Source organism: Oceanobacillus bengalensis (genome assembly GCF_003628445.1).
Lineage (GTDB): Bacteria > Bacillota > Bacilli > Bacillales > Amphibacillaceae > Oceanobacillus > Oceanobacillus bengalensis.
This window is the reverse complement of the sequence record NZ_RBZO01000001.1, coordinates 236,207-293,877: the sequence shown is the minus strand read 5'-3', so window position 1 is coordinate 293,877 and position 57,671 is coordinate 236,207. Positions and strand designations below refer to the sequence as shown.

Genomic DNA, 57,671 nt, shown 5'->3' with positions numbered 1-57,671 from the left:
CGGACTATCTAAATGCAAATCTGCTGCATGTATAAAGGAAACTTGTTTTGCCATAATACTCACCTACAATCTATAGAACTATTATTCTCATTTTAGCAAAACCTTATACAGAATGCACGTTCTACTATGGTATAGTTTTGAATGTTTTACCTTTCCACATAAAAAGCACTGCAACCAAGCAGTGCTTCCATCTTTATGATTTTTCTCTTTTAGATAAGGCAAGAGCTTTTTTAATATCTTTTAACGAACTAGAGCGACCATACATTAGCACGCCACCTTTGTATACGCGTGCACCAATAACTGCTAATAGAATGATTGTTCCAACTAATAAACCTAACGATAATCCTACTTCCCATAGAGGTACGTCTAACATTCCAATACGCATGAACATAATCATTGGTGCAAAAAACGGAATGAATGAAGTTACCGTAACAAAGGATGCTGTTGGTGCGTTTAGACCAAATATAGCGATAAAAAATGCAATCATGACTAGAAAAATCATCGGCATCATCATTTGCCCTGCATCTTCTACCCTACTAACGAGTGAGCCCAACATTGCAGCAAGTGTTGCATACAACAAATACCCTAATAAGAAGAATACAATCGCATAAATGTAGATCGAAGGTGATATATCTCCGAAACCGAGATACTCAAACATTCCACCTATAAATTCATCCTGTTTTGATTGAATGAGAAAATATGCTACTAAAATCAGTGAGACAATTTGTGTTAATCCTACTAATGCAATACCAACAATCTTCGCGAACATATGAGTGATGGCTGGTGCACTTGAGACTAAGATTTCCATAACTCGTGAAGACTTTTCATTCGCAACATCTGTCATAATCATTTGACCATAGGATAAGACAGCCATATACAAAACAAATAACATAATGTACACAATACCTCTAGCCTGATTTAACTCTTCTGATGTCTTAGCAGTCTCATCCAGCGCAACAGAATCAAATGCAATTGGCTCATTAATTTCTGCAAAGGCTTGAGCATCTATACCTGATTGCTGTGTCGCAATGGCTACTTTTATTTGTTGAAGTTGTTGTTCAAAGAACATTTGATTACTCGTGTCTGATATATTATTTGCGTAATATGTTGCTTCAGGTAATTGATTTTCATTTAAAGATAATACAATAAGTGCTTCAAATTCCTCATCCTGTACAGCCTGTTTACCATCCTCTTCTGTTCCATCGAATGGAACAATTTCCATATCTTCATTTGTAGCTTCGACGCTCATGCTCAATGTTTCAGTTAATGCGTCTGATTCATCAATGACTGCAATCTTTTCTGTAGTATCACTTGAAAATATATCAATAATCGACTGGAAATTCACAAGCCCGATAATAAATAAAAAAGCGATAGCTGTACTAATTATAAATGATTTTGCTTTTAATTTTGTCATATAAGTATGTGACATGATAATCCAAAATTTATTCATAGGAAGCACCTACTTTCTCAATAAAGATATCATTTAATGAGGGTTCCTCTAATTCAAATTTACGAACGAATCCTTTTCCATGTAATTCAGAAAATATCTTTTGTGAAACATCTTCGTTTTCGATTTGAAGTTCACAACCCGCTGCAACCCGTTTATACTTAACAACACCAGGATAGCTCTCTAGAAAACCAAGCTCCATATCTCCATGAACGATTAGATTCTTCTTACCAAATGAACGTTTGATATCACGCAAGGACCCTTTCACTACAGGACTCCCCTTATGTAATATGCATAAATGTTCACATAGTTCTTCCACATGCTCCATCCGATGAGAAGAAAAAACGATAGATGTGCCTTGTCTTTTTAAATTAACTACTGCTTTCTTTAGTAATTCAACATTTACTGGATCAAGCCCTGAAAATGGTTCATCTAAAATCAATAATTTTGGCTTATGAATTACTGCAGATATGAATTGTATCTTCTGCTGGTTTCCTTTTGATAATTCTTCTACTTTTTTGTTCATGTATTCAGGGACCTTTAATTGCTCAAGCCAATCCTCAAGTTCTTTTAATGCATCTTGTTTATTCATCCCACGTAGTTTGCTTAAATAAACGATTTGATCCTTGACGGTTAATTTTGGATAAAGACCTCTTTCCTCAGGTAAATAACCTATTAAGTGGCTTTTATCGTAATTAATCTTCTGCCCATCCCAGGTGATGTCACCCTCTGTAATATCCAATAATCCTAGAATCATTCGAAAAGTCGTAGTCTTACCAGCTCCATTTCCCCCTAGAAAACCAAACATCTCTTGTTCCGGTATTTCTAGTGATAAATGGTCCACAGCTAGTTGTGTTCCATATCTTTTGGTTACGTTATCTAATCTTAATGTCAAAATATCTCTCCCCCTCTTATAGTGATACGAATGTACCCATCTTTTTGTTTCAAGTTTTTACTCTTGATTTGAATAAATAGCAGACATGATACCATAAATGACACAATGAAGAACATAAACAGCCATAATGACAAAGAAGCTTAAAGATGGTCCTTCAAAAATGATGATAATAGCCCAAGCAAGAATTAATATAACTAAAGTTGCATTCCAAGACATTGCTTTTGCTTTATTATTTATACTCTTATATCTTTCATCAAATAAATGCTTCTTTTTTCCTATTCGTGCCTGAATATAGTATGCAAGGAACGCAACTGCAGCACCACCAAAAAGTCCTGACAAACCGACTAAAATATTTGTTAAATCACTCAATATTCTCATCCCCCTCAAAAATAAATAATTCTTCAATTGTACATCCAAAGGTTTGGGCTAGCTTATGAGCTAATACTAATGAAGGTTTATATTTTCCCTTTTCTAGAGAAATGATCGTTTGTCTTGATACACTTAATGATTTCGATAATTCCTCTTGCGTAATATTAAGTGCTGTTCTTTTTTCCTTAATGAATGTTTTCATAATTGGTCTCACCAACTTAGTAAAATGAAGTAAAGTTAACTTTACGTACAGTCTACTTTACATTTATTCACTTGTCAAGCAGACTTTACAATTTTATTATTTCACTTTTCTTATTTATTAATTTATAATTTGAATAAGCACGGCTTTTTACAATGAGGAGGAAAATGTATGCGAAATTACCATCTAACTGTTTTTGAAAAGTCTGGAGAAAAATTACTTGATGAAACCTTTCCTGCAGAAAATAATGATGATGCAAAAAAACTTGGAGAAAAGTTATTAGAAGAAAAAGGCTATAGTGAACACACACACCGATGTGTTTCTCCAGAAGCGAAATTAGTACTATTTCATAGATAAAAAATGACTCCACTATGATTAGTGGAGTCATCTTAACGTATTAGTTTGACTGTGTAGGGTCACCGTATAATTCTTCAAGTGGTTTTGTGATAATTTGGCTAATCTCATTAATTACCATATTTAAACGTTGCTCTTCTTCCATAAGCTTAGAAATTTCCGCATGTTGCTGAACCTGTTCAACAACCCCACGGGCTTGTGTTACTTCTTCTTCTGTAATTTCCATACCTTGCATTTGTTTTTCCTGAAGCTGCATTTGTGTATCACGGAAACTGTCAAACAATACCTTTGCCTCAGGATTATTCATTACCGTTTCATAGGCAGTTTTTAAATTTGTAAATTCTTCACTTTCACGAATTGCCTTTTCTAATTCATAGGCACTATCATACATATTAGGCAAAATATTTCCTCCTCCAAGTTTTAATCTTTGTTAACTATAACAAACGTCTTCTTTATTGTATAGTTATACGAACATAGGAAATGCATGAAAGGATCGATTGTGGTTTCATCATTATTGTTATAATATACAGTAGTTGATTAATCAGAAAAAGGAGTTTACGCATGATAAAACAACTCGCAAAAATCTTCAGCAGCTTGTACATCCTTCAAGAAAGCCGTGAAGTTGTCCCTAAGAATCATGAATGGTTTATTACAGATGACAATCAAATTATCGGTATCGATAAGAAGGAATTAACGAAGAAAGATATCGACATCCTATCTACATTTTTATCAACGTACAACATAAACATTCCTAGACCAACAGAACAAGAGCAACGATGGAAATCCCGGATTTTAAGTAATGATTTTCAAGAACTAGAAACTCCTTTTCGTTTCGTTTATTTTACGATATCGAAAAATCAAATTGATCCGTTACAATTTAGAGAAGCCATCTATAATCTATTTTCACATCCTGTTCCAATTTTATGGGAAAGCGAAAAAGCAGGAGTCATCATTGAAGAGCAATCAACTTTTTCAGAAGAAGCTATCTCCTATGAACAAATTATTGATATTTTAATGAGTGATTTATATACAAATATTAGGTTTTATGTAGGCCCATACATTGATACTTTCGATAAACTAAAGTATAAGTATGATACGTTCTTAAAAAATGTAGGTATTGCTTTTTCATATTCTGATCAATCGGTTGTTACATATATTGACGCAATTAGTTTTCACTTTATAGAACAGGCGGATAAGCATTTTATGAATGAAATCAAAACAATTGTCTTAAAAGAATTAATTGATGATGAAGAGCTACTACATTCTATTAAAGTATTTATTAGTAGTAATCTGAACGTCTCTGAAGCAGCTAAGAAACTACATTTACATCGAAATAGCTTACAATATCGATTAGATAAATTCATTGAAAAAACGGGGATCGATGTAAGGCGATTTAATGAAGCAGTAGCTGTATATTTGGTCATCTTGTCAATGATGCACAAAAGCTAATCCAATCTTTGTGCATCATTCCCATTACTTAACACGAAGACTTTCCCTATAATGGAATTAACCGCTTACAATAATGGAGGGAATAGAAATGGCTGAATTAAAATTACAAAATATACAAAAGAAATATGATAAAAATGTTATTGCCGTAAATGATTTCAACTTACACATTAAAGATAAAGAATTTATTGTTTTCGTTGGTCCATCAGGTTGTGGGAAATCAACTACATTACGAATGATTGCCGGATTAGAAGAAATTTCTGGTGGTGAATTTTATATAGACGAGAAGAAAATGAACGATGTAGCACCAAAAGACCGTGATATTGCAATGGTTTTCCAAAACTACGCGCTATATCCACATATGAGTGTATACGATAACATGGCATTTGGTCTTAAATTACGTAAATTCAAGAAAGAAGAAATCGATAAACGCGTACAAAATGCTGCTAAAATCTTAGGATTAGAAGCATATTTAGATAGAAAACCAAAGGCACTATCAGGTGGTCAACGTCAACGTGTTGCTTTAGGACGTGCCATTGTTCGTGACGCAAAAGTATTCTTAATGGATGAGCCTTTATCCAACCTTGATGCTAAATTACGTGTTCAAATGCGTGCAGAAATTCAAAAGCTTCATAAACGTTTACAAACAACTACAATCTATGTAACCCATGACCAAACAGAAGCAATGACGATGGCAACACGCCTTGTGGTTATGAAAGATGGCTTAATTCAACAAGTCGGTGCACCAAAAGAAGTATATGATAAACCAGATAATGTATTTGTCGGCGGATTCATTGGTTCTCCGTCTATGAACTTCTTAAATGGAAAATTGTCTGATGGTTACTTTGTAATGGATGACAAAAAAATAGCAGTACCTGAAGGGAAAATGAAATCATTACGTGATCTTGGTTATGTTGGTAAAGAAATAATCCTAGGTGTACGTCCAGAAGATATCCATGATGAGCAAGCATTCTTAGATGCATCTCCAAATACGAAAATTAAAGCAACTATCGATGTAGCTGAACTAATGGGTGCAGAATCCATATTATATTCTACGATTAACAATCAAGATTTTGTTGCTCGTGTAGATTCCCGTTCAGACATTAATGGTGGAGAAACAATCGAATTAGCTTTCGATATGAACAAAACACATTTCTTCGATAAAGAAACTGAAAATCGTATTAAATAATGTTAGGAAGGTGAGGATATTGATATCCTCACCTTTTTTATTTTATAGATAGGTTGTAAGCACCTGGTTACGAGGACGAACGCCTGATTACGAAAACAAATTCCCACATAAAAGAGGAAAGTCTTTGCAGACTTTCCTCTAGCCATATATTATTTAGTTTTATTGACCACCGTTTAATTGTTGTTGAGCAGTTTGAACTAGACGTTTAGTGATTTCTCCACCAACAGAACCGTTAGCACGAGAAGTTGTTTCACCGCCTAAGTTAACACCAAATTCAGAAGCGATTTCATATTTCATTTGGTCAAGAGCTTGTTGTACACCAGGTACGACTAATTGGTTTGAATTGTTGTTTGCCATGTTATATCACCTCCTTGTGTAATACTATTGTCTGTAGATAGCGTAATCTTATAACTTAAATTGACTGGTAAAATGTAGTTATGCTTCCAGCTCATAAAGAAAGCCCGCTACAATAGGCTGTAACGAGCTTTTTTTAATACAATTTATTTTGGATAAGTCATTTCTTCTGGTTTAACATACGTATCGAATTCTTCTTCTGTTAATAATCCTAACGCAACAGCAGTTTCTTTCAAGGTTGAATTATCTGCAAATGCTTTCTTGGCAATTTTAGCTGCATTTTCATATCCAATATGAGGATTTAATGCAGTAACAAGCATCAATGAATCATTTAAGTTTTTCTCAATTTGTTCATGATTTGGTTCAATTCCAACAGCACAACGTTCATCAAAGGAAATAATACTATCAGCTAGCAACTCACATGATTGTAAGAAGTTATATGCAATTACCGGCTTAAATACGTTTAATTCGAAATTACCTTGGCTGGCTGCAAAACCAATTGTTGCATCATTCCCCATTACCTGTGCTGCAACCATTGTAACTGCTTCACTTTGTGTTGGATTTACTTTACCAGGCATAATGGAACTACCTGGCTCGTTTGCTGGTATTGTAATTTCGCCAATTCCACAACGAGGTCCACTTGCTAACCAACGAACATCATTAGCGATTTTCATCATGTCTGCAGCTAATCCTTTTAATGCACCATGCGCATACACTGACTCATCATGACTTGTTAGTGCATGGAATTTATTTGGCGCTGAAATAAATTCTTTACCCGTAAATTCACTAATTGCAGAACATACACGATCTGAGAATTCTGGATGGGCATTTAAGCCTGTTCCAACCGCGGTACCACCAATTGCTAACTCTTTTAGATGTTTTGCACTTTCAGTAACCATCATTTCAGATTTTTCTAACATGCGATGCCATCCACTAATTTCTTGACCCAATGTTAGTGGCGTTGCATCCTGTAAGTGTGTACGTCCAATCTTAACGATATCTGAGAATGCATCCATTTTTCCTTTAAACGTATCTTTTAAAATCTTAATCGCTGGAAGAACGTTATCTTCAAGCTTTAACACAAATGCAACATGCATGGCAGTTGGGTACGTATCATTAGAGCTTTGTGATTTATTTACATCATCATTTGGATGAAGTCTTAATTCACTACCTTTTTCCTCTAGCCACCTGTTACCAACATAAGCAATCACTTCATTAACATTCATATTTGATTGCGTACCACTACCTGTTTGCCATACAACAAGTGGAAAATGTTCATTAATATTTCCTTCTATAATCTGATCAGCAGCATAGCCAATTGCTTCTGCTTTTTCTCGATCCATAAGACCTAAATCACTATTAGCTTTTGCTGCACTCTTCTTCAGTATTGCAAACGCTTTTATTACTTCTTTCGGCATTTTTTCATTTCCAATTGGAAAGTTTTCTTTACTTCTTTGTGTTTGTGCACCCCAGAATTTATCTGCAGGAACGTTAATTTCCCCGATTGTATCTCTCTCCACACGATATTCCATCTATGCTTCCTCCCTATGTATCAAAAATGTTTCATTCCTCTCTATTGTAACAAATTTTTTAAATAATAGAATATAGAATTGCATTCGAATAATATAATTTTAAAAGAGTGCTGCAATTATAAAATAGACACAAAATGTTACTATAAAAACACATTGTTCCAATATTTTTTTACTATATAATAGTTATGGGATCTTATATCAAAAGGGGGATACTGCTTTGCCAAACATTTGGACACATATTCTTTTTTGTGAAGAAGTTGTGGATACCGTCAATCAAACGCTTTTATCAGCTAAAAACGAAGCGTATCTAAAGCTAGGAGCTCAAGGTCCTGATCCGTTTTTCTACTATAATTTTTGGCCTTGGATTAAAGAAGAACCTATACACAAAATCGGTAATGCACTACATACGAGAAATTGCGGAAATTTCCTAGTGGACTTAGTTAATTCTGTAAAAGACCAAAATGAGCGCATGAAAGCGTATGTGACTGGTTTTGTGACTCACTATATTCTTGATAAAAATACACATCCATATATCCATTATCATGCTGGTTATGAAGAAAGTAAACATCAAAAGCTTGAAATTACTATCGATACCATTATGATGAAACGATTTCACCATGTAAACACATGGAAAACACAGGTGTACAAAGAAATTGATGTTGGACATTCCTTAGATAAGGACATCACGGCACTTTTATATAATAGGATAAATGAGCATTATCCAGATATAAAACAAGATTCACCAAGTTATATAAATAAAGCCTATAAAGATATGTTACTTGCTTTAAGAATTTTATTTGATCCATACGGTTGGAAGAATACCTTATTTAAATCATTCATTTCTTCCTATTCTCATCAGCCAATCACAAATCAAATTGACTATTTGAATGTAAGTCATGCGACATGGTATCACGCTGCAACAAAAGAGGCATCGGTAAAGAGTTTTATTGATTTATATGAACTGGCGCAATTGGAAGCAATTGAGGTATTAAAAGAAATAAAAAAGTACTGGGAAAAACCTTCTGACGCATCTATTCACAAAGTAAAACATTTAATTGGGGACTACTCTTATGACACTGGTACAGCATTACAGCTCAACTTAGAGAATAAATACAGTAACCCGATTGTGTAGTTGAGAGATGCCTACATCGGCATTTCTCAACTAAGTGACCTTCCTAAATCCTATACGGCTCCATTCACTGACTCTAATGTTGCTGCTGCCTCATTCGTTACTTCGATCGCATCTGTTAAATTTGCCATTCTACTTACTTGTTCATCAACCGATAATTCTAACTCTTCAATTGTTGCGGTTGTTTTCTCTAAGACGGATGCTAATACTTCTACAGATTCATCAATGGTTAAGGTCGATAGCTGTATTTCCATCGCCTGACTCTTTAGAAAATCAATATCCCTTATAAAGGCAATGAGCTTATTCGTAATTGTTTCGAAATTTGCTTTGGCAGTCATTGCACGATTCGAGCTGCTAAGGAGTTGGGATTTATTATTATAGATTTCTTGCTGTGTCTCAGTCGTATTCTTTTCGATAGATGATAAATTTTCTCCTATTTGCTTTGCAAATGCTTGAGACTGTTCTGCTAATTTACGGACCTCTTCTGCAACCACCGCAAAACCCTTCCCAGCATCGCCAGCTCGTGCAGCCTCAATGCTAGCGTTTAATGCTAACAAATTCGTTTGAGCAGAGATGTCCTGTATTTTCGCTGTGAAATTATTATTTTCCCTGATAATATGTACAAGCTTATCCATGTTTTTTATTAAAAGGTTAAAGGAATCCTGAAAGCCATCTAATATGATTGTTAATTCAATAATTGATTGCTGTCCTTTAAACGAAAGTATCTTCAACTCTTCCCCATTTTCTGTACTTTCTTTAAAGGAAGTCAACATATTTTCAACTAATTGATTCGCTTGGCTTGTGGAATAAGAAATATTAGCCGCAGATTCTGCTTGTGACCTACTTGCCCTATTAAGTTCCATAAAAGCTCCGCGCATTTCTTTGGTCGACTCTCGGTTTAACTGACTATCTTGTTCAATAAGATCCATCTGTGTATGTACCTCTTTTGCTCCTGCTTGTACCACATTAGCTAGATGTTTTTGCTTCTTTGCATATGCTTCTGTTCTTACTAATGCTTCTTCCACATCCATAATTAGCTTCCTTGAAATCCTAACCTGTATTACTAAAACAATAAATACAAGAACGTAAAAAACAATTGTAATAGCAGTTGCCCTTGTATCAAACCCGAGTGTTTCACCTTTTTCCATAACAAAAAAAGCGAGCAAAACTAAACCTAACACCGCACCAGTAGCTAGTACTTTAATAGAAAGTGAAATTGCAGCCACAGCTAACAGGTAAAAGATAAATAACATATTTGTCACATAATCGGAGCTAAGCATAATTAATAAAGCTACGCAAGCTACTGCAACAATAGCTATATAAGGAATAATTTGTGTAAGGATATTTTTCTTGTAAAGAGCGGCAACTAATAGTAGTGTAAATGTGCCCCCAATACTTATTGCTAAAATATTTTCTATTGGTGCACCTACCATTAGTTCTGCCCCTACTCCTAATAGCACAGAAAATAATAATATAAAAAGTATGATTCTATTTTGTCTAATTAATATATCTCCATTTTTGCTCATGCTTCTTCCCCTTCATTCATTACTAATTAAATGATACCACCTGAAAAGGCTTTCTCTTCACTCCAACGTAAGAAACCTTACCCTAATTAGGTAAGGTTAACTTTATTTAAGTACCAAATTTATTCCCAAAGAAAATGCCTATATTCTTCACATAAGCGCATAAATTCGTCTTTATCACCAGTTATAAGTGTCTCATTAATTTTATTTTCTAGTTGCTTCTTATTCCAATCAAAACATAATTCATCAAGAATCAGCTGTGCAGAAAGCCTAAATTCATAAGGTATTTCTTTTTTAGCGTAAAGGGTATTTCCATCATAACGATAAAATAGATAGATCATTTTTTCTTTTTTCATAAAATGCTCCCCCTTGACTCTTTTTACTATTATCCTAAATTTTTAGAAAAATTGCAACAAAAAAATTAGTGTATGAAAAACTTGATAATGAAAGATGTATGTAAGTTACTATTTTTCCCATACTAAACATACTTAAGGTTAGTCAATAGATATAACCTAATCCTTTCTTTTTTCTCTAGACCCAATGCATTCTATTTTGGTAGACTATAATGCATGTATCAAAATAGGAACTCGTTGTTACAGGAAAGAAAATTATCGGAGGAAAACACATGAATCATTCGGATAACTTGAAAAAAGGTGAAAAAGGGGCATGGATAAGTATTATTGCTTATATCGTCTTGTCCTTTGTAAAACTCATCGTTGCCCATGTTGGGAATTCAGATGCACTACGGGCTGACGGGTTAAATAATACGACAGATGTTGTAGCATCTATAGCCGTGCTAGTCGGACTTAAGATTTCAAGAAAGCCACCAGATAAAGATCATCACTATGGTCATTATCGAGCAGAAACGATTGCATCATTATTTGCTGCATTTATTATGATGTTTGTTGGTATACAAGTAATTATTGATACATTTCAAAAACTAGTCGCAGGACATGCTTCGCAACCAGACCTACTTACGGCATGGACAGCTCTTAGTTCAGCAATTATCATGTTGTTTGTTTATCGATATAACCTTAATCTAGCTAAAAAAATTGAAAGTGGTGCACTTTATGCAGCTGCACAAGATAATCGTTCAGATGCATTGGTTAGTATTGGTGCATTTATTGGCATCATAGGAACACAATTTGGCTTATTTTGGTTTGATCCTTTAGCAGGACTAATTGTAGGTTTAATTATTGTTAAAACTGCTTGGGATATATTTAAAGATGCAACACACACGCTTACAGATGGTTTTGATGAAGATAAAATAAAAACAATAAGGTCTAGTATCGAAAAGGTTAATGAGGTAAAAGAAGTCATTGATGTAAAGGGTCGTGTTCATGGAAATCAAGCATTATTAGAAGTAACTATCTTAGTAGATCCAAAGTTAAATGTGGAGCAAAGTCACCGTATTACAGAAAAAATTGAACATTACCTGGAAGAAAAGCATAAAATCAATCATGTACATATTCACATTGAACCATATTATAAGTAATTCCTATGAGGCTGGGACATAGAAAGATCATAGGATAAGAAGCTTAGAATATTAACTTCTGGCTATAACCGAACCTTAATTCATAGTTGATATAAAGTGTTGATCTCTTTAATTCAGAATAGTCTTGAATACACCGTTCCGGAAAGACACTTCGCTTTCCACGGGCGGCTGGTGAGCCTCCTCCGTGCTAACGCACTACGCAGTCTCACCTAGGCCTATCCTCCCGTAGGAGTCTTCGTGTCTTTCCTCCACTGAGTTTAAGTTACTAACCATTATCTCCTTCGATACGGAAAGTCAAAAAGCATCGTACTACTTCACTAGTCTGGGTGAGTGTAGGGCGGTGACTCCTGCGGGAATAGCACGTGTCCGAAGACCCCGGAAGAAGCGTTCTGTGCTTCTGAGGAGGCTGAGGCCGTGCCCGCGGAAAGCATCCGCCCGGAGCGATCCCGGACGGTGAGATTTACTCCGATTTAAGATAATCTAAATTAAGTTAGTTCGAAGTCTATACAAAATCAGAAGTAATTTAAATTGTAATGAGAAATTTTGAAGCAACATTTCAGACTTTTAATAAAAACACTTTTGTCCCAGCCGCTTTTACATCGTCAATAAGAAAACCGTTATAATTGCTCCTATCACTACCAATACAACATTCAGTCCAAAAGTGGCTAAAAGTATTGCAACAACTCCACCAATAACGCCAATGATTGGTTGTTCGGGTACAACAGTCATAATTCCAGGAAATATTAAAGCACCTAAAGCTGCATATGGAATGGCACTTAACCACCTATTTACCCAAGGACGAAATTGAAGTTTCTCCATTACAAATGCTGGAATAAGTCTTGGAATCATTGTAACAAGGCACATTCCAACAATAATGAGTAATATAGTCATTCTTCTTTTTCCTCCTTTAATAAATAAATCCCACTCATTCCACCAACAACCGTCCCTACAACAATCGCCCAACCAGTACTCATTCCTAATTGAACACATGACGCATTAAGCAGCATGGCGACAATGGCTATAAGTCCAACTTTTAATTCCTTCTTTACAGATGGTACCAATAATCCAATAAACATTGCATACAAAGCAATTCCCATGCTTTGACTTAACTTTTGCGGAATTATATCACCTAAAATACCACCAAGCAATGACCCTAAAACCCATGACAAGTATGCAACGATGATGATTGCTGCATAAAAATAAGCACCTTTTTCCTTTTTAGCTTCATCAGGGTTCAATGCAGAAACTGCAAACGTCTCATCCGTTAAACCAAGTGTTAAAGGTATTTTCCATTTTAAAGCAACGCCTCTTAATTGATTCATAAATGATAAACTCATGACAAAATGACGAAAATTAAGGACAAAGGTTGCAATGATTATTTCTACCGCTCCAGATCCAACCGCAATCATATTCGCCCCCATAAATTGACTAGCACCAGCAAAGACCATCGCGCTCATTAAAGTTAATTCCGTCAAAGACATTCCGGCTTGCTTTGCTAATACACCATAGGTTAATGCAATGGGCAAATATCCGAGCATTATTGGAAAGCCAACCGCAAGCCCCTTCTGAAACATCTTCACAGATTCCGATTTATTTGGTTGTGTTTGCATTAATTCTTTCGTCCCCATATACTGACTCCTTGTATCCACTTATTACCTCGCGCATAATTAACTTATTATAACGAATATTATTAAATTTTAAAAGCTATTTATGTAATTTGACAAAAAAAGTGAAATAATTGTATATTCAATACTATCCTAGAATTTAATATGATCCATTTAATGACAAGTAGATTATTTCTTAAGCAGTAAGCAGAGACAAGATGGTTGGTGAGAATCTTGGCGGAGAGGTAATTGAATTACACATTAATAGAATAATGGATTTTCAGATAAGTGGGTGAAATATTCTTTTCACCAATCAGGGTGGTACCGCGGAGAAAGCCTTCGTCCCTATATAGGGATAAGGCTTTTTTACTTTTTTAAGGAGGTTTTACGAGTGTTCTTCATTCAAGCGAAACACCAACCATCATTACGAGAATCAATTATTGTCTTTATCTCAGTCATTGGCTTATTAAGCTATTTTATTATTGGATTAGAAACCGTCCCCCATATTCCTATCTTACTAGGAATATTTCTTCTCACAATATACGGTTTCTTAAACAAGATAGCTTTCAAAGAATTGGAAGAAGCAATGATTGCCGGAGCAAAGTCAGGCATGGGAGCCATCTTCCTATTCTTTCTAATTGGGATATTAATTAGTAGCTGGATGATTAGTGGGACAATTCCCGCATTAATAAGCACAGGATTTTCTTTTATTGGTGGTACAGGCTTCTTTGGTATTGTATTTGCTGTAACAGCGATTATCGGTGTTTCACTTGGTAGTTCATTAACGACAACTGCTACAATTGGGGTAGCGTTTATTGGGATGGCAAGTGCAATGGATATTTCACTTGCAATTACGGCAGGTGCCATTGTTTCAGGTGCCTTTTTTGGAGATAAAATGTCTCCGTTATCAGATACAACCAATCTTGCATCCACAACAGTTGGGGTTGATTTATTTGATCATATTAAACACATAAGCCTAACGACAATACCAGCTTTTATTCTTTCATTTATCATGTTTATTATTTTATCGCCTGAGCAAACAACTTCGTCCGAGGAAGTCACCAATTATCAAGCAGCAATTGAATCTGCTAATTTAGTCCATTGGACATCCTGGATTCCTCTAATTGCGCTTGTAGCATGTACGCTCTTACGTGTTCCTGCATTTGTTGCTTTAACGATTAGTGGTCTTCTTGCAACACTTATTGCTTGGTTTAGCAATCACTTTGATTGGTCTTCTATTTGGCACATTTGGTTTAATGGCTATGTAGGCACTTCGGATTTTGAGCCTGTTAACGACTTATTATCAAAAGGTGGTATAAATAGCATGTTATTTACCATTTCTCTCGTTATCTTGGCATTGAGTTTTGGTGGATTGCTATTTGTTACAGGGATTATTCCTAGCATACTAACCGCATTCCAAAAGCGTATCAGAACCATTCGAAAGACCATTGTATCAACTGCTGCAACCGCAATCGGAATTAATGTATTTATTGGAGAACAATATTTATCGATTCTTTTAACTGGAGAAACGTTTAAAGGCGTTTATGAACGCGCAGGATTACCAAAGAAGGCACTAGCAAGAACCTTGGAGGATGCTGGAACAGTTGTTAATCCTCTCGTTCCCTGGAGTGTTTGTGGTGTATTTATTGCGAATGTGCTTGGTGTTGCTGTAATTGACTATTTACCATTCGCTTTCTTTTGTTTGTTAAGTCCCGTGATTACGATTGTATTTGGCGGTAGGTCTTATGGAAAATGATAAGAGGCAGTTCCTTATTAATGGAACTGCCTCTTTATTGGTTATTCTGCATGCAAATTTAACTAATCAATTAATCGCATCTACTAATTTCCGTAACCCCTCAAGTAGCCTAGGGGAAGGTCTGCAAAAAAGTGACTCTTCCAATACATGAATATTTCCATCTTTAATAGCCTTCAGCTCCTGCCAACCAGGACGCTTTCTAACTAAGTCTGGATTCATCTTTTCTTCTTTCACTCCGACCCAAACCATACAAATATGATCTGGATTACGCCGTTTTACATCTTCCCAATCTGTTTGTACACTAGCAATATCTTCTGATGAGAAAATATTTTTAGCTCCTGCCAATTCACTAATTTCCGTGAGCCAGTTTAATTTCCCAGGTGTGAAGATTGGTTTTGGCCACCATTCCCAATATAAAGTTGGTTTCACGGATCGACCACTATATTTAGAACGATACGTATCTATATCGTTCAAGAATGCTCTCGCCTTTTGGTCGCCAAGTGCTTTTTCCCCAATTACCATACCTACTTCGCGGATATCTGCAGCAATTTCTGCAAGCGAATTAGGATTTAGAATAATATAAGGTATGTTTCTTTCTTCTAATGCCTCAATATTCTTTTCCATTCCGGGGACACTCAAGGATGCGAGTACGATATCTGGTTTAAGTGCTTGAACTTTGTCCATATCGATCGAAAGGTCTGGTCCTACTTTTGGTAAGTCCTGAATAGCCCTTGGCCAATCTGAATAATTATCTACGCCAACTAACAATTCTGTCCTATCTAAGTAAGCTAATATTTCCGTATTGCTTGGACAAATAGATACAACGCGCATTCAAACCCTCTCCCTACACCTTGTTATTCTTTGTCTTGGTCTGTCATGATTAATGGTCCGTCTTTGGTAATAACGAGAGTATGTTCATATTGAATTGAACGACCACCATCGATTGTTCTTGCTGTCCAGCCGTTATCATCCATCTTGCTTTTCCAATCACCTTCGTTAATCATCGGTTCGATTGTAATAACCATGCCTTCCTTTAGGCGTAAACCTTTATTTGGCAAACCATAATGAGGAATAAGCGGATCTTCGTGAATTGTTGGTCCTATTCCATGTCCGGTGAAGTCACGAACGACAGAAAATCCTTCCCCTTCTGCATGCGTTTGAATAGCATGACCAATGTCACCAATTCGCTTTCCAACTTGTGCTTGCTCGATACCCTTATATAATGAATTTTTTGTTACTTCCATTAATCGCTTACCAACTTCGTCAATCGTTCCAACAGCATACGTCCATGCCGAATCTGCTAAACCACCATCGAGGTTTACAACCATATCAATCGTTACAATATCTCCATCTTTTAACGGTTTTTCGCTCGGGAATCCATGACAAATTTCATCATTTACACTTGCACAGATTGCATACGGGTATCCATTAAATCCTTTTTGTTCTGGTGTTGCTCCATGTTGTCGTAAAAACTCTTCCACAAATGTATCTATCTCCATTGTGGTAATGCCAGGCTTAATCATTTTTGCTACTTCTTTATGTGTTTTAACTAATAAGTCACCTGCAGCTTGCATTTTTTCAATCTCACGTTTACTCTTACGGGTAATCATTTCACATCTTCCTCTTGTTCATTATTATTGATAACTACTCAAATTCTAACACAATCATTCCTATCCTGCATAATACAGGGTTTATTCATATTATGCTTCGTATTATTATATTATTATATGCTGATTTTTATAATATTGTTGTAATTGAAACTGATATCGCAATAAAGATATAAGATGCGACGTAACGTAAATGATCTTTTTTATAATACTCTCGCTCACACTTATGCTTGTTTTGTGCTTGGATTCGCTCTGGCAGAATACTTCGCTTTCCGGAACGGTATGTTTAAGCAAAACCCTTCACTTACTGCGCATTTTACGTTAAAAGTAAAAAGAAAAAGATACAGGCGAATTTAAACTCGCTGCATCTTTTCCTTTACTTATTAGTAATATCCTCCACCGTAACCGCCGCCTGTATATGCAGTACCGATGATGATTAAAAGAATAAACAATACAACTAAAAGCGCAAAACCTGAGCCGTAACCAGCTCCACCTTCTTTACCCATAATAACTTTCCCTCCTTATTATCAAGGCTACACATTACTGTATTCCAATAACCCCAAAAATGGGAGGGCGTTTACCTATTTTTTTCAAAAGGGGATGTTCAAAAAGTCCGGTAAAAATGACACATCAAGTTGGAGGAACTTCAACTAAGAACCGACACGTCCTATATCGAACGTTGAAGCCACCACATCCTGTGGGAGCTCGTTAGCTTGCTTTTCCGTTCCGCACGTATAAATAGCATACGCTTCGGTACTCAAATCTACGCCGCCTCGAACTTCTCGGTCCTTTTTATCCCCCTTTTTGAACTCATAATTTTAGGTGCATCAAACATAGTTTTTCACGTCATAGATTTTTCCATTTACAACGTCTTCATCATTTAGTATATCAATCAATACACCTGCAACAATTGCTGGTGTATTTAATGCATTATTTTCTTTCAATTGTTTAAAACGCTCTACATCCGAAAAAGCTTCTTCCGTAGTTGAACGGATGGTTTCTTGCATTCCTGTATCCATCACACCTGGGTTAAATGCTATTACTTTGCTTCCCGATTTTAATGTTTCTTGCTCTAATGCCACAACTCTTGTATACATATTTACACTTGCTTTCGAGGAACCATATGCACTCCAACCATAGATTGGTCGCTCTCCAGCCCCTGACGTAACCGCTACTGCTAACATTGGAACACCAACATTACCAGCTTGCTTTAAAAATAAATTAGTCAAAACCATTGGAGCAATGGAATTAATTTGGAAATGGCGAAGCAACGCATCACTCTCTATATTGATTGCTTGATCTATCGGTTCAACAACTGCAGCATTATTAATAAGATAAAGCGATGTGATATCGTAATTAAAAAGCTCTTCTTTTAAATTATTAAATGTATCTTCTAGTGCAGAAATATCACTGATATCACAGCTATAATGCTTAAATACTCGGTTATACCCCTTAGCTAGTTGTGATAATTTATTGTTCGTATTTCTAGAAATGCCAAGTACATTTACACCAGATTCTAAAAATAGGCTGGCTAGTTGTTCACCTAAGCCTTTGGAAACCCCTGTTATAACAGCAAATTTCGACAATGATATGTCCCCCTTGTACTAACCTATTTTTCATTCACCTTGTTCCAATAGTATACTAATGTTTCCATCCCTTTATCAAAACTATCCAGTGGAAAACTTTCATTTGGTGAATGTAGGCGATCTTCTGGTGTACCAAACCCTAATAAAACAATAGGGATATTGTAAATCGCTTCAATCCATTCCACAACAGGAATGGAACCACCCATACGAATATAGACCGTTTCTTTTCCGAATGCTTTCGTATAGCTTTCTGCAGCTTTCGTGATTAATGGGTTGTTTGGCTCTACTTTATATGCTTTTGCCGATAATTTTTCTTTTTTCACTTCAACTGTAATGCCTGAAGGTGTATGTGCTTTCACATGCTCCTCGAGCAATTCTTGAATTTTGACTGGATCTTGTCCTGGTACAAGACGGCAAGTAATTTTTGCTACTGCCGACGTAGGGATAATCGTTTTGGTTCCTTCCCCTTGATATCCACCATACATTCCATTTATTTCTAATGTCGGACGCCCCATGGTATGCTCCTTAGGTGTATAGCCTTTTTCAGAAACCGTTTCAGGCACACCTGTAGCCTCTATGAAATCTTCACTTGGAGCACCTGCCATTAATGTTCTTTCCGCATCGGTAAGTGGCAAGGCATCATCATAGAAACCATCAACGGTAATGACCTCATCCACATTTTTCATTGATGCTAAAATATGATTTAATGCCATAATTGGATTACGAACAGCCCCACCATACATCCCTGAATGCAAATCATGATTAGGACCTGTTACCTTAATTTCAATACCTGTAAAACCTTTTAATCCATATAAAATTGTGGGCTGATTTTTAGCGACCATACCAGAGTCAGATATTACCGCAAAATCTGCTTGAAATTGTTCTTTTCTCGCGTGTAGGATGTCATATAGATTCTCACTACCAATTTCTTCCTCCCCCTCAATACAAACTTTTACATTGATTGGAAGTTTACCTTCTGTTTTCATATATGCTTCAAATACTGCTAAATGCATAAATACTTGTCCTTTATCATCACTTGAACCACGTGCATATATCCTTCCGTCTCTTACCTCAGCTTTAAAGGGATCACTTTTCCATTCCTCGATTGGATCGACGGGTTGCACATCATAATGCCCATAAAATAGCGCTGTCTCTGCTTCTGGCCCTGCACCGTTGTATTCAGCATACACAAGCGGATGACCAGCAGTTTCTTGTTTTTCCACTTTTTCAAATCCAATATCATTTAAATATGTAACGATAAAATCAGCAGCTGCTTGTACATCTTGTTTATGTGCACTATCTGTACTAATACTAGGAATAGCTAAAAATTCATTTAATTTGTTTAAAAGTTGTTCTCTGTTTTCTGTTAAATATGCGAGCACCTTTTCACTCATATGAATCCCCTCCATTTGTTTAAATTACGTATATTTTAGCATAACAGAGCACGGAACTTCCATTTTATATATTGGCTATTCTGATACTATCATCTTAGACTTTCATCCCAATAATATCTCATCCTATAAATAAACCTTAGAAAACTAAAACTGTCACCAACCCTTTTAGGTGACAGTCTTAGTTGCATTTATTCATTATCGATCGTTGACAACCTGTATCAACGACAGTTGGGCTCACTTTCTTTCTCCTTCCGTCGTTGACAACCTGTATCAACGACAGTTGGGCTCACTTTCTTTCTCCTTCCGTCGTTGACAGCCTGTATCAACGACAGTTGGGCTCACTTTCTTTCTCCTTCCGTCGTTGACAACCTGTATCAACGACGGTTGGGCTCCGTTTCTTTCTCCTTACGTCGTTGACAACCTGTATCAACGACGGTTGGGCTCCGTTTCTTTCTCCTTACGTCGTTGACAACCTGTATCAACGACAGTTGGGCTCACTTTCTTTCTCCTTCCGTCGTTGACAACCTGTATCAACGACGGTTGGGCTCCGTTTCTTTCTCCTTCCGTCGTTGACAACCTTTATCAACGACGGTTGGGCTCCGTTTCTTTCTCCTTACGTCGTTGACAGCCTTAAAAAAAAGAAGCTGCCTCATCTAAGACAACTTCTCCCAAGCACCAAATAATATTTATTTATGAAAGCGCGCCATCTAAATCTTCTATTAAGTCCTGCACATCTTCTATCCCAACAGAGATACGAATGAGTCCATCTGTTATACCAAGTTCTAATCTTCTGTCTCGAGGAATCGAAGCATGTGTCATTTTAGCTGGAACGGATATTAAACTTTCTACAGCTCCTAAGCTTTCTGCTAATGTAAAATATTTTAACTTACTTAACACTTCCTCAGCTTTTTCTGCACTTCCAACATCAAATGAAACCATCCCTCCAAAACCTGAAGCCTGTGTTACAGCAACATCGTATCCAGGGTGATCCGTTAGACCAGGATAATAAACCGTTGTTACCTGTTTATGTCCTTTTAGGAAATCAACTATTTTTTTCGTGTTCGCCTCTATTGCTTCCATACGCAATCCAAGTGTCTTTATCCCGCGAATTAATAACCAAGAATCTTGTGGCCCTAAAATAGCTCCAACTGAGTTTTGGATAAAGTGTAGCTCTTCAGCAAGTTTTTTTGAGTTAACAGCTACTAACCCTGAAACAACATCACTGTGGCCACCAATATATTTCGTAGCACTGTGTAAGACGATATCTGCACCAGAGTTTAATGGTTGCTGCCAGTAAGGAGTCGCAAATGTATTGTCGACAATTAATAATAAATCATGTTTTTTAGCAATTTCAGCCATCTTTTTAATATCTGTAATTTTTAATAATGGATTTGTTGGTGTTTCAATATACAATGCCTTTGTATTCTCTTGGATAAGTGCTTCTACGTTTTCAGGTTTACTCGTATCGACAAATGTATGATCTAAATTAAAACGGTTTAAAACCTTTGTCATTAAACGATAAGAACCACCATACACATCATCCGTTAGCAATATATGATCATCAGCCTTAAGTAACATCATGACAGATGTAATTGCAGCCATACCAGAACTAAAAGCAAAACCCGCTACCCCATCTTCTAATTCCGCAATAAGGTTTTCTAGTGCATATCTCGTCGGATTCCCTGTACGAGAGTACTCGTAACCACGATGTTTGCCTACGCTATCTTGTTTATACGTACTAACTTGATATATAGGGACAGAAACAGCACCTGTTTGTTCGTCACCTGTTATGCCACCATGAATCATTTGTGTTTTTTTACGCATATTTTTTCTTTGCTCCTTCAACTATATATATTTTTACTTAAATACCTGTCACTACTATCAGGAAAAATGGTCACAATATTCGTTCCAGGTTTAACATTTTTAGCTTCTTGTAATGCAGCATACATTGCAGATCCCGATGAGCTACCAACAAGTAATCCTTCTTTACTTGCTAGTTCCTTTACCATTTGAAATGCATTTTCATCCGAAACGGTGTAAATTTCGTCTAGTAAAGCCCTGTCAAAAAATTCCGGAATAAACTCCATTCCAATCCCTTCTGTCAGGTGAGGACCAGGATTTCCACCAGCAATAATGGATCCCTCGGGTTCAACAATTACCGTTTTAATTTTGTTGTTTTTTTCTTTTAAGTACTGCGATGTTCCAACAAATGTCCCCCCTGAACCTGCACCAGCAATAAAAATGTCAACCTCCCCATCTAAATCTTTCCAAATCTCTGGTCCGAGTGTTTGGTAATAGGTTTTCGGATTAGCTGGATTAGCGAACTGTTGAGGTGAAAAACTATTTGGAATCTCTGTTAATAGTTGCTGTGTTTTTTCTATCGCTCCCGCCATTCCCTTATCCCTTGGCGTATGAACGATTGTTGCACCTAATGCCTTCATTAATTGCTGTTTTTCCGTACTAAAGTGCTCTGGAACACAAAAAATAACCGATAAATCCTTCTGTAAAGCGGCTAGTGCCAACCCTATCCCTGTATTTCCAGCAGTAGGCTCGATGATTGTACCGCCTGGCGTAACCTTACCACTTTCTAACGCCTCACTAATCAACATGCGTCCTAACCTATCTTTGACACTTCCACCAGGATTGAAAAATTCCAATTTAGCATATAATCTTACACCACTGGGTAATGAAAAATGATTTATCTCCATCAATGGCGTTTGCCCAATCAACTCATGAATGGAATGATAAACTGTCATATAGCTCTCCTCTTATCCCTGAAATAATTATTATTATTGTTTTTCTGCTTCCATAATCCAGACAAAATCATTCATTTGTTTAAAAGAAACGTTAAACGAATGCTTTGTAAACATATCATGTAATACATCAATCGTTGGATAGTATTCCCGGTTGAGATCCTCTACTAAGTCATGATGCCCTTTATTTCTTGCATCCTCAATAATTAATTCTTTGGCTTCTTTTGATGTAAACATCGTATCACCAAAAACAACCTTCCCGCCGGGTAATAGCAAATCATGATACTTCTTTACTGCAATTTTCTTCTCATCATCTGTTAAATGATGAAAAGCATATGTGCTTACAATCGTGTCAATAGAAGTTCGTAGTTTTGGAAATGCAATAAAGTCCCCATCTAACACAGGTAGATTAGGGTGTTTTTGCTTTGCAACATCACGCATTGCTTTTGAAGGTTCAATTCCTATTACTTTATGACCTGCTTCTATAAGAAGTGTTGATAAGTTACCTGTACCAACACCGAATTCAAGTACTGTACCCGAAGATAAATTTACTACCTCTTGTAAAATTCCTTTATAGTTGGCAAAAACTTGTGCATATTGCGGATCTAACCCTGCAACACTTTTATCGTATTCCTCCGCCCAATCCTCAAATATATCAATAAATTCAAGACCCATTAAATCAACTCCACAGGAAATTTTAAATCATATTAAACAACTAGTATTTATAGGAATTGTATGAAATTATTGTATCATATGTTACAAAATTTGAAAAGAATGGCTTGTTCTATTTATGAAGAACAAGCCATTCTTTTTAGGTTATCTATTTTGTGGAAAAATGCGTTCAATCATATTACTGAATTGATCAAAGAAACCTTCAATCGGCTCTCCACGGTCCACATCTTCAGCGTAGTTATTCGTTAAATTGAAGAAATCAGGATTGGTGGAAACATACACATTGTCAATATCTCTATCGACTGATTTGACGATATCACCAATTTTTTCTTTTACTTCATCAGAAAGTTCATCGTCAAACGTGTTATTATCGTTTCTTTGTCCACGATTGTTATTGTCGGTATCAAGCTCTGCAGCTACATATGCATTATTTTCGGTTGTTAACACATACGCACTATCAATTTCATCCATTTGATTTGTAATCTTATTTGCCGCTTCTTCCCCGACTTCATAACGGTTTTCATTCCTGTTGTCATTTACTTGATTATTTATATTCCGAGTATTAACTCTGTCATTATTATTTTGCCCTGTGTTTTCTTCGCGGTTCTGGAACCAGTCTGCATCTCTTTGTAGCATATAATTACGGGCGTCAGTACCATCTACAGATCCCCTATCATGATACTGGGTAGGTTGTATCCCCGTATTATTATTGCCTGTTGTCGTTCCTGTTGCCCCATCGTTATCTGCAGTCTGACATCCAACTAAAGATAGCGTAAGAACTAATCCACTTGTTATCAGCTGTTTTTTCAATGAGTTTCCCCCTTTTTTATGATACACATTTAGTATGTTTCGACTAAAACACTTTATGCTGATATAGGCAAACCTTTATCTGGCAATCACACCATCTTTGTTTATGACATTTAATATAGATAATGGGGACAATAGAAATAGCCCTTTATTATTAAGGAGGGGTAAAGTGATTCCAGATTATGACAAAGCACTATACTATACACTTTGGGGACAATGGGATGATTTACTTGTTCTCATGGTAAGAACAAACGATGATCTACTTTCAAAGAGAATTCAACAATTTTTACATGCCTACAACTATTCTCTTGACCAAACTAAGATTATTGAATCCCATGATAATCTTCTTTATTATATTGACCACGCCATGAAGCATACACCAACAATTTCAATGGAAGTATAACCTGTAAATAAAAACACTTGCACATTTGCAAGTGTTTTTATTTACTGACTATTCTCTAGCATCATCGGTTTGTTTTTCATCTCTTTCTTTCTCAAGCGTCATTATTTCAACTTCTTTTTCATCATAGAATGAGTCAATCATTTCTTTTTCTTGCTCATCCAATAGTGTATCTATTTCCAACTCATTCAAAGCTGTTTCGTGAATGTCTTCAGCTAACATTTCATTCATCGAGACCTTTTCTTCATCCGCACGTTTTTTGATTTCTTCTGGAACATGAAACGCCGCAATATTCCAATCTGCATTTTGCAATAGATGCTGTTCTATATCTTCAATCTCAGAAAGATTATCTGGGAATTCATCTGTTGTAAAACTGATTCCAACTAAGATATTCTTTTCCTCATTTATTAACCCTGCTTCTTCACATCTATCCATGATCTGTTCAATAAATTCCTCTATGTCTTTATTTTTATAGTCATCAATTTGCTTAATTATCTGAAGTGCATCGCTATTATTAGCGTGTATTTCCTTAACATGATAATCTTCATTAATTTCTAATGTGATACTAGGATTAATATCGACCGTTACATAAGCGAATACTTCATTGCTAAAAGGAGTAACGTAAAATGGTACAGCTAATAACAATAGTATGAATGTAAAGGTTAATACCTTAGGAAATAGTGCTTTCTTTTGCTCACCTGATAAACCTTGAATGCTTTGTTTATTCGTGATTGGCTCATAGAGAACCTCCATTCCAATTTCAGCATTGTCAGATTTTTGTCTACCTTTTTCAATGGCTCCATCTTTTGAAATAAAGATAGCATAATCTTCATGTTGCTCCATCATTATTCCCTTTTTCACAAACCCACACCCTTAAGGTAATCCTTTAAATAGATAAATTCTTCATTTAATACAATAAACATTGCAAGAATATATTTACGATTTCTTTCTAACGTTTTCTTACTAACTTCCACACGGTGTTTTAAGTCTTTCATCGGTAATTTCTTTTTCATTACGACATGACTTCGGAGTGCTCCATCTTCTACAAGCACTCGAGCCACACGTACTGCAGAGTCACGTGCATCCCGATGTTTTGGAGAAACGTTCGTAAGCATCTCAAGGCTAAGGTTATATTCGCTCAATATAACCTTATATTGCATAATTTCTTCACGAAGACGAATGGTATATTCTTTTTCTTGATACCTTTCCTTTGATATTCGAATCTCTGTCGAACTTTCTATTTGTTCATTATCAAGCTTTTCATCTAAAGACATCATTAGTGGATACTTTGCATTTGAACGAATATAATCAATGATTTTTCTTTTAATGACAATATTCGCAAACGCTAAGAAAGAACATCCTTTATCAGGAGAAAAGGATAAAATAGCATCATTAAAAGCTGATAAACCAATACTAAATTCATCATCTGTTTTTGGATCAATATATCGCTTGCAAACTTCAGATATGGATTTTGCGATAAACGGTTGATACATTCGTAACAAATAATCTTGCGAATGTGCGTCTCCATTTTGCACGCGAATAACCATCTCTTCAAGAGGATACTCTTCAAGTGATTTTTGAATCACTAAAAGCACCTCCTGCTACTACAGAATTCGTATCTATTTCTAAATTTTTGGGTGTGGTTTTTAAAGCCTTTATCATTTTTTTAATAGCAAACATATTATTTATCCTCTTTTTAATCAAATTAGAAAAAAACGACAAACGTTACAATATATCGACAATTTCTAGATAAACTCTATCCTAACGTATTCACCTTACTTTAACATCACCAAAAAGTTACATTTTGTTTAAATATCCATAACGTCAGTGTAATAGTTATAAAAATATCCCTAGTTCGCGAAAACTAGGGACACGTACTTCTTCTAATTATGTAATAAAAATTCCCCAATAAATAGGTACCCTTTCTTCGCCGATTTAAAACCACTTTTTATGTTTTTACTAAGTAGCTGTTACTTTAACGAATAACTAGTACGCATGGATATAAACTTTGAAGGATTTTGCTTAGTCATACCGTTCCGAAAAGAAACTATTATCCTACTTTACTTCTACTAAAAAGAGTTTATATCAACAATATAATAAGAAAAACATATGATTTCATGAGTGATAGTTATAAAAGAGGTCAATTGGGACAAATAACCCGACCTTCCCATGTGCATCACTATTTATCGTAGCAAAAATCACACCAATTACTTCTCCATCTTCGTTCAAAATTGGACTACCACTATTCCCTCGATAAACCGGTGCCTCAATCATGACTACTTCTTCTTCCCAGTCACTAAGTGCTGTATAGCCAATGATATTACCTTCATTTGCAATTCCATTAAATCGTAATGGATTACCAATAAAACGGATTGCATCGTCCTCCTCAATGGATGGGTCTTCTGACAGTGTTAGATGTGGTAAATTCTCCCCATCAACCTTTAGCACAGCTAAATCAATGGATGGGTAAGTGTCGATAACTTCCACCTCAAATAATCCTTCTTCAGAAAAAGCCGCTGCCAATGAGTTTTTATCTTCAATAACGTGATAATTCGTTAAAATAAAACCATCTTCTGTAAACGCAAAACCTGTACCTTTGCTGTTTTCAGATTCAATAACAACGACAGCTTCTTTATACTTTCGGATATCCTCATTAATGGACAGTTTAGCTGATGTTATTAAAAAATCAATTGCTGGAATGGAAAATGTTTGCGGTATTAATGCAAACACATTAATAAACATCGCAATTGCGATGAGCCAAAACGCCCATTTAGGGAATGGACGCTTTGGTGGGGTATCTTTTTCTTCCTTCTCTTTTGCCAAAGCTTTTCTACGCTCTTCTTGCACCAATTCATAAAGTTCTTCATCATCAAATTCCTCAAATAAATCTTCATCAATGATATTTCGCTTCTTATGCTCATGATTATCCATTTGACACCCCACATGTTTTAGGGAACTAGGAAACTGCTACCTTCTTCATACTTCCCTGCTGCATTTGATACATTTGATAATATAATCCTTTTTCATGAATTAACTGTTCATGGTTTCCTGTTTCTTTTATTTTACCATGGTTCAAGACAAAAATCGTATCTGCCTTCTGAATCGTTGAAAGTCTGTGGGCAATTATCAGCGTTGTTCTACCTTCTTTTAATACTTCTAAAGCATTTTGAATCACATTTTCTGTTTCAGTATCAATATTTGCAGTTGCCTCATCTAAAATAAGGATGGCAGGGTCAAATGCAAGTGCACGTGCAAAGGAAATTAATTGCCTTTCCCCTAATGAATACGTCGCACCACCTTCTGTCACAGCTTCATCGTAACGGTTCGGTAATTTTTCGATAAAATGGTCCGCCCCAACCGCTTGTAAGGCTTTCATTGCTCTTTCTTTTGAAATAGACGGATCATTCATCGTTACATTCGAAATGATCGTTCCTGAGAACATGAATGGATCTTGCAGAACAATGCCCATATGACTTCTAACCTGTTGACGTGACCAATCGTTCGTGCTTATTCCATCAATTGTAATACTCCCCTTCTGCGGATCGTAAAAACGGAATAATAGATTCATGATAGAACTTTTCCCTGAACCAGTATGGCCTACAAAGGCTGCTGTTTCACCAGCTTTTACTTCGAGTGAAATATTTTTTAACACATAATCATCATCATTATAGGCAAAAGATACATCGTCAAAACGAATATGCCCACGATATCTAGCAACACTGTCGTCTAAAACATCCTCCCCATCAACATCCATCAATTCGAAAACACGACCACCGGCAACACGCGCTTGTTCAAGTAATGGTAATTGATTAACAATATCGGTAACTGGTTCAAATAATCTAGTAATATAATCGACAAAGGCATAAAGTAAACCAATAGAAATAACACTGTTTAAATCAAATGAGGCGGAACCGTAATACCAAATAAGACCGACAAAAGTTAAATTCCGAATCACTGTGACTAAATTATAGGACGTTAATGCACTTAATCGTAGTAGCTTTTTCTGAAACGTAAAATGACGCTCATTTAAAACTTCAAAATCCTCTTTTGTTTTCTTTTCTTGATTAAATGCTTGAATAACAGACATTCCTTGTACAGCTTCATTAATATTTCCATTAATTTCACTAATGGTTGCACGAATCACTTTGTTGTATTTTGTTCCAAAGTATTTATAGGCCTTCATCCAGAAATATAAAAGCGGGATGACGGCTAAACACATTGCTGCAAGCTTTGCATCGAGTATAAATAAAGCGACAAATATACCTGCCATATACACAACACTTGTTACAATAATGGATAATACACGTTCATATAAATCTCGAATTGCCTCCGTATCATTCGTAATTCTTGCTACAACCGTTCCTGCAGGTTGATCAATAAAATAATTAATCGGAATCCGCTGCGTATGCTGAAATAAATCATTACGCATTTTCTTCACAATTTGATTTGCTGATTTCTGCAAATAAAATGTTTTAAAAAATTGAAAGAAACCAGCAATAATAATTAAAACCATATACAATCCTAATAATAATAGTATCGGCATTTGTTCGGGTTTAAAGAATGGTGTGACCTCTGATAAGGATAGTTTCTCCCCTTCAAAGGTTAATTCTTCAGTTGCTGTCGTGACTTGAATCGTATTTCCTTCAGATGTCCGTTTTCCTGTTAAAGGAACTTCCTCATCTATCGTAAAATACGTTGTCCCTACTTGTAAAAGGGTGAATGGATCACCAATGGCTTGGTCATCCTCTGTAATACGATCCACTCGCTTTACAAATCCATCATGATATGAGACCGTATTTTTGTCACTCGCCTCTGATACTTCTTGCCAGTATCCTTCCACACCTAGAATATGATCATCGATAACAGTCATGGCAATGAATGGACCAGCAAGTTCTAACGCTACAGCAATTATTAAACAGACTAACCCAATGATAATTCCCTTTTTATAAGAGAGCGCATATTGAAATAACCTTTTTTCTGTAGATACCTTCTTCATTAACTTGCCACCTCCCCATCTTCTAGTTGTTGGTCTTGGTACTGTTTCCTGTACCAACCATCAAGCAGCATTAACTCCTCATGTGTACCTTCCTCAGCAATCTTCCCATCCTCTAGCACAATAATATGGTCTGCATGGGTGACCGCTGAGAGGCGGTGTGCAGCAATGAACGTTGTTTTCGCTTGACGTTCTTCTCTTAAATGCTCAATAATTTTTGCCTCTGTTTTCCCATCTACCGCTGACAAGGAATCATCCAAAATTAATATCTCTGGGTCTTTAATAAACGCCCTCGCTAAAGCAACTCGTTGCTTTTGCCCGCCAGACAATGTAATTCCGCTTTCCCCAACCTGTGTATCCAACCCATTTGGTAACTGCTTCATATCATCAAGAAAATGCGCCAATTCCATTACCCGATAAATTTCATGGTCTGTTGCATCGTCCTTCCCAAATTGGATATTTTCTCTAATTGTTTTTGAAAACATGATTTGATCCTGTGGTACATAACCAATCCAAGATCGCAATTGATTTAGACTAATCTCTTCAATCGGTACATCAGAAATCGTTATGTTGCCGATAATACCTGGGTACTGACGCAGTAACAGCTTAAATAAAGTTGTTTTTCCTGCTCCAGTTTTCCCAACTACTCCAATTGTGTGGCCTCTTTCAACATGTAAAGAAATATGTTGCAACTGTTGTAATTCAGCCCCTGGATAGCTAAACGATACATCAGAAAAATTGATTGAATCCACGCGTTCAATATTCGTCGGTTGCTCGGAATCTTTGACATCACGGGCATATGCGAGTGTATGATTTACGCGATCTAAGGAGGCATTCCCTCTTTGCATGACGTTAATTAATTCTCCCACAGCGAACATTGGCCAAATTAACATCCCAAGGTACACGTTAAATGTAACCATGTCCCCAAGTGTCATTTTATTTTGAAAGACTAGAAAAGCCCCATATCCTATCCCAATCGCATAAGACAAACCGACAAGGATTTTCATCGTTGGCTCAAAGAGTGCATCAATTTTAGCCACTTCTATATTTTTTTGATAAACATCATTTGTCATATGTGAGAAACGCTTTGCATCTTCACGTTCTTGAACAAATGCACGTAGTACCCTGACACCACGTATAGACTCAAGTACTTCATTATTCATTTCACCAAAAGCCTGCTGGGCATCGGTAAATCTCGAGTGAATCGCAGCACCGTATTTATTCATGACCACAGCCATAATTGGTAGTGGAATTAAAGCTGCAAAGGTTAGTTCCCAACTAATAGTAAAGCCCATCATGGCAATAATCATTAACATGAAGATACTGGAATCTACTAATGTTAATATTCCAAAACCCGCAGTCTGACTAATTGCCTTCAAATCATTTGTAGATCTTGCCATCAAGTCTCCCGTACGGTGTTTCCCGTAGAATGTTGGCGTCATTCTTAAGAAATGGGACATTAAACGACTACGCATCCATTTTTCTAAAATTACGGATCCAGTAAACAACGTATAATCCCATAGAAAAGAAATGGCATAATGGAAAACGATAAGTACGAGATACCCTAGTATAATCGCTGTTAACAATTGCATTGTCAATGAACCAAACTGGATTTGATCAATCGCATAACCAACTAACTTTGGTGGAATAAGTCCAATTGCACTAGCAATATTTAATGCAATAATGGCAAACAGATACCTCTTCCAATAATGTTTGAAAAACCATCCTAACTTTTTAAAAACCGAAAACATGTAATCACCTTCTAATTCTGTCGTATTAAAAACAATAAAAAAAGCACACGCCTATGACGTATGCAATAAAACATAAAAAATATCATTACAAAAGGTCACAAGACAATGTGACCAAAAAAAACAAACACGATTCATTCCTGCCTAAAAGAATAAACGTCCCCGATGAAGGCCACAAAAATTATATGAAATTGTTATTAGCATTTTTTGTACGTTTTCCATTTTAATGACCTCCTTTCTTTTATTATCTTTTGTAATTATAGTATTTTAAAAAAATTAAGTCAATAACTTTTTGCTTATTCCTTTACAACTCCTCCCTTTTTGTCGAAAATAATACTATAGACCTAATTTTTTCACTGGAGGCGTGTAGATGGGCACAAAAGCAAACCAAATAAAGTCATTAAAAGAACAGCTTAACGAAGCAAATGAAAGAGTTACTCAATTAGAGCAGGAAAATTTTCAGATAAAAAAAGAGAACGACAATTTTTTACAAGAGTTCGAACAAAATTTATTACAAACCATTGAACAACATGAACATGTAAACGGACAACATTATAATTTGGAAGATTTAGTGCTTCAAATTAAAGATCAGTTCAAAGGCATTAAATCATTAGGTGAGCAATCATGTAGTGGGTCTGAGCAGTTAGTTGAAAAAGGGAATAGTTTAGTAAAAGTATATGAAAAACTATCTGGTGCAACCGATTATTATTTAGATACCGTTAAACAGAATCAAGTATTTATGGATAATCTAGAATCCCAAATGACGCAAACGGCTGACAGAATGCAAGAGCTTGGAGAACATTCGAAGACGATTAAGGAAATTGTCCAAGTAATTAGTGATATCGCAAATCAAACAAACCTATTAGCATTAAACGCATCTATTGAGGCGGCACGTGCAGGCGAACATGGGAAAGGTTTTGCAGTAGTTGCTGCTGAGGTTCGTAACCTTGCAGAAAGCACTCGTGAAAGTACCGGACATATTGATGAAGTAACAACAGCCATTCAAGAAAAAATTACAGAAGCCGAGCAATTCACATATGAAAATCAAAAAACTGGTCAAATGTCCGCCGAATTCAATAATAAAACGGTGGACATGCTTGTAGAAATGAAGAAAATGTTAGACAATGTCCAGAAAGATACAGTAGATGTTATTAAAGATATTCATCATCAAAATAATCTTACAGACGAAATGGTGAAAAAAATTGAAGGAACAAATGAATCCTTTGACACAATTAAACAAGTATTGCTACAGCATATTGAAGATGCAAAAATAGTAGATAGTAGGCTAGCCTCAGGGATAGATGGTATTAATGGTTTGGTTAAAGCTTAACAACTTACGAGAATGGCAAAAGAGCCATTCTTTTTTATAACGAATAGCTGATAATTCCATATTTGAGTAAAAACTGATATAGTTTTTAAAAAAGAAGAAAATAGGAGCTGATTAATATGCACTTAGATGAAATGTTAGAATACAATAAGCAGTTTGTTGAAAGTAAACAATATGAAACTTACATGACAGATACATATCCAAATAAGCGTATGGTTATCTTCACATGCATGGAATCACGTTTAATTGAATTACTCCACCGGGCATTAAACATTCAAAACGGCGATGTGAAAATGGTTAAAAATGCAGGTGCTATTATTCGCAAACCATTTGATAGCATTATGAAAAGTATTTTAGTTGCTATTTATAAATTAAAAGCTGATGAAGTTATTGTTATTGGACACCATGATTGCGGTATGTCTCATGTCGATATTAATGCATTAACAGAAGGAATGAAAGACCGCGGTATTCAGCAAGAAACACTCGATACGCTTACACATGCTGGAATCGATTTTCATGAGGAATTTCATGGATTTGATACGGTAGAAGAATCTGTTGAGCAGAGCGTGGGAATCATACGAAATCACCCACTTTTACCAGAGGGCATTAAAGTGCACGGACTAGTTATCGACCCTGGAACAGGAAAAGTAGATGTCGTTACAAGAGAAGATTAATTATGAAAACTACTATAAATAAATGACAAGTTTTGGGTTATGACTACCAGACATTGAATTAAGACCATTTAGCAGTCTAATTAGCAGATTTATTGGACTGTTTTTTTTTTGTTATCGATGAAGAACCTTTGTCATCGACTTTTCTATCCGATTTGATGCGGCTTCGGTCGATGAGAACCTTTGTCATCGACTTTTCTTCCCGATTTGATGCCGCTTCGGTCGATGAGAGACTTTGTCATCGACTTTTCCGGCCGATTTGATGCGGTTTCGGTCGATGAGAGTCTTTGTCATCGACTTTTCTTCCTCATTTGATGCCGCTTCGGTCGATGAGAGTCCTTGTCATCGACTTTCCCGGCCGATTTGATGCGGTTTCGGTCGATGAGAGTCTTTGTCATCGACTTTTCTTCCTCATTTGATGCCGCTTCGGTCGATGAGAGTCCTTGTCATCGACTTTTCCGGCCCATTAGGAGCGGTTTCGGTCGATGAGAACCCGTTCATTAAAAATACGACAATAAAAAAAGAAATTTTTCATTAAACTACCACATTCCATTGTGGTAGCTTTTTTTATTCATAAATTCTTATTTTCTTCGCATACTAAGATAACACGATAAAAATCATAGCGTCGGTACATGTGGAGGATTTAAGATGAAAAAAACGTTCACTTCAAAAAAAGGAAATATCTTCCCATTAAAAATTGATGAATTAGATAAAATATTAAAAGCTCGTTTCGAGACGAATCCAGACTTAAGTTTTACTACATATGAAAAAAACAATAAGAAAATAGCAGTTTTCTTTATTGCTTATCAGGTGGAAAGCGAGAAAATTGATAATTTTTTACTAGAACCCATTTTAATGAAAAATATCGAATGGACTAATCATTCCATTCTCAATGAGATTCCGTTAAATGGTGGGAAAAAAGTTGAAACACTGGAGGATATCTTAAAAGATATCCTCATCGGTGCCGTATTCATTTATATTGAGGGTGAAGATTCAATTATCGCTTATCTACTATCAAAAAAAGAAAAGCGATCCTTACAACAATCTGAAACGGAATCCTTAGTGCTTGGGCCTAAAATTGGTTTTACGGAATCAATGGTCACGAACTTAAATATTGTTCGCTGGACGATTCGATCTGAGGATCTTGTCCTAGAACAATATTTAATAGGAAAAAGAGAACCCCGCGAAGTAAGACTGATTTACATGAAGTCAATCGCAAATGAAGTAGATGTTAACACAATGCGTCAAAGGCTACAAGAGCTAGAAATTGATGTTATTGACGATGCATCCGTATTAATGCAATATATTGAGGATTCTTCCATCACCATATTTCCTCAATTTTTAACAACTGAACTACCAGATCGTTTTAGTTATAACATAAACCGTGGGAGACTCGGCATCTTAGTTGAAAATAGCCCAACAGCTATTATCACTCCTACTACCTTTTTTAGTTTTTTTGAATCAACGGAAGACCTTTACATGCGCTGGAATATCGGGACATTTTTAAGAGGGTTAAGATATCTATCATTTTTTATGTCAACATTCTTAACACCACTTTATGTAGCAGCTGTTACGTTTCATTATGAAATCATTCCAACTCCACTACTCATTAATCTTGGTGAGTCAAGGTCATCTGTACCTTTCCCACCAATACTTGAGGCCTTATTTCTTGAACTGATGATTGAGTTATTACGTGAATCTGGTGCGAGGCTACCAACAAAGGTTGGACAAACAATCGGTATCGTAGGTGGTGTGGTCGTTGGTACTGCAGCAGTTGAAGCAGGGATAACAAGTAATGTGTTAATTATCTTCGTTGCCCTTAGTGCACTTGCTTCTTTTACAACACCGAACTATTTAATGGGTACTACCGCGAGAATTATTCGGTTTCCAATGATTTTACTAGGAGGATTTTTAGGCCTAATCGGAATAATGTTTGGCGCTTGCTTCCTTATTATTCATTTATTAAGACTAACATCTCTTGGGAGACCGTATCTTTCTCCCCTCTATCCACTTGTGCCAAAGGATTTTAATAAGGTATTGTTTCGTTTACCAAATGAATATCAGAATGAGCGTTTTAGATCCTATCGTCCTAAGGATCTAATACGTTTTGGGAAAAAGAAAGCGAAGAACAAAAAAGACATCGACGAGTAGGGGCATTTATGGATATTAATCTAAAAGTGAAAAAAAATCTACAGATTCGTGCATTCTATCTATTTTTTATTATCGCCTCTATTCAATTAGGGGTAGGTATTATTGGTGCTCCTAAGTTAATTTACCTTGAATCCCTCCAAGATTCCTGGATATCCATTCTGATTGCTTTTATTTATATTGTAGCTGTTGTAATAACGATGTTTTTCATTCTAAATCAATATGAAAATGCAGATATATATGGTATCCAGGTTGATATTTTCGGGAAATGGATTGGTAAGTTTCTCGGGACAATTTATATTGTACATTTTGGAATTGCATTATTATCCGTTCTTATTACTTACATAGAGGTTATTAGGGTCTATATTTTTCCTATGATGAGTAATTTTGTGATGGGATTTCTATTATTATGTTTAGTTGTTTATGGTGTTTTAGGGGGATTACGTGTCATTGTAGGTGTTTGCACGGTTTTTTTCCTTCTTTCACATTGGATTGTCTTTTTACTTATCCAGCCTTCAACAAGGATGGATATTACACACTTACAGCCCATGTTTGTTTCCCCAATTTCTGATTTATTGAGCGGGGCACACATAAGCGCCTATACATTCATGGGTTTTGAGATTCTTTTCCTTGTTTATCCATTTATCCAAAATAAAAAGAAAGCAAAACTTCCTGCTTTATTAGCTACTGGTTGGACAACTCTTTTTCTATTATTAATAACGATTATAACGATTGGCTATTTCAGCTATCAACAAATCGAAAGAAGGGAATGGGTACTACTCTCTCTCATCAAAGTTCAGAACTTCACCTTTGTCGAGCGTTTTGACTATATTGTTGTCGCAGAATGGATGATGATCATTGTCCCGAATATGCTTCTACTTATGTGGGGGATTACATACGGAATGAAAAGATTGTATAAAGTTCCGCAAAAAGTAACATTGTATTCTGTCGCAGTTATTATGTCATTTGCATGTATTTACTTTGACGAGCACTATCGTATTCAAAGTACGATAGATGCAAGTGCGAACTATGGATTTTGGCTTGTTTATGTTTATCCATTTTTACTCCTACCCATTGTTTTAATTAAAAAGAAATGGATTAAGAAAAAGGAGGAGAAAAGCAATGCAAAATAAAAGTATTGGCTTATTCCTTGTCATTCTTATTTTGCTCTCTGCTTGTGTACCTACCAAGAATATTGAGGAGTTGGCAGTAGTTACAGCCCGTGGAGTAGATATTACAGAGGATAATCAAGTCGAAACGATGCTTAATATTATTCGGTTTGATCCCGAAGCAGATAGTTTATTCACCTCCAACACTGGTATTGGTAATACCATTAAAGGTGCTCGAGAAGAGGCTGCGGATAGGACAAGTTATAATCTGGTAGAAGGACAAATTAATCTAGAACTTTACGGGAAAGAAGCAGCTGAACAGGGTATATTCCGATTTATAAATGGCTTAATTCATGATTCACAAGTATCAGATACAATGAAACTTGCTGTAAGTAATGTTTCTGCAAAGGAAATTTTTAATATCGAGAATCCTAATATGCCTGCAGTTGGCGAACATTTAGATCGTTTAATTGAAATCGAAGTGAAGAACAATAGTTTCCCTCCTGCTACAATACAGGATTTCACTAGAGTAAAAACGACAATTGGTGAGGATCCACTTCTACCACTTATTGGTTTGGTTGATGAAAAACCAACAATAATCGGGATGGCCGTTTTTCAAGATGATCGATATGTAGTAGATATTTCCCTTGATGAAGGTTTCCTAATGAACCTATTTCTTAATAAAGTAGAAAATAAATCTGTAGAAATGACACTACCGCTTCAACCCTTTGAAAAATATAAAATAAACACTATCGGCATCGAGAGTAAATCGCTTGAAGGGGAAGAATTCCATATAAATTTCCTTACTACACATGGAAAAAGCAATACAAAAGTAGAAAGTCTGGAACAGTTAAAATTTAAAACAGACACTTATATTGAAATTAATTTAACAGAGATGTCACACCCCATTTCTATTAAGCATGAAAAAGCAGCCAATTTGTTAGAAAAAGAAATAGAAAAGAAATTGAAAAAACAATACGAGGAACTATTTAAGAAAGTACAAGAAGCCAACGCAGATGTCTTTGGTTTTGGAAAATTATATCGCTCAAAAACAAAGGATGGGAAAATAACAGAAGAAGAATGGCGGGAAAAGTTGCCTTATATTACCGTTGATTTTAATGTAGATGTTAAGCTTATGCATACTGGAACAATACAATAAAGCACCATAACCAGAGGGGGGATTTTACCTCCCTCCAATTATTAAGGAAATGTAGCTCCTTTTTGTAGAATCACCGCTAAAACACTCCAAACATAAGCGTGTTTTTTATCTGCTTACCTCATCTAGAATTTCCAGCACTCGGTCTCTCGCTTTTTCGCTTTCATATTCTTTCATTTTATCTAACATAATTGGTGCATATTCTTTTAATCGGAAAAGCTCTTCAATTAATTTAACACTTGTTAGTTGCTCTTCTTCTAAAACACGTGCGTAATTTTTACTTGCAAATGATTCTGCATTAATAATTTGATCTCCCCTACTTGCCTCTTTCGATAATGGAATTAGAAGCATCGGAATATGTAGTGCAAGAAACTCAAAGATTGCATTTGACCCTGCACGTGATAGGACATAATCAGTGACAGCAAAAATATCCTTTAATTCTTCGTTTACATATTCAAATTGGACGTAACCTTCTTCTTTAATGCTACTATCTACCTTCCCCTTCCCACAAAGATGGATAATTTGGAAGGTGGGTAATATTTTAGGCAAGCTTGTTCTTACTGTCTCATTAATTTTCTGTGCGCCGCCACTTCCACCCATAATGAGTAATACTGGTTTTTCACTCGTTAACCCAGTAATTGCTAATCCCTTTTCTTTACTACCTTGAAAAAGCTCATCACGAATTACAGCACCAACATATTCTGATTTATCTTCTGGAAGATATTTTAACGTTTCTGGAAACGTTGCTAATACTTTTTTAGCAAAAGGAATTGATAATTTATTCGCAAGCCCGGGTGTAAAATCGGATTCATGTAGCACAGTTGGTATCCCGCGAAGCTTAGCAGCAGCAACAACTGGAACGGATACAAATCCTCCTTTTGAAAATACAACGGAAGGTTTACGTTTTCCCATGATACGGTATGCCTGCATCGTTCCCTTTAAAACTTTAAATGGGTCCTTAAAATTCTCCATCGACATGTAACGTCTTAGTTTACCAGTTGATATTGGATGATATGTAACACCTTCAAGCTGACCAATTAAATCCCTTTCAATGCCTTCATATGATCCAATGTAATCAATCTCAAAGCCTTGGTCCTGGTATACTGGAATTAAGGCTAAGTTTACAATGACGTGTCCAGCTGTTCCGCCACCAGTAAACAGAATTCGTTTTGTTTTCATCTATGTACGTCCTTTCTTTCCCTTTTCAAAAATTAGCGTTATAATAACATTTATGCCTACTTTTCTACCCTATATAAATATATAAAAAAAGGAAGAATTGAATATGTATCAAACATCAACATTAAAAGAGAAACTGAAATTATTTTTTATTATATTAATTCCTATCCTAATTACGCAAGTCGGAATCTATCTAATGAATTTCTTTGATACCGTTATGTCTGGTCGTGCTGGTGCAACCGATTTAGCTGGTGTTGCAATCGGTTCAAGTCTTTGGGTGCCAATTTTAACAGCAATTAATGGGATATTACTAGCAATTACCCCCATTATAGCGCAAATTACAGGTGCAAAGGAAAATAAAAGCGTGCCTGAAAAAATACAGCAAGCATTATACCTTTCTATCGCGCTTGGAATGGTTGTTATGATCATCGGTGGAATCTTACTTGATCCAGTATTAAACCTAATGAATCTCGAAAATGAAGTTTATCATATTGCTAAATATTACCTTATTTCACTAGGTGCTGGTATTATTCCATTATTTGTATTTAGTACACTTCGAAATTTCATGGATGGACTCGGTCAAACACGAACTTCTATGTTCGTTATTTTAATATCATTGCCAATCAATATAGCCTTTAATTATATCTTTATCTTTGGTAAATTTGGAGTTCCAGCATTTGGAGGTATTGGAGCTGGTATTGGAACGGCACTAACTTATTGGCTCGTCTGCCTGATTTCCATCGCTGTTGTTTATAAATTTTATCCATTTCGTGACTATAAAGTATTTTCCAATTGGGTTATACCAAGTTTCGCCAAATGGTGGGACCAATTAAAGATTGGGATGCCGATTGGTTTTGCGATGTTCTTTGAAACGAGTATTTTTTCAGCTGTAACTATTTTAATGAGTGTTTATAGTACGAATACGATCGCAGCACATCAAGCTGCAATGAATTTCGCTTCATTACTATATATGATTCCACTAAGTGTTGGAATGGCATTAACGATACCAATTGGCTTTGAAGTTGGTGCAAGACGCTTTAAAGAGGCTAGGACATATGCGTACATTGGTATTAGTGGCTCTATCTTTATTGCAATACTAAATGGCGGCATATTATTTTTATTAAGAGAACCTGTAGCTGCAATGTATAACGCAGACCCAGCAGTTATTGAATTAACAACACAATTCATCTTCTTTGCTATTTTCTATCAGCTAGCTGATGCCTTTGGTGCACCAATCCAAGGAGCACTTCGAGGCTATAAGGATGTAAACATGACATTGATTATTGCGCTCGTTTCTTACTGGGCGATTGGCCTACCAACAGGATGGATTTTAGCAAACTATACTGCTTTAGAGCCTTTCGGATATTGGGTTGGTATTACAGTCGGTTTAAGCTGTGGTGCAATAGCATTATTTTGGAGATTATTTTCGTTGCAAAAAAAGTATAAAGAAATTAGCTCACCCGCACATTGATTTGTGGGTGAGTTTTTTAGGCTATGTTTTTTTGAAGTTAGTTGATTTTACCTCAGTAAATTTAGTTAGTAGTTGATATAAAATGCGCGGTAACATCGAACTTTAAAAAAAATCTTGCTTGTACTCTCAAGATCAATAAAGAATTATGAATGCCAATACTCAACGGAGCTATCAAGAATGAAATAGAGCAAGATTCTCTTGAAATGAACTTGATAAGCCTTCTCAAGATTAAAATAGAGAAAAATTCTCATGAAATGAACTTGATAAGCCTTCTCAAGATTAAAATTGAGCAAAATCCTCTTCAAATGAACTTGATAAGCCTTCTCAAGATTAAAATAGACACCCTCTTCAAATGAACTTGATAAGCCTTCTCAAGATTAAAATAGAGCAAAATTCTCTTCAAATGAACTTGATAAGCCTTCTCAAGATTAAAATAGAGCAAAATTCTCTTCAAATGAACTTGATAAGCCTTCTCAAGATTAAAATAGACCAAAACCCTCTTCAAATGAACTTGATAAGCCTTCTCAAGATTAAAATTGAGCAAAATTCTCTTCAAATGAACTTGATAAGCCTTCTCAAGATTAAAATAGACCAAAACCCTCTTCAAATGAACTTGATAAGCCTTCTCAAGATTAAAATAGAGAAAAACCCTCATGAAATGAACTTGATAAGCCTTCTCAAGATTAAAATAGAGCAAAATTCTCTTCAAATGAACTTGATAAGCCTTCTCAAGATTAAAATTGAGCAAAATCCTCTTGAAATGAACTTGATAAGCCTTCTCAAGATTAAAATAGACCAAAACCCTCTTCAAATGAACTTGATAAGCCTTCTCAAGATTAAAATAGTGAAAAACCCTCATGAAATGAACTTGATAAGCCTTCTCAAGATTAAAATTGAGCAAAATTCTCTTGAAATGAACTTGATAAGCCTTCTCAAGAAAATTTCCCAAATTATTGTTACTTCGCAGTTTATACATTTTCCATCACAACTTATATCGAAATTGAATAATAAAAAAACAAGGTGAGAGGATATCCCCTCACCTTAAATAAATAATCCTGCAACTGTTGCAGAAAGGATAGAAGTTAAAATCGCACCAATTAATAGCTTCATTCCAAATCCAGATACAAGCCTTGCCTTATCTCCATCAATACCCTTAACTGTACCTGCGATAATACCAATTGAAGAAAAGTTTGCAAAACTAGTTAAGAATACCGTTACAATGGCAATTGTCTTCTCTGACATAAATTCCATCATTGGTTGAAATTCGAGCATTGCCACAAACTCATTCGTTACTATTTTTGTCCCCATGATTGCACCAGCATCAATAACTTCATTCATTGGGATCCCCATCAATATCCCAATTGGTGCAAAAACATACCCTAAAATCTGTTGCAGAGTTATACCTGCAAATACAAGTTGAATTAGCCAGTTTACCAACTCTAGGGACGCAATAAATGCGATTAACATTGTAGCTACAATTAATGCAATTTTTCCACCTTCAAGCGCGCCATTTCCCATTGCTTCAAATACACTTCTATCATCTGATACATCTTTCACATCGACAATGTCCTCTTCTTTCGGTACGACTACTGGATTCAGCATCGATGCAACCATTAATGCACTAAACATATTTAATGGTAAAGCGACCAAAATATATTCAGCTGGAAGCATCTGAATATAAGCACCAACAATTGAAGCCGAAACAGAACTCATTGCAGACGCACAAACAATAAATAGCCTATTTGCATGTAAATGATGGAACTGCGAACGAATAGCAATCAATGCTTCAGACTGCCCGAAAAAAATACTGTTCACTGCATTAAACGACTCAATTCTCGGTAGACCTGTTATCTTTGAAATTAAACCACCAACGTATTTAATAATGGCTGGAAGAATTTTTAAATAAGTAAGGACAGAAAGCAATGTTGCAAAGAAAATAATAAGCAACAATACATTGAAGAAGAAAACGCCGCCTTCTCCAACTACAATTCCACCTACTACAAAGTTTATCCCCTCTGTACCGAACTCAATTAATTTATTGAAAACCGCTGAGATTCCATTAATAATCGCTGCTCCAATTTCTGTTTTGAACATGAACCATGTAATAACTAATTGTAATCCAAGCATAATCCCTAAGCCTGTATAATTAATATTCTTCTTATCATTTGACATCAAAAAAGCAAGTCCAAAAACAACAACAATTGCTAAGATGCCTAGTAAAATATCCATAGAATAATCCTCCCTGTATGTCTTAGATTCTCTAGTGACTTTTATAGTTATTCCCTAACTCCTATGTAATTAACATAAAAAAATGCACAAGCATGTACTTGTGCATACTTTCATTGACACATCACATTGGGAAAAATAACAATTGGACCATGAATAGGAGAGCAAAGATATAAATAATCCAGTGAACGTCTTTCCCTCTCCCTTTCGCTAATTTTAATATTGGGTAGGTAATGAATCCAATTGCAATCCCCGTTGCAATACTAGACGTAAATGGCATAGTAAGAATAATTGCAAATGCTGGAAATGCCTCATCAAACTGTTTCCACTCTACTTTTGCTAATCCTTCCATCATGAAACAGCCTACAATAATAAGTACTGGTGATGTGATAGCTGGGATATTAGCGATTACTGAAATAATAGGTGTAAAGAAAATAGAAAGCGCAAAAAGTAAAGCGACAATAATTGAAGTCAATCCCGTTCTACCACCTGCAGCAACACCTGCTGTTGATTCAATATAAGCTGTTGATGGACTTGTTCCAAACATCGATCCAACAGTAGTTGCCGTGGCATCTGCGAGCAGTGCCTCTTTTGACCTTGGCATTTTCCCATTTTTCATAAATCCAGCTTGTTCTGAAACACCAATAATTGTACCAGTTGTATCAAATAATGTTACAAGTAAGAATGCAAATATCACCGTATACAATCCGTTTGCAAAAACCCCTGCAATATCAATATCAAAAAATACCGGTGCTGGTGGTGCCGATATGATGCCATCAAAATGAAGTTGGCCTGTAAACAATGCAATAATAGCCGTTGCAACCATTCCGAAAAATAGTGCTCCTTTAATGTTTAAAACATATAAAATTAATGTAATAAATAAGCCAACAATAGTTAGGGCAACCATCGGATCTGTTAAATCGCCTAATCCGATAATATTTGCTTCGTTTGGCACAACAATACCTGCATTTCTCAAACCAACGAGTGCAATAAACAAACCAATTCCCGATGTGATTCCATACTTAATCGTATCAGGTATTGCAAAAATCAATGTTTCTCGCAATTTTGTTAAACTTAATAAAATAAATAAAATACCAGCTAAAAAGACAGCTCCAAATACGATTTGATAGGACAACCCCTGCGTAGCAACAACCGTTGCGAAATATGCATTCAAGCCCATTCCTGGTGCAATTGCAATTGGATAGTTTGCAAAAATCCCCATGATAAGCGATCCCACCACAGCCGCAATAACGGTGGCCATAAATACCTGTTCAAAAGGAACTCCCGCACCGAAAAGTATCGCAGGATTTACAACGATAATATACGCCATTGTTAGAAACGTTGTAACACCTGCAGTAAACTCTGTACGAAAACTTGTACGATTCTGTTTAAGTTTAAAGAAGTCTTTCATTCCATTCATACACCTTGCTTTCATTAAAAAATAACCAACGTTTCTATACTATTCGTTTTTTGATTCATTTGCAATGGTTTTTGTTTCGGGTAATCTCTTCTCTTGAAACGATAAAAGTCATATTACATCTTCATTTCAGACATTATATAATCCATTTTGATTTGGTGACTGTTTATCCATTCACTTTTGCTTACTCGGTTTAGTAAATAACTACCAAATAGAAAACCCCCGCATTTCGCGAGGGTTTTCTATCAAGTTTTATCCTTCTAATAGTAATGTTTCAGGATCCTCTAACATTTCTTTAATTCGCACTAGGAAGCTAACTGCTTCTTTTCCGTCAACAATGCGGTGATCATAGGAAACGGCTAAGTACATCATAGGGCGTACTTCAATCGAATCATCTGCCATTACAACTGCTCGTTTAACGATATTATGCATTCCCAAGATACCAACTTGTGGTGCATTTAAGATTGGTGTAGACATCATTGAACCAAATGTACCACCATTTGTGATCGTAAATGAACCACCTTGTAAATCTGTTAATGCTAGTTTATTATCACGCGCTTTTATTCCCAAATCTGCAATCGCTTTTTCGATGCCTGCAAATGTCAATCTGTCCGCATCACGTACAACTGGTACTACTAAACCATCATCTGTCGATACTGCAATACCAATGTCATAGAATTTCTTCACAACAAGCTCATTACCTTGAATTTCAGCATTCAATAGTGGAAATTCCTTTAGCGCTCCTACAACTGCTTTTGTAAAGAACGACATGAATCCTAGTTTCACACCATGTTTTTGTACAAATTTGTCCTTACGTTGTTTACGTAATTCCATAATTGCTGTCATATCTACTTCGTTAAATGTCGTCAACATCGCTGCTTCTTGTTGTACATTTACGAGATTTTTCGCGATTGTTTGACGGCGACGAGTCATTTTCACGCGCTCAACCGGCTTTTCAAATTCTGTTCTTGCAGGATTTGCTTCTTTCTTAGCGGTTTTTTCAGCTTTCGGTGCATTCTTTGCAAGGACTGCTGCATCTACATCATCTGGACGAACACGGCCAAGTGGATCGCGTGCACTAATTTCACTTAAATCGATGCCAAGTTCTCTTGCCCGTTTTCTAGCTGCAGGTGTTGCAATGATATTTCCATTAGCTTCTGCTGCTGGTTTTTCAGATGCCTTTGCTTCCTCTTTCGGTGCTTGGGTCGGTTCAGCCTTAGGAGCTTCTGCTTCCTTCGCTTCCTCAGCTGCAGGTGACGATCCCGCTTCACCATTTTCGTCCATTTTTGCAATGACATCACCAACTGCAACATCATCGCCTTCTTCATGAAGAATCTCTGTAATAACACCAGAAAGTTCAGCGTTTACCTCTACATTCACTTTATCTGTTTCTAATTCTACTACCGGATCCCCTTTTTCAATCTTCTGCCCTTTTTGTACAAGCCATTCTGCAATTGTACCCTCTGTAATTGATTCTGCAAGTTCTGGTATTTTTATTTCTGCCACTTTAATTTCCCCCTTCTATGCTAATTGCTTGTTGTATGATTTGGCTTTGTTCATATTTATGAACATTTGGTAATCCCACTGCAGGTGCGGAGCGATCTGGACGACCAATATAGCGTAATTTCTGCCCTTCTTTTAGAGATTCTCTTAAGAAAACATCAACAAAATCCCATGCCCCCATATTTTTTGGTTCTTCTTGCACCCATACAATTTCTTCTAGATTAGGTAATTTGTTTAAGATCTCTTCTAATGCCTTTTTAGGGAAAGGATAAATCTGTTCCAGACGCAATGCACGTAGCCATGAGAAATCCTGGTCTGCATTTTCAATTGCTTCATCAATTTCCACCATTATCTTTCCACTACCAATGAGTAAGCGTTTAGCATTCTTATTACTTACTTTTAAGTTCGGTTGATTCTTTAATGCTTCAAATTTACCTTCTGAAAATTCTTCGGCAGCTGAAGCCATACGTTCGTTTCGAATCATACTACTTTTCGGTGTCATAACGATTAATGGTCTTGCTTCATCACGTCCACCTAACCTAGCCTGCCTGCGTAATAGGTGGAAGAGCTGTGCTGATGAAGTTGGATAAGCAACAATCCAGTTATTTTCAGCAGACATTTGTAAAAATCTCTCTAGACGTGCACTGGAATGCTCAGGTCCTTGGCCTTCATAGCCATGAGGCAGAAGCATTACCATGTTTGATTTATCATCCCATTTTGCACGTGCAGATGAAATGAATTGGTCAAACATTACTTGAGCAACGTTAACAAAATCACCAAATTGTGCTTCCCATATAACCAATGTTTCTGGTGATTGAATGCTATAGCCATATTCAAACCCTAGAACACCTACCTCAGATAATGGACTATTTCTAATCTCAAATGATGCATTGGCTTGTTGTAGTCCTTGTAGTGGGCTATATTTTTCCCCAGTAACAGTGTCATTAAGCACCATATGACGATGAGCAAAAGTTCCGCGTTCTGTATCCTGCCCGGTTATACGAATCGGAATGCCATCTTTCAATATAGATGCATATGCTAACGCTTCCCCAGTTCCCCAGTCAGCTTTATTTCCTTCATCTAATGCGTTCTCACGACGGTTAAGAATTTTCTCCGTCTTTTTAAACCCACTAAACCCTGCTGGTCTATCAAGTAAACCTTTATTTAAAGCTTTTAGTGTATCAATATCAACAGCTGTTTCAAACTTGTCAAGACCATTACGTAATACCTCAGGCATGAATGGTGGTTCAGAGTCTACCTGATCATTTTCTTTCATACTATTATAAATATCGCGTAGTTTATTCTGAACATCTTCCGTGATTTGCTTAAATTCTTCAGGCTTGATATGACCTTTTTCCTCTAATGCACTTGCAAATACATTCGTAACAGAAGGATGGTTATCAATTTCCTGGTAGAGTTTCGGTTGTGTTGTTCGTGGTTCATCCATTTCATTATGACCATAACGACGATATCCAACTAAATCAATTAGAAAATCCTTATTAAATTTTTTGCGATATTCATAAGCTATTTTCACAGCAGACAGACAAGAAATCGGGTCATCCGCATTAACGCGAATAATTGGAATTTCGAATCCTTTTGCCAGATCACTTGCATATCTTGTTGAACGACCATCTTCACGGTTCGTTGTATATCCCAACAAATTGTTTGCAATGATATGGACAGTTCCACCAGTACTATATCCAGGTAAACCACTTAAGTTTAATGTTTCCGCTACAACGCCTTCACCAATAAATGCTGCATCTCCATGAATAACAACACAAAATGCTTTATTGACATCACGTTTTGGAAAGCCTCTTTCAGAACGCTCATCCTGTGCCGCACGTGTAAAGCCTTCAACAATTGGATTAACAAACTCTAGGTGGGAAGGATTATTTGCTAAGGTAACCTGTGTTGTACCTTTAACCTCTCTCTTCGCACCAAAGTGGTATTTCACGTCACCAGTCCAACCATAATTAATACTGCGCGAACCTTCAGAAGGTATTAACTCTTTATTAGCAGCATGGTGGAATTCAGAGAAAATCTTATCAAATGGTTTCCCTAAAACATGTGCTAGTACGGATAGACGCCCGCGGTGTGCCATTCCCATCATGACATCTTCTACTTTGTCAGATGTGCCAAATTCAACAATTTTCTCAAGCATCGGTACCATGACTTCCAAACCTTGGATGGAAAAACGCTTTTGACCGACAAATGTCTTTTGTAAGAAGGTCTCGAATCCTTCTACATCAGCTAATCGTTTTAAGATTTCTTTACGTTCTTCAGATGATAACTCTAATCTAGCATTACCAGACTCTATTAAATCAAATAACCATTTTCTTTCATCATCGTTATTCACGTGATCGTATTCAAACGTTATTGTACCCGTATAATACTTCTTCAACGTCCTTATAACATCTAAACCATCTACAACATTACTCGAGCCCTTATCCCAGAGCCACGATGCTGGTATATTTTTAAGATCTTCTTCGGTTAACCCGTATTTTGCTATATCAATTTCATGCGAATTCGGGTCCTTATGCCTGCCAACTGGATAGATGTCGGCTTCCAAATGCCCATAACGACGAATAGCCTCAACAAGTTGGAATGCTGAGGAAAGTTTCTTCACATCAAAAGTTGTTTGTACTTCTGATGTCGTTAAGTTTGTGCTATTATTTTGCTTGGACAGCCATTCAGGAGATCCATATTGATCGAAAATGTCTCTAATTGAAGGCTCGACAGCTTCTGGATCTTGTTTGTACAATTCGTACTGTTCTTCAACATACCCCATGTTCGGGCCGAAAAACTGCTCCCAAAATTTACTAGTAGATTCTTCCAATCCTACTACCACGATGAATACCCCCATAAGTCCTTACCCGTTTATGTAAACGGTTAATGTTTATACAATTGCCCTCACCAATTAATATACCTCATTTTATGAGTGTAGACAATATTTGTTCAGATATTTATATAAGAAAAAGAATTATCATAATTATCGCCTATTTAAAGTTAAAATTTGGAATATTATGTTATTAATTATGAAATCGATTTCGTTTAACAATACAAGTATTTTCATTTATAATATGTTATATATGGAAGTGTACTCTTAATCATAAAGGAGGATTACATATGAAATTAGCATTATTATTCGGAGTTATCATTACATTTTTGGTTTCCATTTTTACTTCTGGATACGAAGCAAAAGCAGGAGTCCCAAAAGACGATCAGTAATACCAAGAGTGAAGGACGAAAAACCGCCATGTTCACACATGACGGTTTTGTTATTTCTATGTTAATGTAGGAAACCCTTGCTGTCTCATTACCTCATAAACAATTATTGCTGCTGTATTGGATAAATTTAATGATCGCACTTTATCATTCATATGGATACGAAGGCAGCGGTCCTCTTTTCCTACTAATAATTCTTTAGGAATTCCATTGGTCTCTCTTCCAAACACAAAAAACTGATCCTTACTTGAATCACTGAAATCATAATCCGTATAATGTTTTGTTCCAAAGTTCTCAATATAATAGAATTCTCCATCTGGATATATGTTGTATAACGCTTCAAGTGAATCATGCTCATGCACATCTACGTCTTTCCAATAATCTAGCCCAGCTCTTCGTAACATCTTGTCATCTGTGGAAAAGCCCAGTGGACGTATTAGATGAAGCGTAGTATCAGTTGCCAAGCATGTTCTACCAATATTTCCTGTATTTGCGGGAATTTCTGGTTGAAATAATACGACATGTAAACTCAAGTTTCATTCTCCTAACAAAGATTAATACTCTATCTATTATACCACTTCTACTCACCAATTCGAAAAAATTTATACTGTATATTTGGTGTCCAAGCTGTCGAATCCTCGTATGACCAATAGCGATGCCTGCTATTATCCGTATGTGCATTGACCAAAGGCATTCCATATGCATCTTTAGATACAACGATGGTATTATGATCCCATCTACCATCCCCCTGGAAATCATAACAAATAATATCACCTGGAATTAACTCTTCTGCAGATTCTACTTCCTTCCCTTTTAATCCCTGATTAGAACCTGCCAAATACCACCTTAACGAATGTGCCACTGCCCAGCTAAAACTCCAGTTATCCCCGCTATACCACCAGCCATTCTCTCTATTCGGTGCACCTCGCATTGGTGCACCTCCCGCCCTTAGACATTGTGAAACATAATTTGTACAATCCACATCAAACGTACGATATTCAGGGTTATAGCTATTCCACCATCGTTCAGCATATTGTACAGCAGCTCTTCTATCATAGGAAAAACGCACTTCACTTATTTCACGAAAGTCATCAGGTTTTATTGGTTTTATTTCATCTTGGTTACGTATACTTGGTATTACATGGTGATTAACAATATCTCCATCTATTAACTGAAATCGATATGGGACAACTTGTTCTTCTCGGTGAAAATGATTATCCTGCTTTATAAGATAAGTTAGATGCAATAAATATTCGTATTCAACCGCATTAGCCGTTCTTAGCTTTTGATAAATTTCACCCTTCCCATTAATTTTGACTATTTCGGCATCCCTTTCTTCCCATAGTTTCTTTTTCCTTTTCCACCACGCTTCATTATCCGACTGGAAAAGTTTTAGCCACGCTCCTTTTAATTTTTTCATAAAAAATCCCCTCCACAACAAGTATATGGAGAGAGAGCTTGGCATACGTCTTTTTTTAGATCAGGCTATTATTAGAAGATTTGTGTTTATATCATGAAATATATAAACTGTGGACGAATGATATTCATTTTATGAATGTTATGTGCTACCATTCGCTCCGGCAGAATACTTCGGCTTACATTATGAATAATAATAGTGCAGCACCTAGCTGGGGAACAGCAAAAACTCCTGTTAATGTCATTATGGTTACGCGTTTATGACGATCATCCTTTGTCTCCGTATGGTAATTCGCTCTTATTTCAGGGCCACTTAAGAAAACCCCACTAAATAATGCACTAATAACAATGGACACAATTCCTATTCCCAACAAAATTTTGCCGATCAGATCAAAGTCAGTCATAATAAAACCCGCGAGCAGCAAAAACAGGGCAATACATGTACTAATTAAAAATGTTTTCTTTAGCAAAAAGACCCACCTCTGTTTGTAATGGCTATTCACTACGTACTACGAGATAGGTCATGTATAAGTTTCAGAAAATTCAATTACAAAATCAAATAATTCCTTCGTGCTGCAACAAAAATTCCTTTTTATCTAATCCACCATTATAACCTACCATTTTCCCACTTGCCCCAATCACGCGGTGGCATGGGATAATAATGGAGAACGGATTTTTATTTACGGCTCCACCGACCGCTCTTACAGCTTTCGGATTTCCTATTAAACGCGCAATATCCTTATACGATTTCGTCTCACCATACGGAATTGAATCATATAAAGCTTGCCAAACCTTCTTCTGAAAAGGAGTACCATATAATTCCATTTCAATGTTAAAAGGTGCAGATTTTTGACTAAAATAGCGTTCCAATTGGTTTCTTACATCGTAAAGAGCTTCCGTACTTCTTATAAGTCTAGCGTTCGGAATGTAACGATGGATCCATTTAGAGACTTCTTCTTTTGATTCACTAAATGAACCATAGTCAATACGAACAAGCTTTTTCCTACTACTTATAAGTAATAACTTCCCAACTGGTGAGTCCATTTCATCGTAATACAATTCCATATGCCGCTTCCCCTTTTATAAAATCGATGCCTCTTTATTAAATTCTAGACCTTTTTCCATTTCCACTAAAACCTGTTCATCTTTTTCAAATTTCATCGCTTCTTTTATTGCTTCAAATGCTTGATTAGTTCCTATTTTTCCAAGTGACCATGCAGCAGTACCACGAATAACCGGACGAGGGTCTTTTTTCATTACTTCAATCATCTCTTCAACAGCTGTTTTGTCCTTATAATGTCCAAGAGCAATTAATGCGTTTCGCTGCAGTGGCTTCTTCCCGCGCCAAGAACCAGAAATATAATCGAATTTCTCTTTGAATTCACGATTAGAAATACGAAGCATCGGGATTAATTTCGGTTTGGATATATCAGGGTCAGGTTCAAATTCAGGATGTATGTGAAAATCTATCCCTTTATTCTTCGGACATACTTGCTGACATGTATCACATCCATATACGCGATTACCGATTTTCGTACGGAATTCATCTGGAAGATAATCTTTTGTCTGCGTTAAAAAGGCGATGCAACGCTGTGCGTTCAGTTGCCCTCCTTCAATCAGCGCACCTGTTGGACAGGCATCAAGACACTTCCGACAATCCCCACATCCATCTTCAATTGGCTCATCCGGGATAAAAGGGATATTCGTAATCATCTCACCAAGGTAAACAAACGAGCCATATTCAGGTGTAATGATTGAAGTGTTCTTTCCACTAAATCCAATTCCCGCTCGTTCTGCAACAGCACGATCTGATAGTTCTCCAGTATCAACCATTACTTTATTGACAGCATTAGGAACCCTTTCCAAAATAAATGCATTCAGCTTTTCTAATCGATTACGCAGGACATCGTGATAGTCCATTCCCCAAGACGCTCTCGCAAAAAGACCACGCCGTTCCTCTTTCGTGCTTTTGGGGGCATTTTTCATTCTTGTTGGATAGGCAAGAGCAATCGAAATAATGGACTGTGCTTCAGGTAATAGGCGCTGTGGTTCTGTACGCTCCTCAATCGATCCCTTCTCAAAACCCGATTGATACTCCAGCTCCTGCTGTCTTCTAAGACGTTCCTTTAGTTCTGTGAAAACATCTGCTGCAGCAAAGCCAATCTTATCAATGCCAATTTCTTTCGCATAATCTTTTATTTCTTGCTTCAATTTTTCCGTTCTCATTCACTCTACCTCCCCTCTATTTTTTGATTACACTTGCTGTTCGCATTCGATTCAGTACTGCTGCAATTTCATATTTTCTCGGTTTTGCAAGGTCTCCTGGATGCTGTTCTTTATAGACTGTAAAGAAAGCTAAGCCTTTCTTTTCAAATTGTTTTTCTATTTCTATAAGTATATCAGATAGCGTCTTATCCTTTAATGCCTTTGTACGGTCCAAATATTGGATAACTTCCGCTATCATCCTCGTTTGGGAATCATCTACTAATTGCTCTGTGTATTCAAAGGAAATATTCGTTTTCCCCATGATAATCTTATGCAAACCTTTTGCTTGCGTCTTGCTACGTCTTCCATTGGTTGTCTGTAGTGTTTGCTGATGAAAACATCGCTGTGTAACTTGACCAAATGCTTCTTCAATACTTTTTTCACGTTCTAATGGTTCTTTTTCCATTATGGCATTTGCTTCGTTTGTTACGTCAACTGGTGCATATTCATCCATCATAATCACTTTATCAGCAACTGCGAAGTAATCCCCAGAACCTCCCATTACAAGAATCGTCGAAACAGCAAACTCGTCACGTAGTTGTGTTATTTTATCAATAAAAGGTGTGATCGGTTCTTTTTCCTTTTTCACTAATTGCTGCATGCGATGGTCTCGTATCATAAAATTCGTTGCGCTTGTGTCTTCATCAATAAGAAGTGTTGTGGCCCCTATCTCTAATGCTTCTATTACATTCGCAGCTTGTGAAGTACTTCCACTCGCATTTTCCGTTGTAAAGAAGGACGTATCCTGACCATGAGGCAAATCGTTTATAAACGGCGAGATGTTAACACCCGTAATTTGTCTTCCATCTTCTGCCCGTATTTTTACCGCGTCAGGGTCTGTCAGAACGAACTCACGCCCATCCCCTTTCACATGATAATAAACGCCACGTTCAATCGCTTGAAGAAGTGTGCTTTTCCCGTGAAAACCTCCACCGACAATTAATGTAATTCCTTTTTCAATTGCCATTCCTTTTATCGGTTCAGCTTGATGAGGAATGGTTATTGACACTTCATTTTCTATTGGGCTTTTGAAAGGAACAGCCTGTTTCAGTGGTAAATTACTTACACCACTTTCCCTTGGCAAAATCGAGCCATTTGCAATAAAAGAAATCCAATTATTTTTCTTCATTTCATGACGGATTGCTACTTGTTGGTCAGCAAGAATCAGCGCATCTGTTATTTGTTCATCTGTTAGGCTTAAAACAGAATCTTTTATAATAGAAGGAACGGCTATAGAAAATAGTTTTTCTGCCTCTCTTCCATTAATTCGACGACCATTAGCTGGAAGACCGACAGACATACAGATGGTAATCTTCTGATCATCTATTTGTACCGCACTCCGTTGAAGAATTTCTTGCCCAGGATTATCAAAAAGAATCAGTCCACTCTTCCCTGATCCTTTAATAATAACATGTTGTTTCATCATAGCCTTACCTACCGAACGAGCGATTACATCTTCTACTGCAATTTTCCGTTCATTGGACTGTAAGTAATTCGGTTTAATAGGACGTATTGTTTGCGGAATAACAACTCGTAATTTAGAAGGTGTCGCAAACGGATCTCCTTGCACATAATCTATCATAAGGTCAAAATCCCTGAACTTATATTGACCTTGCAAGCTCTTATATGCTTTATATCCTTTATTATCAATTTGTTTCAGTAATTGGAAAAGTTTTTTCATATGAAATCCCTCTAATTTATGTGGTTTTATTCAAGGATACAACGATGGGGATACTGATATCAAGACAGAGGAATGAAAAATTAAAAACGCAACGCTTCGTAGACAAGTACGAAACACTGCGTTAAGACATATGTATGGAGCGGGTGAAGGGAATCGAACCCTCATCATCAGCTTGGAAGGCTGAGGTTTTACCACTAAACTACACCCGCGTTCTTCTAAGTTGCTTTTTGTTAACGGAATCTAGTATAACATTACAATTACAAACAAATCAAGTGCTTTTTTTACATTTTTTTTACATTCTTAATAAAGATTTAATATTTTACATTTACACTAATTATATTCTATTATTTGTACAAATATTTGTTATTTACAAACAGTCTTAATCGATTTAAACTAGATATAATTTAGGGAAGGGGTAGAAAGCATGTCTGTTTATCCAATAATTATGACGCAATCAAAATTTGCACACAAAGAAAGTTTAAGCTATCCATATGAAGAGCGGGGATTGCAATTCGGGGATGGTATATATGAAGTCGTTCGAATTTACGAAGGTAAATATTATCTGTTTGAAGAACATGTTGACCGGTTATTTCGTTCGGCAGAAGCAATTAAATTGGTTCTCCCTTTTAATAAGGAAGAGTTGAGTAATTTGTTACTTGAATTATTAAAGCGTAATAATATGGAAACAAATGGAAAATTATATTTACAGGCAACAAGGGGTTCTGCACCTCGTGACCATGTATTCCCTGTGGACGTACTACCTAATATTTATGCATACATTCAAGATCAACCAAGAAAAACAAATACACTCGAGAAGGGTGTTAACGCCATTACACATCGAGATATGCGCTGGGAAAACTGTTATATCAAAAGTTTAAATCTATTACCAAATGTCATGGCTAAACAAGTGGCTAGCGAAAATAATTGTTATGAAGCAATTTTACACCGAGACGGAATAGTTACAGAATGTAGTAGTTCTAATGTGTACTTAGTAAAGGATGGCAAGGTATATACTCACCCAACAACGAAAAATATTTTACATGGCTGTGTACGTATGGCAATCGAACGATTCACTGAAGAACTTGGTATCCCTTTAATTGAAGAAGCATTTTCACTAGAGGATATTCAAACTGCTGACGAACTCTTTTTATCTAGTAGTACTTCAGAGATTACACCAATTGTCAAAGTAGATGACTTACAAATTAAAGACGGTAATCCTGGTAAGGTTACTAGGCAGCTACAAAGCGCATACGAGAATGATGCAAACATTCGTAAAGAAAATCGTATCGGACAAACAATTTAAGTATGAGGAGTGATCATCATTAATGGTCACTCTTTTTTTTGGAAACTGTAACTCTCAATTGATTCGCATCTCGAAATAGTTTATTCTATATAGAAAGTTCTGATTTATTAGGAGGGAATTTATATGACCCATGTTAAACGCGCAATAACAGCCGAAGACCTCACAAAAATTGAAATTCTTAGCGACCCACAACATACTCCAAATGGTGACGCCTATACATATGTTTCAACAAAAATCAATGATAACAATGAATACGAATCAAATCTTTATTATCAAAAACGAATTGAAACAGAGCCCGTTCAATGGACATTCGGATCCAACAAAAACAGCAATCTATCTTTCTCACCCGATGGCAAAAAAGCTGTCTTCCAATCGGATCGTAGCGGATTACCACAACTTTGGATTATAAATACTGACGGTGGAGAAGCTAGGCAGCTTACCACTTTTAGAAACGGTGCTTTTAATCCTGCTTGGACCAAAAATGGACAATCGATTATTTTTAGTGCTTTCATAGATGAAGGTGATGACGTCCAAAACCAAAAAGAATTATCTAAAGAAGAACAGCAAAAGGAAATGGAAGAAAAAAAGAAACAACCACTCTTGGTTGATCGATTACAATACAAATCAAATGACAGAGGATTTCATGATAACAAAAACACGCAGATTATTTTATACGATTTGAAAGAAGAAAAATATGAACAACTAACAAACAGTAATGTAGACCATAGTTTTCAAGACGTTTCTCCAAATGGAAATTACATTCTATTTGCTGCCAATCTAAATGAAGACGCAGATTATGAAATCAAAAATGACTTATTTTTATTGAATCTAAAAACAATAGAAACAACAAAACTAACAGATGGAAATGGCGGATATCATAGCGCAAGATTCTCTCCGAGTGGTGACAAAATTGCATGTTTTGGCCATGGATATGAATATGATGGCGCAACATTAAGCAAATTATTTGTTTATGATATTGCAACTGGAAAGCGTACATGCCTAACCGAGGGCTTTGATGTACAGCTTGGTGATGCTGTGGTGGGAGATACGAGACTCGGAAATTCTACTACTGGACCCGTTTGGTCGAGGGATGAAAAGAGCATCTATTTTATTGCAACAGACTTTGGCGCAACTGGTCTCTATCAAGCTAGTTTTAATTCCGAAGTTGAAGTACTCTATAAAAATGATAATCACATATTTGGTTTTTCCTATGAAGCTACTTCTGATAGTTTCATATTAGGTGTGAGTACACCGATTGACCCTTGTAACTTCTATTCATTCAGGAAAGGCGCAGATCTTACGCAATTAACAAATTCGAATGCATTATTCTTAGAGGAAGTAGCGGTGATTGAACCGGAAGTATTGGTAATTCCTACAGAAGATGGATTAGAACTGCAGGGCTGGCTACTTAGACCTTATGGTTATAAAGATGGGGAAAAGTATCCGTTTATATTGGAAGTACACGGTGGTCCACATGCTATGTACGGCCAAACATTTTTCCATGAAATGCAACTATTAGCAGCAAAAGGATATGTCGTATTATATACGAACCCACGCGGGAGTCATGGTTACGGGCAACAATTTGTTGATGCGGTTAGAGGAGATTATGGTGGCGGAGACTACTCCGATTTAATGCTTGCCGTTGACTATGCTTTAGAGCATTTTTCTTTTATCGATGAAAATCGTTTAGGTGTTACTGGCGGAAGCTATGGTGGATTTATGACAAACTGGATTGTCGGGCATACAAATCGTTTCAAGGCTGCTGTAACACAGCGCTCCATTTCAAATTGGTTAAGCTTCTACGGAGTCAGTGATATTGGGTATTTTTTCACGAAATGGGAACTCGGGTTTAATCTCTTAGAAGACCCAGCAAAATTATGGGACTTCTCCCCATTAAAATATGTAGAAAACGTGGAAACCCCACTATTAATCCTGCATGGTGAAGTTGATTATCGCTGTCCAATTGAACAAGGTGAACAACTGTTTATTGCACTAAAACACTTACGTAAAGAAGTAGAATTTGTTCGTTTCCCTGGTGCAGACCATGAACTAAGCAGAAGTGGGAATCCGAACATGCGAATTGCAAGGTTAGAAGAAATTTGTAGATGGTTTGAGAAATATTTGTAGGTTTTGAATTGTGGAGCTGGCGTGGTTTTGCGTCAGCTTTTTTCTGTGGATGTATTGATATCTGTGCTCTTCTCGGGATATCTGTGCTCTTCTCGGGATATCTGTGCTCTTCTCGGGATATCTGTGCTCTTCTCGGGATATCTGTGCTCTTCTCGGGATATCTGTGCTCTTCTCGGGATATCTGTGCTCTTCTCGGGA

General features: G+C 36.4%; 54 protein-coding genes, 1 tRNA gene and 1 other annotated feature (1 of these 56 cut by a window edge). Of the genes, 17 read left to right on the top strand and 38 right to left on the bottom strand.

The window, feature by feature from the left end:
- The 5 genes from D8M05_RS01410 to D8M05_RS01390 all read right to left on the bottom strand — a co-directional run.
- On the bottom strand, positions 1–54 hold the 5' portion of the coding sequence (locus D8M05_RS01410) for a metallophosphoesterase family protein (RefSeq protein WP_121127874.1). The gene continues 1,173 nt to the left of window position 1, outside the view; only the first 54 of its 1,227 coding nucleotides appear in the window; it begins with the start codon at positions 52–54; the stop codon falls past the left edge of the window.
- A gap of 139 nt (positions 55–193) precedes the next feature.
- Positions 194–1,450: an ABC transporter permease gene (locus D8M05_RS01405; protein ID WP_121127872.1), complete on the bottom strand. Its 1,257-nt coding sequence runs from the start codon at positions 1,448–1,450 to the stop codon at positions 194–196.
- Positions 1,443–2,342: an ABC transporter ATP-binding protein gene (locus D8M05_RS01400; protein WP_121127870.1), complete on the bottom strand. Its 900-nt coding sequence runs from the start codon at positions 2,340–2,342 to the stop codon at positions 1,443–1,445. The genes D8M05_RS01405 and D8M05_RS01400 overlap by 8 nt, the downstream gene beginning before the upstream one ends.
- Before the next feature lie 57 nt (positions 2,343–2,399).
- Complete coding sequence (locus tag D8M05_RS01395) at positions 2,400–2,711, bottom strand: DUF2178 domain-containing protein (protein ID WP_183072670.1); 312 nt, start codon at positions 2,709–2,711, stop codon at positions 2,400–2,402.
- Positions 2,704–2,913, bottom strand: coding sequence for a helix-turn-helix transcriptional regulator (locus D8M05_RS01390; RefSeq protein WP_121127866.1), 210 nt, complete (start codon positions 2,911–2,913; stop codon positions 2,704–2,706). Before D8M05_RS01390 ends, D8M05_RS01395 begins: the two co-directional genes overlap by 8 nt.
- Positions 2,914–3,081: 168 nt before the next feature.
- On the opposite strand from D8M05_RS01390, the gene D8M05_RS01385 reads away from it, so the two are divergent.
- Positions 3,082–3,267: a YhzD family protein gene (locus tag D8M05_RS01385; protein ID WP_121127864.1), complete on the top strand. Its 186-nt coding sequence runs from the start codon at positions 3,082–3,084 to the stop codon at positions 3,265–3,267.
- A 40-nt stretch (positions 3,268–3,307) separates the two neighbouring features.
- On the opposite strand, the gene D8M05_RS01380 is transcribed toward D8M05_RS01385, so the two are convergent.
- Positions 3,308–3,664, bottom strand: coding sequence for a YlbF/YmcA family competence regulator (locus D8M05_RS01380; protein ID WP_121127862.1), 357 nt, complete (start codon positions 3,662–3,664; stop codon positions 3,308–3,310).
- A 161-nt stretch (positions 3,665–3,825) separates the two neighbouring features.
- Between D8M05_RS01380 and D8M05_RS01375 the strand changes: the two genes are divergently transcribed.
- Together D8M05_RS01375 and D8M05_RS01370 are read left to right on the top strand one after the other, a co-directional pair.
- Positions 3,826–4,713: a PucR family transcriptional regulator gene (locus D8M05_RS01375; protein WP_121127860.1), complete on the top strand. Its 888-nt coding sequence runs from the start codon at positions 3,826–3,828 to the stop codon at positions 4,711–4,713.
- Positions 4,714–4,801: 88 nt separating this feature from the next.
- Positions 4,802–5,899, top strand: coding sequence for an ABC transporter ATP-binding protein (locus tag D8M05_RS01370; protein ID WP_121127858.1), 1,098 nt, complete (start codon positions 4,802–4,804; stop codon positions 5,897–5,899).
- A gap of 159 nt (positions 5,900–6,058) precedes the next feature.
- Here the strand turns inward: D8M05_RS01370 and D8M05_RS01365 are convergent, their stop codons facing one another.
- Positions 6,059–6,256 (bottom strand): alpha/beta-type small acid-soluble spore protein, encoded by a 198-nt coding sequence (locus D8M05_RS01365; RefSeq protein ID WP_121127856.1) that lies wholly within the window; start codon positions 6,254–6,256, stop codon positions 6,059–6,061.
- Positions 6,257–6,399: 143 nt separating this feature from the next.
- Positions 6,400–7,785: a class II fumarate hydratase gene (gene fumC / locus D8M05_RS01360; RefSeq protein ID WP_121127854.1), complete on the bottom strand. Its 1,386-nt coding sequence runs from the start codon at positions 7,783–7,785 to the stop codon at positions 6,400–6,402.
- A gap of 217 nt (positions 7,786–8,002) precedes the next feature.
- Here fumC and D8M05_RS01355 point away from each other — a divergent pair, with 217 nt between their 5' ends.
- A complete protein-coding gene (locus D8M05_RS01355) occupies positions 8,003–8,917 on the top strand; it encodes a zinc dependent phospholipase C family protein (protein WP_121127852.1) in 915 nt (304 codons plus the stop codon).
- 50 nt (positions 8,918–8,967) lie between these two features.
- On the opposite strand, the gene D8M05_RS01350 is transcribed toward D8M05_RS01355, so the two are convergent.
- Both D8M05_RS01350 and D8M05_RS01345 read right to left on the bottom strand, forming a co-directional pair.
- A complete protein-coding gene (locus D8M05_RS01350; protein ID WP_121127850.1) occupies positions 8,968–10,440 on the bottom strand; it encodes a methyl-accepting chemotaxis protein in 1,473 nt (490 codons plus the stop codon).
- Positions 10,441–10,559: 119 nt separating this feature from the next.
- On the bottom strand, positions 10,560–10,793 hold the full coding sequence (locus tag D8M05_RS01345) for an IDEAL domain-containing protein (RefSeq protein ID WP_121127848.1): 234 nt from the start codon (positions 10,791–10,793) through the stop codon (positions 10,560–10,562).
- A gap of 269 nt (positions 10,794–11,062) precedes the next feature.
- Here D8M05_RS01345 and D8M05_RS01340 point away from each other — a divergent pair, with 269 nt between their 5' ends.
- Entirely contained in the window at positions 11,063–11,932 is an 870-nt protein-coding gene (locus D8M05_RS01340; protein WP_121127846.1) for a cation diffusion facilitator family transporter, read from the top strand.
- A 594-nt stretch (positions 11,933–12,526) separates the two neighbouring features.
- On the opposite strand, the gene D8M05_RS01335 is transcribed toward D8M05_RS01340, so the two are convergent.
- Positions 12,527–12,823 (bottom strand): AzlD domain-containing protein, encoded by a 297-nt coding sequence (locus D8M05_RS01335; protein ID WP_121127844.1) that lies wholly within the window; start codon positions 12,821–12,823, stop codon positions 12,527–12,529.
- The gene (locus tag D8M05_RS01330) at positions 12,820–13,560 is read right to left on the bottom strand and encodes an AzlC family ABC transporter permease (RefSeq protein WP_245985112.1); all 741 of its coding nucleotides are present in this window, start codon (positions 13,558–13,560) and stop codon (positions 12,820–12,822) included. Before D8M05_RS01330 ends, D8M05_RS01335 begins: the two co-directional genes overlap by 4 nt.
- Before the next feature lie 144 nt (positions 13,561–13,704).
- Positions 13,705–13,886: a binding site (T-box leader), on the top strand.
- Positions 13,887–13,927: 41 nt separating this feature from the next.
- Here D8M05_RS01330 and nhaC point away from each other — a divergent pair.
- Positions 13,928–15,292, top strand: a complete 1,365-nt coding sequence (nhaC, locus tag D8M05_RS01325; protein ID WP_121127842.1) for a Na+/H+ antiporter NhaC — start codon at positions 13,928–13,930, stop codon at positions 15,290–15,292.
- A 66-nt stretch (positions 15,293–15,358) separates the two neighbouring features.
- Here the strand turns inward: nhaC and D8M05_RS01320 are convergent, their stop codons facing one another.
- The 9 genes from D8M05_RS01320 to D8M05_RS01280 form a co-directional block, all read right to left on the bottom strand.
- Positions 15,359–16,123 (bottom strand): cobalamin-binding protein, encoded by a 765-nt coding sequence (locus tag D8M05_RS01320; protein ID WP_121127840.1) that lies wholly within the window; start codon positions 16,121–16,123, stop codon positions 15,359–15,361.
- A gap of 23 nt (positions 16,124–16,146) precedes the next feature.
- On the bottom strand, positions 16,147–16,902 hold the full coding sequence (gene map / locus D8M05_RS01315) for a type I methionyl aminopeptidase (protein ID WP_121127838.1): 756 nt from the start codon (positions 16,900–16,902) through the stop codon (positions 16,147–16,149).
- Between the two features lie 380 nt (positions 16,903–17,282).
- On the bottom strand, positions 17,283–17,405 hold the full coding sequence (locus D8M05_RS01310; RefSeq protein ID WP_121127836.1) for a YjcZ family sporulation protein: 123 nt from the start codon (positions 17,403–17,405) through the stop codon (positions 17,283–17,285).
- A gap of 321 nt (positions 17,406–17,726) precedes the next feature.
- Positions 17,727–18,485, bottom strand: coding sequence for a (S)-benzoin forming benzil reductase (locus tag D8M05_RS01305; protein WP_121127834.1), 759 nt, complete (start codon positions 18,483–18,485; stop codon positions 17,727–17,729).
- A 23-nt stretch (positions 18,486–18,508) separates the two neighbouring features.
- On the bottom strand, positions 18,509–19,879 hold the full coding sequence (locus D8M05_RS01300) for a dipeptidase (RefSeq protein WP_121127832.1): 1,371 nt from the start codon (positions 19,877–19,879) through the stop codon (positions 18,509–18,511).
- A gap of 690 nt (positions 19,880–20,569) precedes the next feature.
- The gene (locus tag D8M05_RS01295) at positions 20,570–21,703 is read right to left on the bottom strand and encodes a bifunctional cystathionine gamma-lyase/homocysteine desulfhydrase (protein WP_121127830.1); all 1,134 of its coding nucleotides are present in this window, start codon (positions 21,701–21,703) and stop codon (positions 20,570–20,572) included.
- A 17-nt stretch (positions 21,704–21,720) separates the two neighbouring features.
- Positions 21,721–22,635, bottom strand: coding sequence for a PLP-dependent cysteine synthase family protein (locus D8M05_RS01290; protein WP_121127828.1), 915 nt, complete (start codon positions 22,633–22,635; stop codon positions 21,721–21,723).
- A 33-nt stretch (positions 22,636–22,668) separates the two neighbouring features.
- Positions 22,669–23,307, bottom strand: coding sequence for a class I SAM-dependent DNA methyltransferase (locus tag D8M05_RS01285; RefSeq protein WP_121127826.1), 639 nt, complete (start codon positions 23,305–23,307; stop codon positions 22,669–22,671).
- Between the two features lie 141 nt (positions 23,308–23,448).
- Positions 23,449–24,114, bottom strand: coding sequence for a YhcN/YlaJ family sporulation lipoprotein (locus tag D8M05_RS01280; protein ID WP_121127824.1), 666 nt, complete (start codon positions 24,112–24,114; stop codon positions 23,449–23,451).
- Positions 24,115–24,280: 166 nt separating this feature from the next.
- On the opposite strand from D8M05_RS01280, the gene D8M05_RS01275 reads away from it, so the two are divergent.
- Positions 24,281–24,514, top strand: a complete 234-nt coding sequence (locus D8M05_RS01275) for a YhdB family protein (protein ID WP_245985110.1) — start codon at positions 24,281–24,283, stop codon at positions 24,512–24,514.
- A gap of 48 nt (positions 24,515–24,562) precedes the next feature.
- Here D8M05_RS01275 and D8M05_RS01270 read toward each other — a convergent pair whose 3' ends face one another.
- From D8M05_RS01270 to D8M05_RS01250, 5 genes are all read right to left on the bottom strand, one after another.
- Entirely contained in the window at positions 24,563–25,372 is an 810-nt protein-coding gene (locus D8M05_RS01270) for an anti-sigma-I factor RsgI family protein (RefSeq protein WP_121127820.1), read from the bottom strand.
- The gene (sigI, locus tag D8M05_RS01265; protein WP_245985107.1) at positions 25,369–26,097 is read right to left on the bottom strand and encodes an RNA polymerase sigma-I factor; all 729 of its coding nucleotides are present in this window, start codon (positions 26,095–26,097) and stop codon (positions 25,369–25,371) included. Before sigI ends, D8M05_RS01270 begins: the two co-directional genes overlap by 4 nt.
- 529 nt (positions 26,098–26,626) lie before the next feature.
- Positions 26,627–27,442 (bottom strand): S1C family serine protease, encoded by an 816-nt coding sequence (locus D8M05_RS01260; RefSeq protein WP_121127818.1) that lies wholly within the window; start codon positions 27,440–27,442, stop codon positions 26,627–26,629.
- Positions 27,443–27,467: 25 nt separating this feature from the next.
- A complete protein-coding gene (locus D8M05_RS01255) occupies positions 27,468–29,507 on the bottom strand; it encodes an ABC transporter ATP-binding protein (protein ID WP_121127816.1) in 2,040 nt (679 codons plus the stop codon).
- Positions 29,507–31,255: an ABC transporter ATP-binding protein gene (locus D8M05_RS01250; RefSeq protein WP_121127814.1), complete on the bottom strand. Its 1,749-nt coding sequence runs from the start codon at positions 31,253–31,255 to the stop codon at positions 29,507–29,509. The genes D8M05_RS01255 and D8M05_RS01250 overlap by 1 nt, the downstream gene beginning before the upstream one ends.
- Positions 31,256–31,622: 367 nt before the next feature.
- Here D8M05_RS01250 and D8M05_RS20710 point away from each other — a divergent pair, with 367 nt between their 5' ends.
- From D8M05_RS20710 to D8M05_RS01225, 5 genes are all read left to right on the top strand, one after another.
- A complete protein-coding gene (locus tag D8M05_RS20710) occupies positions 31,623–32,582 on the top strand; it encodes a methyl-accepting chemotaxis protein (RefSeq protein WP_121127812.1) in 960 nt (319 codons plus the stop codon).
- Between the two features lie 116 nt (positions 32,583–32,698).
- Positions 32,699–33,253: a beta-class carbonic anhydrase gene (locus D8M05_RS01240; protein ID WP_121127810.1), complete on the top strand. Its 555-nt coding sequence runs from the start codon at positions 32,699–32,701 to the stop codon at positions 33,251–33,253.
- Positions 33,254–33,898: 645 nt separating this feature from the next.
- Complete coding sequence (locus D8M05_RS01235) at positions 33,899–35,401, top strand: spore germination protein (RefSeq protein ID WP_121127808.1); 1,503 nt, start codon at positions 33,899–33,901, stop codon at positions 35,399–35,401.
- Between the two features lie 8 nt (positions 35,402–35,409).
- Entirely contained in the window at positions 35,410–36,531 is a 1,122-nt protein-coding gene (locus D8M05_RS01230) for a GerAB/ArcD/ProY family transporter (RefSeq protein ID WP_121127806.1), read from the top strand.
- Positions 36,521–37,666 (top strand): Ger(x)C family spore germination protein, encoded by a 1,146-nt coding sequence (locus D8M05_RS01225; protein WP_121127805.1) that lies wholly within the window; start codon positions 36,521–36,523, stop codon positions 37,664–37,666. The genes D8M05_RS01230 and D8M05_RS01225 overlap by 11 nt, the downstream gene beginning before the upstream one ends.
- 105 nt (positions 37,667–37,771) lie before the next feature.
- Here D8M05_RS01225 and D8M05_RS01220 read toward each other — a convergent pair whose 3' ends face one another.
- The gene (locus tag D8M05_RS01220; RefSeq protein WP_121127803.1) at positions 37,772–38,842 is read right to left on the bottom strand and encodes an undecaprenyldiphospho-muramoylpentapeptide beta-N-acetylglucosaminyltransferase; all 1,071 of its coding nucleotides are present in this window, start codon (positions 38,840–38,842) and stop codon (positions 37,772–37,774) included.
- A gap of 103 nt (positions 38,843–38,945) precedes the next feature.
- On the opposite strand from D8M05_RS01220, the gene D8M05_RS01215 reads away from it, so the two are divergent.
- The 3 genes from D8M05_RS01215 (at position 38,946) to D8M05_RS01205 (ending at position 41,334) form a co-directional block, all read left to right on the top strand.
- The gene (locus D8M05_RS01215) at positions 38,946–40,310 is read left to right on the top strand and encodes an MATE family efflux transporter (protein ID WP_121127801.1); all 1,365 of its coding nucleotides are present in this window, start codon (positions 38,946–38,948) and stop codon (positions 40,308–40,310) included.
- A gap of 149 nt (positions 40,311–40,459) precedes the next feature.
- Positions 40,460–40,666 carry a hypothetical protein gene (locus tag D8M05_RS01210; RefSeq protein ID WP_121127799.1) on the top strand — a complete coding sequence of 69 codons (207 nt, stop codon included), beginning with the start codon at positions 40,460–40,462 and terminating at the stop codon, positions 40,664–40,666.
- Positions 40,663–41,334, top strand: coding sequence for a hypothetical protein (locus D8M05_RS01205; protein WP_121127797.1), 672 nt, complete (start codon positions 40,663–40,665; stop codon positions 41,332–41,334). Before D8M05_RS01210 ends, D8M05_RS01205 begins: the two co-directional genes overlap by 4 nt.
- Positions 41,335–41,351: 17 nt before the next feature.
- On the opposite strand, the gene D8M05_RS01200 is transcribed toward D8M05_RS01205, so the two are convergent.
- From D8M05_RS01200 to D8M05_RS01150, 11 genes are all read right to left on the bottom strand, one after another.
- Positions 41,352–42,539 carry a NupC/NupG family nucleoside CNT transporter gene (locus D8M05_RS01200; RefSeq protein WP_121127795.1) on the bottom strand — a complete coding sequence of 396 codons (1,188 nt, stop codon included), beginning with the start codon at positions 42,537–42,539 and terminating at the stop codon, positions 41,352–41,354.
- Positions 42,540–42,660: 121 nt separating this feature from the next.
- Complete coding sequence (locus D8M05_RS01195; RefSeq protein ID WP_121127793.1) at positions 42,661–43,947, bottom strand: NCS2 family permease; 1,287 nt, start codon at positions 43,945–43,947, stop codon at positions 42,661–42,663.
- Between the two features lie 258 nt (positions 43,948–44,205).
- Positions 44,206–45,459 carry a 2-oxoglutarate dehydrogenase complex dihydrolipoyllysine-residue succinyltransferase gene (odhB, locus tag D8M05_RS01190; RefSeq protein WP_121127791.1) on the bottom strand — a complete coding sequence of 418 codons (1,254 nt, stop codon included), beginning with the start codon at positions 45,457–45,459 and terminating at the stop codon, positions 44,206–44,208.
- A gap of 1 nt (position 45,460) precedes the next feature.
- On the bottom strand, positions 45,461–48,304 hold the full coding sequence (locus D8M05_RS01185; RefSeq protein WP_281271889.1) for a 2-oxoglutarate dehydrogenase E1 component: 2,844 nt from the start codon (positions 48,302–48,304) through the stop codon (positions 45,461–45,463).
- 436 nt (positions 48,305–48,740) lie between these two features.
- Complete coding sequence (gene trmL / locus D8M05_RS01180) at positions 48,741–49,214, bottom strand: tRNA (uridine(34)/cytosine(34)/5-carboxymethylaminomethyluridine(34)-2'-O)-methyltransferase TrmL (protein ID WP_121127788.1); 474 nt, start codon at positions 49,212–49,214, stop codon at positions 48,741–48,743.
- Between the two features lie 47 nt (positions 49,215–49,261).
- Positions 49,262–50,101: an amidase domain-containing protein gene (locus D8M05_RS01175; RefSeq protein ID WP_121127786.1), complete on the bottom strand. Its 840-nt coding sequence runs from the start codon at positions 50,099–50,101 to the stop codon at positions 49,262–49,264.
- A gap of 175 nt (positions 50,102–50,276) precedes the next feature.
- Complete coding sequence (locus D8M05_RS01170; RefSeq protein ID WP_121127784.1) at positions 50,277–50,567, bottom strand: DUF5316 domain-containing protein; 291 nt, start codon at positions 50,565–50,567, stop codon at positions 50,277–50,279.
- A gap of 85 nt (positions 50,568–50,652) precedes the next feature.
- A complete protein-coding gene (locus D8M05_RS01165; protein ID WP_121127782.1) occupies positions 50,653–51,162 on the bottom strand; it encodes a methylated-DNA--[protein]-cysteine S-methyltransferase in 510 nt (169 codons plus the stop codon).
- A 15-nt stretch (positions 51,163–51,177) separates the two neighbouring features.
- Entirely contained in the window at positions 51,178–52,323 is a 1,146-nt protein-coding gene (gene queG, locus D8M05_RS01160; protein WP_121127780.1) for a tRNA epoxyqueuosine(34) reductase QueG, read from the bottom strand.
- Positions 52,324–52,339: 16 nt separating this feature from the next.
- Positions 52,340–54,043 (bottom strand): ABC-ATPase domain-containing protein, encoded by a 1,704-nt coding sequence (locus tag D8M05_RS01155; protein ID WP_121127778.1) that lies wholly within the window; start codon positions 54,041–54,043, stop codon positions 52,340–52,342.
- A gap of 135 nt (positions 54,044–54,178) precedes the next feature.
- Positions 54,179–54,252 (bottom strand) — tRNA-Gly (locus D8M05_RS01150).
- Positions 54,253–54,467: 215 nt separating this feature from the next.
- Between D8M05_RS01150 and dat the strand changes: the two genes are divergently transcribed.
- Together dat and D8M05_RS01140 are read left to right on the top strand one after the other, a co-directional pair.
- Complete coding sequence (gene dat / locus D8M05_RS01145) at positions 54,468–55,346, top strand: D-amino-acid transaminase (RefSeq protein WP_121127776.1); 879 nt, start codon at positions 54,468–54,470, stop codon at positions 55,344–55,346.
- 123 nt (positions 55,347–55,469) lie between these two features.
- Complete coding sequence (locus tag D8M05_RS01140) at positions 55,470–57,473, top strand: S9 family peptidase (protein WP_121127774.1); 2,004 nt, start codon at positions 55,470–55,472, stop codon at positions 57,471–57,473.
- The last annotated feature ends 198 nt before the right edge of the window (positions 57,474–57,671 follow it).

Coding starts and splice junctions, on each gene's coding strand:
- D8M05_RS01405 (WP_121127872.1), bottom strand. CDS start 1,450: ATGAATAAATTTTGGATTATCATGTCACATACTTATATGACAAAATTA.
- D8M05_RS01390 (WP_121127866.1), bottom strand. CDS start 2,913: ATGAAAACATTCATTAAGGAAAAAAGAACAGCACTTAATATTACGCAA.
- D8M05_RS01385 (WP_121127864.1), top strand. CDS start 3,082: ATGCGAAATTACCATCTAACTGTTTTTGAAAAGTCTGGAGAAAAATTA.
- D8M05_RS01375 (WP_121127860.1), top strand. CDS start 3,826: ATGATAAAACAACTCGCAAAAATCTTCAGCAGCTTGTACATCCTTCAA.
- D8M05_RS01370 (WP_121127858.1), top strand. CDS start 4,802: ATGGCTGAATTAAAATTACAAAATATACAAAAGAAATATGATAAAAAT.
- D8M05_RS01365 (WP_121127856.1), bottom strand. CDS start 6,256: ATGGCAAACAACAATTCAAACCAATTAGTCGTACCTGGTGTACAACAA.
- fumC (WP_121127854.1), bottom strand. CDS start 7,785: ATGGAATATCGTGTGGAGAGAGATACAATCGGGGAAATTAACGTTCCT.
- D8M05_RS01350 (WP_121127850.1), bottom strand. CDS start 10,440: ATGAGCAAAAATGGAGATATATTAATTAGACAAAATAGAATCATACTT.
- D8M05_RS01345 (WP_121127848.1), bottom strand. CDS start 10,793: ATGAAAAAAGAAAAAATGATCTATCTATTTTATCGTTATGATGGAAAT.
- D8M05_RS01340 (WP_121127846.1), top strand. CDS start 11,063: ATGAATCATTCGGATAACTTGAAAAAAGGTGAAAAAGGGGCATGGATA.
- D8M05_RS01335 (WP_121127844.1), bottom strand. CDS start 12,823: ATGACTATATTACTCATTATTGTTGGAATGTGCCTTGTTACAATGATT.
- D8M05_RS01330 (WP_245985112.1), bottom strand. CDS start 13,560: ATGGGGACGAAAGAATTAATGCAAACACAACCAAATAAATCGGAATCT.
- D8M05_RS01320 (WP_121127840.1), bottom strand. CDS start 16,123: ATGCGCGTTGTATCTATTTGTCCAAGCAATACGGAAATATTAGCTTAC.
- map (WP_121127838.1), bottom strand. CDS start 16,902: ATGATTACCCGTAAGAGTAAACGTGAGATTGAAAAAATGCAAGCTGCA.
- D8M05_RS01310 (WP_121127836.1), bottom strand. CDS start 17,405: ATGGGTAAAGAAGGTGGAGCTGGTTACGGCTCAGGTTTTGCGCTTTTA.
- D8M05_RS01300 (WP_121127832.1), bottom strand. CDS start 19,879: ATGAGTGAAAAGGTGCTCGCATATTTAACAGAAAACAGAGAACAACTT.
- D8M05_RS01295 (WP_121127830.1), bottom strand. CDS start 21,703: ATGCGTAAAAAAACACAAATGATTCATGGTGGCATAACAGGTGACGAA.
- D8M05_RS01290 (WP_121127828.1), bottom strand. CDS start 22,635: ATGACAGTTTATCATTCCATTCATGAGTTGATTGGGCAAACGCCATTG.
- D8M05_RS01285 (WP_121127826.1), bottom strand. CDS start 23,307: ATGGGTCTTGAATTTATTGATATATTTGAGGATTGGGCGGAGGAATAC.
- D8M05_RS01260 (WP_121127818.1), bottom strand. CDS start 27,442: ATGGATAATCATGAGCATAAGAAGCGAAATATCATTGATGAAGATTTA.
- D8M05_RS01255 (WP_121127816.1), bottom strand. CDS start 29,507: ATGAAGAAGGTATCTACAGAAAAAAGGTTATTTCAATATGCGCTCTCT.
- D8M05_RS01250 (WP_121127814.1), bottom strand. CDS start 31,255: ATGTTTTCGGTTTTTAAAAAGTTAGGATGGTTTTTCAAACATTATTGG.
- D8M05_RS20710 (WP_121127812.1), top strand. CDS start 31,623: ATGGGCACAAAAGCAAACCAAATAAAGTCATTAAAAGAACAGCTTAAC.
- D8M05_RS01240 (WP_121127810.1), top strand. CDS start 32,699: ATGCACTTAGATGAAATGTTAGAATACAATAAGCAGTTTGTTGAAAGT.
- D8M05_RS01235 (WP_121127808.1), top strand. CDS start 33,899: ATGAAAAAAACGTTCACTTCAAAAAAAGGAAATATCTTCCCATTAAAA.
- D8M05_RS01230 (WP_121127806.1), top strand. CDS start 35,410: ATGGATATTAATCTAAAAGTGAAAAAAAATCTACAGATTCGTGCATTC.
- D8M05_RS01225 (WP_121127805.1), top strand. CDS start 36,521: ATGCAAAATAAAAGTATTGGCTTATTCCTTGTCATTCTTATTTTGCTC.
- D8M05_RS01220 (WP_121127803.1), bottom strand. CDS start 38,842: ATGAAAACAAAACGAATTCTGTTTACTGGTGGCGGAACAGCTGGACAC.
- D8M05_RS01215 (WP_121127801.1), top strand. CDS start 38,946: ATGTATCAAACATCAACATTAAAAGAGAAACTGAAATTATTTTTTATT.
- D8M05_RS01210 (WP_121127799.1), top strand. CDS start 40,460: ATGCCAATACTCAACGGAGCTATCAAGAATGAAATAGAGCAAGATTCT.
- D8M05_RS01205 (WP_121127797.1), top strand. CDS start 40,663: ATGAACTTGATAAGCCTTCTCAAGATTAAAATAGAGCAAAATTCTCTT.
- D8M05_RS01200 (WP_121127795.1), bottom strand. CDS start 42,539: ATGGATATTTTACTAGGCATCTTAGCAATTGTTGTTGTTTTTGGACTT.
- D8M05_RS01195 (WP_121127793.1), bottom strand. CDS start 43,947: ATGAAAGACTTCTTTAAACTTAAACAGAATCGTACAAGTTTTCGTACA.
- D8M05_RS01175 (WP_121127786.1), bottom strand. CDS start 50,101: ATGAAAAAATTAAAAGGAGCGTGGCTAAAACTTTTCCAGTCGGATAAT.
- D8M05_RS01165 (WP_121127782.1), bottom strand. CDS start 51,162: ATGGAATTGTATTACGATGAAATGGACTCACCAGTTGGGAAGTTATTA.
- queG (WP_121127780.1), bottom strand. CDS start 52,323: ATGAGAACGGAAAAATTGAAGCAAGAAATAAAAGATTATGCGAAAGAA.
- D8M05_RS01155 (WP_121127778.1), bottom strand. CDS start 54,043: ATGAAAAAACTTTTCCAATTACTGAAACAAATTGATAATAAAGGATAT.
- dat (WP_121127776.1), top strand. CDS start 54,468: ATGTCTGTTTATCCAATAATTATGACGCAATCAAAATTTGCACACAAA.
- D8M05_RS01140 (WP_121127774.1), top strand. CDS start 55,470: ATGACCCATGTTAAACGCGCAATAACAGCCGAAGACCTCACAAAAATT.